The following is a 57,073-nucleotide window of genomic DNA, read 5'->3' as shown; positions in this document are numbered from 1 at the left end:
CGCCCCCCGCATGTCGGCGATGTCGTACTGGCAATCGGCAACCCCTACAATCTGGGGCAGACCGTCACACAAGGTATTCTCAGTGCCACCGGACGAGTGGGGCTCAGTTCCTCTGGCCGGCAGAATTTTCTACAGACCGACGCCTCCATCAACCGCGGCAACTCCGGCGGTGCTCTGGTCAATTCGTTGGGGGAGTTGGTCGGCATCAACACGCTGTCTTTCGATAAAAGCAACGATGGCGGCACACCAGAAGGCATCGGTTTTGCCATCCCTGTCGCTTTAGCCAGCAAAATCATGAATAAACTGATCCGGGATGGGCGCGTCATTCGCGGATACATCGGTATCAGCGGTGCGCAGAGGGAGCGATTGGGTAATCAGGTTTCTGGTCTTGATCGACTGCAAGGCATTATCGTCAACAAGGTGGAAACCGGAGGGCCGGCAGCAAAAGCAGGGATCAAGGAAGGCGATCTACTGATGGAGGTTAACCAGAAACCCGCCAGATCCGTGATTGAAACCATGGATCAGGTTGCGGAAATCCGCCCAGGCTCAGTCATTCCGGTGGTGGTATACCGGGACAACAAGGAAATCACGCTGGACGTCACGATTCAGGAATTTCCGACCAACGAATAGCGGCTGTGATTACCCACGGCTGTGCGAGAAAACGCCGCCCCCTCATCAGGCCAGGCCGGGAGCACTCGTCGCCCGGCCTGTCACATCATCAGCCGTTTTCTTTGACGCGCTCAATCTTCGCGCCGAGAGCACTCAACTTGTCTTCAATACGGTCATAACCGCGATCGATATGGTAGATACGATCAACCAGCGTGACGCCGTCGGCAATACAACCAGCCAGAACCAGACTGGCGGACGCCCGCAGATCGGTTGCCATCACTTGGGCGCCAGACAGATGCTCAACACCATGGCAAATCACAGTATTACTTTCGATCTCCGCTTGCGCGCCCATACGAATCAGTTCCGGAATATGCATGAAACGGTTTTCGAAGATGGTTTCAGTGATCACTCCGGTGCCTTCGGCCACCAGATTCAGCAAACTGAACTGCGCCTGCATGTCAGTCGGGAATCCTGGATGCGGAGCCGTGCGCACATTCACGGCTTTAGGACGCTGACCATGCATATCCAGACTGATCCAATCTTCACCGACATCAATATCAGCGCCTGCTTCCCGCAGTTTCGCGAGCACAGCGTCCAGCGTCTCGGGACGAGTATTGCGACAGACCACTTTCCCGCCGGAAACCGCCGCCGCCACCAGGAAGGTGCCGGTTTCAATACGATCCGGCAGCACGCGGTATACCCCGCCACCCAATCGCTCTACCCCGTCGATCACAATTTTATCGCTGCCGGCGCCACTGATTTTCGCGCCCAACGTATTTAGGAAATTCGCCGTATCCACGATTTCCGGCTCGCGTGCGGCATTTTCAATAATCGTCCTGCCGACCGCCAACACTGCAGCGCTCATGATGGTCACTGTCGCACCTACACTGACCTTATCCATAACGATGTGCGCACCTTTAAGACGGCCATCCACGGTCGCCTTCACATACCCTTCTTCCAGCGTGATCTGCGCGCCCAGCTGTTCCAGACCGTTGATATGTAAATCAACCGGTCTGGCACCAATCGCACATCCGCCCGGCAGAGAAACCTGTCCCTGACCGAAACGCGCTACCAACGGCCCCAACGCCCAAATCGAAGCACGCATCGTTTTGACCAGTTCATAAGGCGCACAGAAAATATTCACCGCACTCGCGTCGACATGCACCGAGCCGTTACGCTCAACATGTGCGCCCAGCTGGCTTAACAGTTTCATCGTAGTATCGATGTCGCGCAGTTTCGGGACATTCTGGATTTCTACCGGCTCTTCAGCCAGTAAAGCAGCAAACAGGATAGGCAGGGCGGCGTTTTTAGCGCCGGAAATAGTAACTTCACCGGTGAGCCGAGTTGGCCCCTGCACACGAAATTTATCCATAGTGACGATTTCTCAATATTCAGACTTAATAGCGCGACATACCGCGCCGACTCAAAAACCGTTCAGTTTACGATCGCGCTGCCACTCTTCCGGGGTATAAGCTTTGATCGACAATGCGTGAATGCGGTTATCCGCGATATATTCCATCAGCGGCCCATAAACCGCCTGTTGCTGCTTAACACGGCTCATTTCTTTGAAGACATCACCCACAACAATTACCTGAAAATGGCTGCCGTCGCCGGAAACGTGCACTTCATCCAGCGCCAATGCCTGCATCAGCACATCTTTAATTTCGTTATTTTCCATCGCTCTCGATTCTACGTCAGGGGAGATGATAAACAGGGTGGTATCTTAGATGAATCCGCCACCATCTTAAACAAAAGAAATCCCCCTTCGTACAGGGACGAAAAAGGGGACGATGAGATAGCCGTAGCGTCGCTCATCCAGCCTGGCGGATGGGGATGATTTCGCTCAAGTTATAAAGTTGGATAAGGGTACTGAGTCGATCGCTGGCTCCGGTAATGTTCAATTCCTTCTCCTGCTGCTGCTGTTGATGATGAAAATGCAGCAGCAATGCCAACCCTGAAGAATCAACCCGACGCAACCGGCTGAGATCCAGTTCACCCACACCGTTTAACAACGCCTCCCGCTGTTGCCACAAAGGTAACAGCGTATCGCGATCAAGGTCTCCTTCCAGCTGGAGGACGCCATTTTCCCGTTTCCAGGTCAGCGAGTTAGCCATTTCGTTTCTGTTCCAACGAAATCGGCTGACGGGCGCTAACCAACAGTTGTCGGGTCAATCCATCAACGCCGTTCTGGCGCAATATGGAAGCCCACTCATTCTGTTTGGTGGTAATCATGCTCACGCCTTCGGCAATCATGTCATATGCCTGCCAATAGCCGGTCTTACTGTTTTTACGCCACTGAAAATCCAGACGAATAGGCGGGCGTCCACCATTATCGATAATAGTGACGCGAATGGACACGATATCCGAATTACCCAGCGGTTGTTCCGGGGCAACCTCGTAAGTCTGCCCGTGATACGACGCCAGCGCCTGACCATAAGCCTGTTCCAGATAGGCTTCGAAGGCGGTGAAATAGGCATCGCGCTGCTCCGGCGTCGCATTCTTATAATATTGGCCGAGTACCAAAGCGCCGGCATACTTGATCTGCACATAAGGCAGAAGTTCTTCTTTGACAATACTACGTAGACGATTAGGCTCCTGCCGAATCTGAGGCTGCTCATTTTTCAGGCGATCAAAGGTTTTTTGCGCCGCTTCCTTCATCAGGCTGTACGGATTAGTCTGATCCGCTGCGTTAACAAAAGGCGCAACTACCAACAACGCCGCCATCAATAAACGTCTAAACATTCTGTATCCTCTCAAGGGTGTTGAGTAACAGGTTGGTTGCCTGCGTCAGATTTCGCATCATTGCCCGGCTTTACCGATGGCTCTGCGCTGTTCTGAGCGGCATTCTCATTACTGTTACCCCCGCTCTTATATAGGAATTGGCCGATAAGGTCTTCCAGAACCATGGCCGATTTCGTGTCCTGAATGGTACCGCCGTCTTTAAAGATCGACGTTCCCATATCCGCATCCTCAAAACCGATGTTCAAGGCCAGATACTGCTCTCCCAACAACCCGGACGTGCGAATCGCCAGGGAACTGGTATCCGGAATGTGGTCATATTGCCGATCGATATCCAACGCCACGCGCGGCAGATAAGTTTTACTGTCCAAGCCGATCTCCGCCACTCGGCCAATGACCACGCCGCCGATTTTCACCGGCGAGCGTATTTTCAGGCCGCCGATGTTATCGAAAGTCGCATACAAACGGTATGTCTGCTGATTTCCCAGTGATTTCAGATCCGCCACTTTCAGCGCCAGAAAGAGAATGGCAGCCAGCGCAATCAGCATAAAGGCGCCAACCCAAATTTCATGTTTCTTTGTTTGCATCGACTCATTTCCCAAACATCAGTGCCGTCAGCACAAAATCCAATCCCAGTACCGCCAGTGAAGAATGCACCACGGTACGAGTCGTCGCACGACTGATGCCTTCTGACGTCGGGATGGCGTCATAACCATTGAACAGAGCGATCCAGGTAACGGTTATCGCGAAAAACAGGCTCTTTAGCACACAGTTCATTACATCGTGCCGCCACTCCACAGCCCCTTGCATCGCCGACCAGAAAAACCCACTGTCGATACCTTTCCAATCTACGCCGACCAGCGCGCCGCCCCAGATACCGACCGCAACGAAAATGAGAGTCAGCAAAGGCATACTAATAAAGCCGGCCCAGAAGCGGGGAGCCACTACGCGACGAAGCGGATCCACCGCCATCATCTCCATACTGGAAAGCTGCTCGGTGGCCTTCATCAGGCCGATTTCCGCAGTCAGAGCGGAACCGGCGCGACCAGCAAACAACAACGCCGTCACAACTGGCCCCAGTTCGCGCAATAACGACAGCGCCACCATCATGCCCAAACTGGCCTCTGCGCTGTAAGTCGTCAGCACGATATAGCCCTGCAACCCCAGCACCATACCGATAAAACAGCCGGAAACGATAATAATCAGCAGCGACTGCACGCCGACGCTATAAAGTTGCCGCGCCAGCAACGGCCACTGTTTAGCTGGCTCCGGCTTGCCGACTAGCGCATTAAACAACATCAGCCCGGCCCGGCCAAAAGAGGCGCAGGTGCTGATGCCGGAGCGTCCCAACGACGCCAATGCCTGCAATAGCATGACCAGTTAACTCCCCGTACCCAAAAGTCCGCTCAGATAATCACCCGCCGGATGCCGGAACGGCACCGGACCATCCGCCGTCCCATCCAGAAACTGACGCACACGCGGATCATCATTTTGCTGCAATTCCTGCGGCGATCCTTCCGCCACTACGCGCTGCCCGGCGATGATATAGGCATAATCCGCGATGCTCAGCACTTCCGGCACATCATGAGACACCACAATGCAAGTAACGCCCAATGCATGATTCAGTTCGTCGATCAGCTTTACCAGCACCCCCATCGTAATGGGATCTTGGCCGACAAAGGGTTCGTCGAACATGATGAGTTGAGGATCCAGCGCTATCGCTCGCGCCAACGCGGCACGGCGGGCCATCCCGCCCGACAGCTCCGCAGGCATCAGTTGCGCTGCGCCACGCAACCCAACCGCCTCTAGCTTCATCATCACCGTACTGCGCAGCAATACGTCCGGCAATTGGGTATGTTCGCGCAACGGCCAGGCGACATTGTCAAAAACATTGAGATCGGTAAATAGCGCGCCCGACTGGAACAGCATGCTCATCTTTTTGCGGGCGGCGTACAGTCCAGAACGGGAAAGCGCTGGAATATTTTCTCCGTCGAACCAGATTTCTCCGCTATCCGGTTGCAGTTGCCCGCCAATCAGCCGCAACAGCGTGGTCTTGCCTATTCCCGACGGCCCCATGATCGCGGTGATTTTACGCTTGGGTACATTCAACGATATATCGCTGAATATCGGCCGCTCGCCGCGCCGAAAATTGAGCCCGCGAATCTCAACCAGATTTTCATGGTTCATGGTTTATTTCCTTACCGGCTGCGCCTGGCAACCGTCATTTCTTGTCTATTCTCGGCATGTTGCCTACATAACTGCGTTGATTCCGGTATATCGGGCGTCATCACTGTTACAGAATCAGACCATTTGGTTGTAGCCAAAGTTGCCATTGGTTTTACTTTTTCGCCCTGCGCAGTCAGAATTAGCGCTAGCGAGGAAAAACGGCTTTTTTGTTTATTATTCGTCCAGAAATACTGGTTTGTTCGCCAATAAGCCGGTGATTATACCTGAATAAAGGACGCTGCATGCTTTTTGCGACAGTACTATTGGTTGTTGGTTTGATTCTGCTGGTTTATGGTGCCGATCGGGTTGTCTATGGCGCCGCCGTTCTGGCCCGCTCTTTCGGCATCCCGCCCATGATTATCGGTATGACTATCGTTGGAATGGGAACGTCCTTGCCCGAACTGATGGTTTCCGTCACCGCCGCGCTTAATAATCAAATCGATATGGCTGTCGGCAATGTTCTGGGCTCCAATATCACCAATATTCTGTTAATTCTTGGCAGCGCCGCGCTGATACGCCCGCTGACATTCCAATCCGCCCTGCTGCGGCGTGAACTCCCCCCAATGCTTTTTGTCACCGCCTTGTGCGGATGGTTGCTGCATGACGGTTTTCTGAGCCGCACGGACGGCATCATCCTGCTATTCGCCGCCGGAGGCTGCATCCTGCTAATGCTGAACATGGCCTCCCGCGCGGCGAGACAGGGCGAGGACAGCCTGACTCGGGAGCAGATGGCGGAACTGCCGCAGGACAACAATTATACGGTTGCGCTGCTGTGGCTGATTCTCGGGCTGATCATCATGCCGATGTCCGCCCGAATCGTGATCGATAACGCTACTGTCATCGCCAATTACTTTAATATCAGTGAACTTACTATCGGTCTGACCGTATTGGCGGTCGGCACCAGCCTGCCGGAACTGGCCACTGCGATTGTCGGCACATTGAAAAAGGAAGACGATATCGCATTGGGCAATCTGATCGGTTCCAATATATTCAATATCGTCATCGTGCTGGGCGTCCCGGCACTGCTCTCGCCTGGCGCACTGAACCCGCTCGCTTTTCAGCGCGATTACTGGGTCATGCTCGGCGTCAGTGCGCTCCTAACGGCACTCTGTCTCCGCCAGAAACGGTGCATCGGTCAAGGCGCAGGCACATTGTTAGTGTGTGCATTCATTGCGTACCTTTCGGTGCTGTTCTTGTTTCCATAGCCAGAACACCGGCAATGCAGGATATTTTTGATGTCACATTTCAAGTTACAACCCGGCTTTGATTTCCAGACGGCAGGCCGTCAGGTTCTGTCCATCGAGCGCGATAGTCTGGCGCAGCTGGATCAGTATATCGACGGTAACTTCGCCTTGGCCTGCGAAAAAATGTTCCACTGTCGCGGCAAGGTTGTGGTCATGGGGATGGGCAAATCAGGCCATATCGGCTGCAAAATGGCGGCGACGTTCGCCAGTACCGGTACTCCATCGTTTTTCGTCCACCCAGGGGAAGCCAGCCACGGCGATCTGGGCATGATTGCCGCACAGGACGTCGTCATCGCCATATCCAACTCGGGTGAATCACATGAGATTCTGGCGCTGATCCCTGTACTTAAACGTCTTCAGGTTTGTCTGATCTCCATGACCGGCAACCCAGACAGCACGATGGCGAAAACTGCGGATATCCACCTTTGCGTTCACGTCGCTCAGGAAGCCTGCCCATTGGGGCTGGCGCCGACATCCAGCACCACCGCCGCGCTGGTAATGGGCGATGCGTTGGCGGTAGCGCTATTGCAGGCACGCGGCTTTACCGCCGAAGATTTCGCATTATCCCATCCCGGCGGCGCGCTTGGCCGCAAATTGCTGTTGCGGGTGGAAGACATCATGCACTCCGGCGAAGAAATGCCGTGCGTGGACAGCAATGCTTCCCTGCGCGACGCACTGTTGGAAATCACGCGCAAAAATCTGGGCATGACGGCGATTTGCAACGCAGACCGGAAAATCGAAGGGATTTTTACCGACGGCGACCTGCGCCGGGTATTCGATATGAACATCAATCTGAACAACGCCCGCATCACCGACGTGATGACCCGCGGCGGTATCCGGGTGACGCCGCATACACTGGCGGTCGATGCGCTGAATCTGATGCAGTCCCGCCATATTACCTCGTTGATGGTGGCGGACGACGATCGTCTGCTTGGCATCATCCATATGCATGATATGTTGCGCGCTGGCGTGGTGTGACTCCCCAGACCTTTACGACTTGAGCCAAGGAATGAGTGAATGAGTGAAATTCGGCCGCAAACCGACACCTGCTACGGCCCCGTGGAGACGCAGGTCATGAACCGCGCGCGCGATGTACGTCTGCTGATTTGCGATGTAGATGGCGTACTGTCCGATGGACTTATCTACATGGGTAATCAGGGCGAAGAACTGAAGGCGTTCAATGTCCGCGACGGCTATGGCATCCGTTGCCTGCTAACTTCGGGTATCGACGTCGCGATTATTACCGGCCGTTCGTCGCAATTGCTGATCGATCGCTGCCAAACGCTGGGTATCACCCATCTTTATCAAGGACAATCCGATAAGCTTTTGGCCTTCCGCGAACTGTTGGATAAACTGTCGCTCCAAGCCAGCCAGGTCGCCTATATCGGCGATGACCTGATCGACTGGCCGGTCATGGCCGAAGTGGGTCTAAGCGTAGCGGTTGCCGACGCTCACCCGCTGTTGCAGCCACGGGCTGATTATGTCACGCGCATCGCCGGTGGCCGCGGCGCGGTAAGAGAAATTTGCGACCTTATCCTACAGGCGCAGGATAAGCTTGATTTCGCCAAAGGGCTGTCGATATGAGTAATGCAAAACGCTGGCTGACGCTGTTGCTGGCATTGATCGCACTGGTGCTGATCGGGTTAAATCTGACCGACAGACAGGCCAACACCGGCCCGGCGGAGGTACCCAGCACTGACCCGGCTTATACCATGCAGAAAAACATTACCGTGGTATATGACCCAACCGGAAAACTGAGCTACAAGCTGGTGGCGGAGAGTGCGGAACATTACAACGCCGATCAAAGCAGCCGCTTTACCTTGCCGGTGGCGACCATGTTCAACGAACTCGGGGTGGCGACCTGGTCGGTGCGTTCAGATCGCGCCACGCTGACAAAAGACCGGATGCTCTATCTTTACGGTCATGTGGAGGTCAACAGCCTCACCACTGATTCACAATTGGAACGTATCAAGACAGACAACGCCCAGGTCAACCTGATCACACAGGATGTCTCGTCGGATGATGAAGTCACCCTGTATGGCACTAACTTTACCTCTAACGGGCTGAAAATGCGTGGTAATCTGCGCAGCAAAACCGCTGAATTGATCGACAAGGTAAAATCTTATTATGAAATCCAACCTAAACAATAATGTGTTGCACAGCATCCTGATCGCCAGCGCCCTGTTCGCCGTCAGCCTTCCGGCATTGGCGCTGACCGGCGATACCGATCAGCCCATCCATATCGATTCCGATCAGCAGGCGCTGGATATGCAAGGCAATGTGGTCACATTCACCGGCAAGGTGATCGTGACTCAGGGCTCCATCAAGGTTCAGGCCGACAAAGTTGTCGTTACGCGCCCAAACGGCCAACAAGGCCATGAAACTATTGAAGGTTACGGCAACCCGGCGACCTTTTATCAGATGCAGGACAACGGTAAACCGGTAAAAGGACATGCGCAGAAAATGCGCTATGAACTGGACAAGCAGCTCGTCATTCTTACCGGCAACGCTTATCTGGAACAGCTTGACAGTAATGTCAAAGGCGATCGCATTACCTACCTGGTTCAACAACAACAGATGGAAGCCTTCAGCGACAAGGGTAAACGAGTAACTACCGTTCTGGTGCCGTCGCAATTGCAGGACAAGGGTACCCAGGCCAATCCGAATGGCGTCAAGCCTGCCGCAAGTCAGAGCAAAACCGGCGCCAGTCAGACCAAACCCGCCAAACAACAGTGAGTGACGCAAGTAACCCATGGCAACATTAATTGCAGAAAATCTGGCCAAAGCGTACAAGGGCCGCAAAGTGGTGGAAAACGTCAGCCTGAATGTGAATTCGGGCGAAATCGTCGGACTGCTGGGCCCTAACGGCGCGGGCAAAACCACTACGTTTTACATGGTCGTGGGGATCGTGCCGCGTGACGAAGGCCGCATCGTCATCGATGATGAAGACATCAGTCTGCTGCCGCTGCATGACCGCGCCCGCCGCGGCATCGGCTATCTGCCGCAGGAAGCGTCGATTTTTCGGCGATTAAGCGTCTACGACAACCTGATGGCCGTTCTGCAAATCCGCAAGGATCTGACCCGGGAGCAACAGCAGGATCGCGCCAACGAGCTTATGGACGAGTTTCATATTACTCACCTGCGCGATAATCTGGGACAATCGCTGTCCGGCGGTGAACGGCGCCGAGTAGAAATCGCCCGAGCACTGGCGGCTAACCCGAAATTCATTTTGCTGGACGAACCCTTTGCCGGCGTAGATCCCATTTCGGTCATCGACATCAAAAAAATCATCGAGCATCTGCGCGACAGTGGGCTAGGCGTGCTGATTACCGACCATAATGTTCGCGAGACGCTGGATGTCTGCGAACGTGCCTATATCGTCAGCCAGGGCCAGCTTATTGCCCATGGCTCACCAATAGATATACTGGCGAATGAACAAGTGAAACGGGTCTATCTGGGTGAAGGCTTCCGACTCTGATAAAACATTGTTTTTATTTATAATTAATAAAGGAAGTTAGCGCGAGTTATGAAGCAAGGTTTGCAACTCAGGCTTAGCCAGCAACTGGCTATGACACCGCAATTACAGCAGGCGATCCGCCTACTGCAATTGTCCACACTTGAACTCCAGCAGGAAATCCAACAGGCGCTGGAAAGCAACCCATTGCTGGAACAGGCTGACAACCATGAAGAAGTAGAAACACAGGAAAGTAGCGACCACGAAACGCTGGATACCCGCGAAGCGCTGGAGCAGAAGGAAATGCCGGACGAGCTGCCGCTCGACGCCGCCTGGGATGAAATCTATACCGCAGGCACACCGTCCGGCACCAGTACCGATTATCGCGATGAAGAGCTGCCGGTCTATCAGGGCGAAACCACTCAGACGCTGCAGGATTATCTGATGTGGCAGGTGGAACTGACGCCGTTTTCCGATACCGATGCCGCCATTGCCACCTCAATCGTCGATGCAGTCGACAATACCGGCTATCTGACGGTTTCGCTGGAGGATATCCGCGACAGCATCGGCGACGACAGCCTTACGCTGGAAGAGGTGGAGGCCGTACTGAAACGAGTGCAGCGCTTCGATCCCGTCGGCGTCGGCGCTCGCGACCTGCGCGAATGCCTGCTGGTACAGTTATCCCAGTTTGATGAAAAAACCACGCCGCGGCTGGCCGAAGCCAGAATGATCGTCAGCGAATATCTGGATCTGCTGGCCAACCACGATTTCCGTATGCTGATCCGTTCCAGTCGAATGAAGGAAGAAACGCTGAAAGAAGCGTTGGCGCTGATCCAATCGCTCGACCCGCGCCCCGGCCAGTCCATCAATACCGGCGAATCGGAATACGTGATCCCGGATGTCCTGGTTCGCAAGATCCAGGGTCATTGGGCGGTAGAGCTAAATACCGACAGCGTGCCCAGACTACAGATCAACCAGCAATACGCCGCGCTCGGCAACAGCGCCCGTAACGACAGTGACGGTCAGTTCATCCGCAGCCATTTGCAGGAAGCCCGCTGGCTGATCAAAAGCCTGGAAAGCCGCAACGACACGTTGCTGAAAGTCACCCGCTGCATCGTAGAACAGCAGCAGGCGTTCTTTGAACATGGCGAGGAATTCATGAAACCCATGGTACTGGCGGATATCGCTCAGGCCGTGGATATGCACGAGTCCACCATCTCCCGCGTGACAACCCAGAAATTTCTACATAGTCCGCGGGGCATCTTCGAATTGAAGTATTTTTTCTCCAGCCACGTCAACACCGACAATGGCGGCGAAGCGTCATCCACCGCCATCCGTGCACTGGTCAAAAAACTGATTGCAGCGGAAAACCCTGCAAAACCTCTGAGCGACAGCAAGCTGACCACCCTACTCTCCGAACAGGGCATTATCGTGGCGCGGCGCACTGTAGCAAAATATCGCGAGTCTTTATCCATCCCGCCGTCGAATCAACGTAAACAGCTGGTTTGACCCATACTGAGAAGGAAGACGATATGCAGCTGAACATTACCGGACACCATGTCGAAATTACTGACTCCATGCGCGAGTTCGTCACGTCGAAATTCGCCAAACTTGAGCAATACTTTGATCGAATTAATCAGGTGTATGTGGTGTTGAAAGTGGAGAAAATCCAGCATATTGCCGATGCCACCATCCATGTGAACGGCGGCGAGCTGCATGCCACCTCAGAAGCGGAGGATATGTATGCCTCCATCGATCTGTTGATCGATAAGCTGGCAAGGCAGTTGAACAAGCATAAGGATAAACTGAAACAACACTGATTCTGCCACCTTAAGGCGTAGGGACGGCCGGGCCTGCCGCACGGCGGGCCGATAACCGGAGGCAAAAGTGTCATTAAGTGAAAGCAATATGAACAACGAGCCCGTTATTCAACTCAGCGCCGTACTCCGCAAAGAGTGTACCCGTAGCGCCGTTCACTGCCAGAGCAAAAAGCGCGCCCTGGAAATCATCAGTGAACTGGCTGCCAGGCAGCTCAATCTGCCGCCGCAAATGATCTTTGAATCCATCCTGACGCGGGAACGCATGGGCAGTACCGGTATTGGTAACGGTATCGCCATTCCACATGGAAAACTGGAAGATGAAAACACACTTGGGGCAGTAGGCGTCTTCATTCAGCTGGAACACCCAGTGGCGTTTGACGCCATCGACAATCAGCCCGTCGATCTGCTTTTTGCCTTGCTGGTTCCGGCTGAACAATGTAAAACCCATTTACATACCTTGTCCCTCGTTGCCAAGCGGCTGGCGGACAAATCTGTATGCCGTCGGCTACGCGCTGCGCAGAACGATGATGAGCTGTACCAAATCATGACCGACCAGGATCTCGCCGATCACGTCTAATGTGCTCGGATCCGGATAGAAATTATCACGGACGTCCCCGCTGGACTTGGAGGACGTTCGCTCGGAACCGGCGGAGCCGGATAACAAATACGTGTGCTAACTGTGGCAGTGGACATTCACCATCCCGCTGCCAAGGGGGAGTCGTCAGATGGTGCTGATGATTGTCAGTGGTCGTTCAGGCTCGGGGAAATCCGTGGCTCTGCGTGCGCTGGAAGACATGGGATTCTACTGTGTGGACAACTTGCCGGTGGTGCTGCTGCCGGAGCTGGCGTGTACGCTGGCGGAGCGCAACATTTCCGCAGCGGTCAGTATTGATGTCCGCAATATGCCAGAAACGCCAGAAGTTCTGGAACAGGCGCTGACCAGATTGCCCCAGAGCTTTTCCCCGCAGTTGTTGTTCCTCGACGCCGATCGCAACACATTAATCCGCCGTTACAGCGACACGCGCCGGCTCCACCCTCTTTCCAGCAAAAACCTGTCGCTGGAAAGCGCCATTGATGAAGAAAATGATCTGTTGGAACCGCTGCGTTCACGCGCCGATCTGATTATCGACACCTCGGAAATGTCAGTGCATGAGCTGGCGGAAATGTTACGGACGCGGCTGCTGGGCAAGCGCGAACGTGAACTGACCATGGTGTTCGAGTCCTTTGGCTACAAGCACGGCATTCCCATTGATGCGGACTATGTATTTGACGTGCGCTTCCTGCCCAACCCGCATTGGGATCCTAAACTGCGCCCCATGACTGGGCTGGACAAACCGGTCGCTGCATTTCTGGATCGCCACACTGAAGTGCATAACTTCATCTATCAAACCCGCAGTTATCTCGAACTCTGGCTGCCGATGCTGGAAACCAATAACCGCAGCTATCTCACGGTGGCAATTGGTTGTACCGGCGGCAAACACCGTTCCGTCTACATTGCCGAACAATTGGCGGATTATTTCCGCTCCCGCGGCAAGAATGTGCAATCCCGCCATCGCACGCTGGAAAAACGCAAATCATGACCGTCAGGCAAACCGTTGAAGTCAAAAACCGCCTAGGCATGCACGCCAGGCCTGCCATGAAACTGTTCGAACTGGTGCAAAGTTTTGATGCCGAAGTGCTGTTGCGTAACGAAAGCGGTACCGAAGCCGAGGCCAGCAGCGTCATCGCCATGTTAATGCTGGACTCCGCTAAAGGGCGTTACATTGAAGTGGAAGCCACCGGCCCAGACGAAGAACAAGCATTAGCGGCCGTCATTCAGCTGTTTGAGGCAGGGTTTGACGAAGATTAAGCTACCGTCACCCGAGATGAATAGCTGTTGTGGCTATTCGTGATCGAGATCTCTTCCTTTTTCTGCGACCAGCACCTAGCATCCGCTCATCACTATTTTTTACATCCCCCCGCCATTCGTTGCGGGGGGATTGCTATTTGTCACAAACCGCTGGAGATAAACATGGATAAACCACACCTGACGATTAACGAGCTGGATGCCGAGCGCCTGGATGCGTTGCTGGAACAATCCGCTTTTGCCGGTACCGACGTTGCGCAGGCACTGAATGCGGAGCTGGATCGGGCGCACATCGTCACACCGGTTGAAATACCGCCCGATGTGGTCACCATGAACAGCCGGGTACGATTCCGGGATTTGTTGACGTGTGAAGAACACATCCGCACGCTGGTTTACCCGGCAACACTGAAGGATAGCAGCGAACAAATTTCCGTGATGGCGCCGTTGGGAGCCGCCTTGTTGGGGATGCACGTCGGCAAGACCATCAACTGGCCTTTGCCGAACGGTGAAGAAACCCGGATTGAGGTCATGGAACTGCTGTACCAGCCGGAAGCGGCGGGTGAGTACCACCGCTGATAACAGCAACAAGCGCTAAACGACTGCCCTGAATATTCGGGCAGTCAATGTTGGTAAAAATGCCCTTAGACCCCGGCAATCTTCATCGATGGCAACAATACCGATCCACACTGAATATTACTGCGCGTCTCGATGTCATCGCCGATAGTCGCGATATTACGCAGCATATCCTTGAGATTGCCGGCAATCGTGATCTCACTAACCGGATACTGGATTTCACCGTTTTCCACCCAAAACCCCGCCGCACCGCGCGAATAATCGCCAGTCACCATGCTGACGCCCTGCCCCATCAGTCCAGTCACCAGCAATCCAGTGCCCATCTCTTTCAACATGCCGTCGACATTCAGCCCGCGCCCGGCAATCCGCCAGTTGTGAATACCGCCCGCGTGACCGGTGCTCTTCATACCCAACTTCCGCCCTGCATAGCTGGTCAACAACCAGGTCTGCAATACGCCGTCCCGCACGATATCGCGCGTCTCGGTACGTACCCCTTCGCTGTCAAACGGCGTGGAGGCCAGCCCTTTGCGCAAATGCGGCAGTTCCTGAATCGTCAACCATTCCGGCAGAATCTGCTGTCCCAGGCTATCCAGCAGAAAGGTGGATTTGCGGTATACGCTGCTGCCGCTGATGGCGCCGACCAGATGGCCAAACAATCCGGTCGCCACTTCAGCGGCAAACATAACCGGCGCTTCCATCGTCGCCAGCTTGCGCGGTGCCAGACGAGCCAGCGTGCGGCGCGCGCACTCTTCACCCACCCACTCCGGCGATTCGAGATCGCCGATCGCTCGGCCAATCGTATAGGCGTAATCGCGCTCCATATCGCCATCCTGCTCCGCAATCACGCTGGCGGACATGGAATGACGGCTGGAACAATAGCTTTGCAGCATGCCATGGCTGTTGCCGAACACCTGGATGCCATAATGGCTGTTGAAACTACCGCCTTCGGTATTGGTGATGCGTTTATCCGCCTTCAACGCCGCTTGCTCGGCCCGGGCTGCCAGTTCAATGCCTCTGTCAGCGTCCAGCTCCGCCGGGTGGAACAGATCCAAATCCGGCGCGTCAAAAGCCAGCAATTCTTTATCCGCCGGGCCGGCAAACGGATCTTCCGAGGTATAACGGGCGATATCCAACGCCGCCTGCACGGTACGCGCGATAGCGTCCGGGCTGATATCGGTGGAAGACGCGCTACCTTTACGCTGCTGATAGTAAACGGTAATGCCCAGCGCACCGTCACTGTTGAATTCGACGTTTTCAACTTCCCCATAGCGGGAACTGACGCTGATGCCTGTTGTTCTCGTCACAGCGACTTCCGCCGCGTCGGAACCGGCGCTGGCCAGCTCCAGCGCCTGAGCCACCGCCTGCTCCAGCGCTTTGCGCTGTTCTGCAACCTGAGTGATTATTGTCATCGACTTTCCATCATGAGTAAGAAAACATTCAGATAACACAGGGTGGACGAACGCCTGCTACGTGCGATTCGTCATCCTACCGCCGCCTGAAAAGAGGTAGCATAATGACCTTGAGTCTAACAGGATCCGCAGACAATTTCGCAGAAAGCCCATAACCTGATAGGATCAGCCTCTTTTTTACGACGGGTATCCTGCCCGTCGCGCAACAGGCCGTCACGAGCGGCATTAAAACGCGCTCCCGGCGTTTTTTACGGAGTCACGCATGAACAAACATCCCGAAGACTGGCAGGACGAGATTCCGGACAGCGGCCAGAAAGATGAAGACGAAGAAATTATCTGGGTCAGCAAAAGCGAGATTAAACGCGATGCAGAAGCCCTGAAAGCGCTCGGTGCCGAGCTAGTCGAGTTGGGCAAGAACGCGCTGGAGCGCATTCCGCTGGATGAAGACCTGCGAGCCGCTATTGAGCTGGCGCAACGAATCAAGAAAGAAGGCCGCCGCCGCCAGCTACAACTGATTGGAAAGATGCTGCGTGCCCGCGATCCGGAGCCGATTCAGACCGCGCTGGATAAACTGCGCAACCGTCACAATCAGCAAGTCTCGCTGTTCCACAAGCTGGAGCAAATGCGCGATCGGCTGCTGGAACAAGGAGATGACGCCATCCCGGACGTACTGGCGCTTTATCCGCAAGCGGATCGCCAACAGCTACGTTCGCTGGTGCGTAATGCGCAAAAAGAGCAAGCGGCCAACAAACCGCCCAAATCGGCCCGGCAGATTTTTCAATACCTGCGCGAACTGGCGGAAACGGAAGAATAAAAAAACCGGCGCGACCTGTGCCGCAAGACGTATGAACGTCGCCGCATGACAGGAATGTTGGCCGCATTGAAGAGTGCGGCCAACGTTCATTTGGTGGACGCCACCAATGCCGAGCCGGCGAAGATAAACAGCGTGCCGGTCGCACGGTTGAACAGACGTAAACGCCGCGGGCTGGCGAATAGACTGGAAATGCGTTTGCCCATGCAGGCATAGGTGAACATCGTACTCACATCAATGACCACCCAGGTTACAGCCAGAATGGCAAACTGTATGGCCTGCGGCGCGCCGGTCTCAATAAAGTTAGGAAACAGCGCGGCGAAAAACAGAATATCCTTGGGATTGCTGATCCCAACCATAAAACCACGGCGATACAGCATCCCAAGCCTTGGCGCCTCGTCCATCGTCTCGACGGACGACACCGGCGTTTCTGCCGGGGAACGCCAGGCGGCAATCCCCAACCAGACCAGGTAAGCAGCACCCACCACTTTCAACACCAGAAATGCCGTCGCCGATGCGGCAAGGATCGCGCCGAGCCCCAGCGCAGAGGCACTCATCAGGATCAACGACGCGCTGGCGCCGCCTAACACGGTAGCCAATGCGCGACGGCGGCCATAGCGTAAACCGTGCGTCATACTCAGCAGGGCAGAAGGCCCCGGTACGGCAATCAGCGCCGCGATCACCCCGATGTAAACCAACCAAAGATGCAAAGTCATTATGGTGTATTCCGTTGATATCAATCTGTCATACAACAGGTTAAGGTGAATGCCTTCGTTATATAAAAAAAGAAATAACCACCTCTTCCAAGGAGCGATTATCGCATGACAACGCTATTTATGTACTATCTTGGCGGCGGCGCCAAAGGTGCCAACATTGAACTGCACGATGTCCAGTTCGTTGCCGCAGAAACGCCGGAAGAAGGGTTCCCCGCGCTAAAAGCCGGCTGGTTCGGCGACAAGAATCAGATCCATGTCGACAGCTATACCCCGATAAACTGGGCCGATGGCTACGATATCACGCTCAGCCGCCAACCGTTTCACGGCCGGGAGAAATTGTGGTTCGTCAACGTAGGCGGCTACCTGCCGGAAAACCCGGCGGAGATTCATCAGTTCGGGCTGTTTGTCGCCGAAAATGCCGACGAAGCCAAACAGCGCGCCAAAGCGATACTTTTGCCGCGGATGTTCAAATAGCACAAGGACAATCTGCATGATGTAGATGACTGTCTGCCACTCACGCTGCTGGAGCGCTGGCATCTCCACCTGACGCCGAATCCGATGGGAAAGCCTGAAGCCCCACTGTGGCAGGGCTACCATCCGCTGTAAACGCCGCTAATCGCACAGTGCATGCTGGTGGCGCCGCAACAGCGCCGTCAGCCGGGCAACGGCGGCGACGATATCGTCCGCCACCTGATGTTCCCCCAGGTGTTGGCGGTACTCTTCCATTTGCGTCAGCAACTGCGAAAAATAACGGCTGCGCTGCGTATCCCCGGAGGCTCCCGCGACCCGCGCCGCCGTGGCGCGCATCTGGCGATGGCATTCCGCCAGCGTGTCGCTAAGCGGAATATCAAGCTGACGCAAACGTTGGTGCACAATAATCAGCGACAGTGCCAACCGATACTTCGCCATGTCCCCCGGAAACAGATTGATCAACAAAAACAGATGCTGATAAAGCGCGGGCAGATGGTTTTCCCTGCGCCGCGCCGGACGAGTCGACAACCCGTCGATGGCGCCGTGTACTAACCGGTTGAGCAGCGTGCGGCCGGTACGAGTACGGCTGTTGTCCCGTATCAACATAATTACCGCCAGCGCCAGCACGCAGCCGATAATCTGCCCGATGGCGTTATCCAGAAATTGCGACAGATTAAACGTCATTGGGTTATCCAGTACCAAAATATTGATGGTGCTCGCCAGTGCGCCCAGCGACCCTAACCGTCGCTTCTGGATTTCGATACCGATGACGAACGTCATTACGCCGATACTGAGCCCCAGCAACAACAGGCTTTGCTGAGTGGCGGGCAACACCAGCATGAACATCGCCGCCCCCAGCGGTAACGCTATCAGCGTACCGATCAAGAAATCCTTGGCGGCCATCAGCGGATTGGGTAAACGCATCACCAGTGCGGTCACTACGCCCAACATCACCATACACACGCTGCCGGATGTCCAGCCGGTCAGCAGCCAAAACAGGCAGCCGACGGCGGTAGCCACGCCGGTACGCAGGCCATTGATCAACGCATGATGAGTTTCCGCCGAGCTGGCCCGCACCGGCGTTTCCGCTTCCAGTATCTCGGTTTCCCGCTGGCTAATGCGCGCATTGGTTCTGATGCCGGCTGCCAACAGCTGATAGCGGGAAGACGCCGCCAGCCAACCCACCAGCGGCGCAGGCAAGCGACTGCTATGGCTGGCCGCCAGATGGCGCAACTGTCGCAATTGACGACGCAGATCCCCCGGCGTCGTCACCGGTTGTTCCAGTAGCATCAGCAGACCGCCCTTAACTGCACAGTCGCCATCCCGTCGCATCAACCCGATTTCACCCGCCAAGGTCATCATCATCCAGGACTGGCTGAGCAGGGTCTTCATTCGCCGCCAGGCCGGCTGCCAGTGCGACGACTCCATCAGCAGAATATTGCGCATGCCGCCGATGGCCTGAGTTTTCCGCAACAGCCCATGCCAGCAGCTATCGACATCATCTGTGGCCGCACGGCCCACAGAGCGTTGCAGTAGTTGGTACTGCCCCAACAGCAGATCGTCGATGGCGCGATCGACATCCTGTTTAACCGAACGGGGAGAGAACACCAAATCCGCCAGAATAACGCAGACGATCCCCAGAATAATCTCGCTGCAACGCTCAATAGCGAATTGCGGAATTGCACGCGGCGAACTTTGACTGGTGACGATGATGATCAGCGCGGTATACCCCGCCAGTGCAAACACATACGAGTTTTCTGTTTTCACCAGCGACGAGATCCACACGCACACCCCGGCCCACAGGCAACACAGCATCAGCATGACCACTGGCGCCCGCACCGTCGTCATGATGATCACTAACGCGCCAAAACAACCGATAAAGGTGCCGAGAATACGTAGTAGGCCGCGATGGCGGATTGCGCCGGAAAACGGATCGCCCCCTGCGACGAATGCAGGCCCGGCGGCCACGATAGCGGCAGTCAGCGCCGCCCAGCGCGGCGTTTCCATTTCAAACCAGAACCCCAGCACCAACGACAGCACCACGGCCAGACTCAGCTTGCAGGCAAAACGCAGCCGGGGGAAAACGGAACTGTTCATCGTACCGCTCCGGTTAACCGAACTCGCGCAGCCGATGCAGCAGTTGCAGCAATGGCGACGCCGATTGTGCCTCTGGCGTCTGCTCGCCAGTCACCAGAACGGTGGCGGTGGTTCCCGCCGGATAACGATCACCCCACTGCTGCGCCAGACGGATTTTTACCGGTACTCGCTGCGCCAGACGCACCCATTCCAGACTGGCATCGACCGTCGCCAGCCCTTTGCTGCCCACTGTGCTGCTGCTATTGGCGATCCCAGCGGAAATGCTGTCCACCGTACCGCGGAGAATCTGGTTGCTGCCGAGTGGCGTAATCTCCACCTGGCTGCCGGGCCGGATCCCGGCCAGTTTGGTCTCTTCCATATAAGCCAGCAGGTAGAAGGAATCCTTTTTCACCAGCGCCACTGCTGTCGTACCACGGGTGATGAATTCGCCGGAGTGCACATTCAGGTTAGTAATCCAACCATCCGCCGGCGCTCGCACCACGGTGCGTTCCAAATCCAGTTTAGCCAGCGCCAGTTGTGCCTGGGCTTTGGCCAACTGGTGTTGGGTGGTTTGCAGCGCATTACCGGATTGTTCGATCTCTTCGCGCGACATCACTTGTACACCCAACTGCAAACGCCGGGTCGATTCGCGTTTTTTCTCTTCCGCCAGCGCCTGATAGTAGGAGACATCCGCCTGCGCCTCTTCCAGCGCCTGCTGGTAGCGCGGTTGATCGACGACAAACAGCACGTCGCCCTGTTTCACCGGTTGGTTATCCTGCACCCGCACCGACGTCAACAACCCGCTGACGTCCGGCGCAATCGCCACCACGTCGGCGGTAAATTTAGCGTCACGAGTCCAAGGGGATTCGGTATAGAACGACCAGACTTTGACCAACGCTACAGCGGCTGCCGCCACCACAATGAGCGTCATCGCAACACGGCTCAGTTTTTTTGTGATGATGTTTAAAACAGAGGCTCTCATGACACTTACACTCCCAGGTGAAACAGCAAGTAAAACAGGCAACAGAACAGCGAGGTATTGAACAGAGCCGGGTGCCAAACCCATTCGTAGATACCGGAGGAATGCAGCAGGCGAATACAGATGAAGAACAGCGTCAGCGACACCAGCAGCACAAAAAAGATCGGCGGGAATGACAGGCCGAACAGCACCATAACCGGGAGTGAATGCATCCTCTTTTTCCTTACCTGACCAGCTATCTGTTCAGCAGCAGCGTGAATCAGCGCGTGGATAACACCACGCCGCCGATCGCGCGCCGCCAGGGGACAAAGGCAGAACATCGCCGCCATCGGTATGGCTACCGACAGAGGGAGGACACATCAAGCTGACAAATCATGCAGACTGAGCGGGAACAACGTTCAGTACCCATTCTGTGTGATGCGCGTCTTGACTGAACAATAGCGATTGCAGGCGTTGATTTAATGGTTGAGAAGCGCGATGTTAAATCAGCGTTTTTTAGTCTAAAAATACAATAACAACGGGGAAGTTCGGCTGTAATAGCGCCCCCCCCCCCGGTTAAAGCGTCTATATTATGGTGCTTTATTATGACGTTATCTACGCACTGTGATCTAAATCACTTTTAAGCCAGAGTTAATAATGGAACGACTGAAGAGCATGTCCGTGTTCGCCAACGTGGTGGAGTTCGGAACGTTTACCGCCACAGCGCGACAACTGGGAATGAGTGTTTCCGCCGTCAGCCAGACCATTACCCGACTGGAAGACGAGCTGCAGGTAAAACTGCTCAACCGCAGCACACGTAGCATCGGTTTGACCGAGGCGGGGAAGATTTATTACTACGGCTGCCGTCGCATGCTGCACGAAGCCAACGAAGTCCATGAGCAGCTATACGCTTTCAACAATACGCTGATCGGTACACTGCGCATCGGCAGTTCCTCCACCATGGCGCAAAACGTCCTTTCCGTCATGACCACCGATCTCCTCAGACAATATCCCGGGCTCTCGGTCAATCTGGTGTGTGGTATCCCGGCACCTGATCTGATCGCCGATGGGCTGGACATTGTCATCCGGGTCGGCGCGCTACAGGATTCCAGCCTGTTTTCCACCCGGCTAGGTTCCATGCCGATGGTGGTATGCGCCACTAAACGTTATCTCGCCGTGCACGGCACGCCGGAAAAACCGTCCGAGATGGGAAACCTGTCCTGGCTGGAATACAGCGTGCGCCCAGATAGCGAATTCGAACTGATCGCACCGGAAGGTATCACCACCCGGATAACGCCGCAGGGACGTTTCGTCACCAATGATCCGCAAACCCTGATCCGCTGGCTGCAAGGCGGGGCGGGGATCGCGTATGTCCCGCTGATGTGGGTGCTGGAAGATATCCGACGCGGCGACATGGAAATCCTGTTTCCCCGTTATCATTCCGATCCTCGCCCGGTATACGCGCTCTACACCCGCCGGGACAATCTGCCGCTGAAAGTGCAAATCTGCATCGACTACCTGACCGAATATTTCCGCAAGGTGGCGCTGATTTACCAGGGCTATCGGCAGGACGCTGCGCCAGATGACACACCGCAGACATAAAACAGGCCGCATCCGCGGCCTGAACAGAACAAATCACCGAATCACTCAGGCGGTGCCGCCGACCGTCAGACTGTCCAGCTTCAGCGTTGGCTGGCCCACGCCGACCGGCACGCTCTGACCTTCCTTGCCGCACACGCCCACGCCTTTGTCGAGCGCCAGATCATTGCCGACCATGGAAATCTGCTGCATGGCTTCAATGCCAGAGCCGATCAACGTCGCCCCTTTGACCGGCGTCGTGACCCGGCCGTTTTCAATCAGATAGGCTTCTGAAGTAGAAAAGACGAACTTGCCGGAGGTAATATCCACCTGACCGCCGCCGAAGTTCGGCGCATACAGCCCGGATTCCACGCTGGCGATAATCTCTTCCGGCGTCGATTTACCCGCCAGCATATAAGTGTTGGTCATCCGCGGCATCGGCAAATGGGCGTAAGACTCGCGTCGGCCGTTACCGGTCGGCGCCACGCCCATCAGCCGGGCGTTCAACTTATCCTGCATATACCCTTTAAGAATGCCGTTTTCGATCAGCACGTTGTACTGCCCAGGGACGCCTTCGTCATCCATCGCCAGGGAACCGCGCCGATCCGCCAGCGTGCCGTCATCCACCACGGTGCACAGTTCGGAAGCGACCTGTTGGCCGAGCTGACCGCTGAACACCGACGTGCCGCGACGGTTGAAATCGCCCTCCAGACCATGCCCCACCGCTTCATGCAACAGCACACCGGGCCAGCCGGCGCCCAAAACCACCGGCATAGTGCCCGCCGGCGCGGCGACGGCAGAGAGATTGACCAGCGCCATACGCACCGCTTCTTTGGCCCAGGCATCCGCCCGCGCTTCCCCTTCCGACAACTGCCAGAAAAAGTCGTAACCGGTGCGAGCGCCGCCGCCACTGGAGCCGCGTTCGCGACGGCCATCCTGTTCCACCAACACGCTGACCGACAACCGCACCAGCGGGCGAACATCCGCCGCCAGCGTACCGTCGGTGGCGGCCACCAGCACCAGTTCATACACGCCGGTCAGGCTGGCAGTCACTTCCTGCACCCGAGCATCCGCAGCACGCGCAGTCGCATCCACCCGTTGCAACAACGCGATCTTATCTTCGCGCGTCAGGCTATCCAACGGATTGAGTGCCGGATACAGGCCGCGATGGGCAACTTCCCCCAAGGTTTTGATTCGTCCTTCACCCTGCTCGCGTACAATGCTGCGCGCCGCCAGGGCGCTCTGCCGCAATGCCTCGAGCGAGATTTGATCCGCATACGCAAACCCGGTTTTCTCACCACTGACGGCACGGATCCCCACCCCCTGATCGATATGCCAGGAACCGTCCTTGATGATGCGATCTTCCAGCACCCACGACTCGTGGTAGCTCGACTGGAAGTAGAGATCGGCGTAATCGATACGGCGTTCGCTTAAGGTTTCAAGGATGGCCTGGAGATCCTGATGGCCCAGCTTATTTGATGTAAGTAATTGCTTACTGACAAACGTCAGACTCATAGCTCGCCACTCTTCTTGTCACTGTGATCGGATAACGGGCGGCGCGATTATTTCGCAGCTTCCGCGCTCTTCGCTTTCTGCGCTTCCCGCACCACTTCCTGAATTTTGGGTTGATCCACACTACCGGAAATCTGGTAGCGGATCAGGGAAATTTTGTTCCATAACGGAGCCAACACCTTGCTGGCGGCAAACACAGCAGCACCCACCACTGGATTCACCACAAACGCCGTCGCCACACCGACCGTCGCAGAAATTTCCGGTGCCACCACCGCGTCCATGGTGATCTGACGTTTCACCAGATCGATGTCTCCTTTCATGGCGATATCCGCCTCAAGGCCGTCCACCAACAGGTTGTCGGTATGTAGTATGCCGTCTTTGATCCAGGCGGTACTGCGAACAGAATCAAAATAGAACCCTTTGCCAAACGTATCGCTGAAATCGAACTGCATCTTACGCAGCAGCGCATCGAAACTGATCAGCCGCAACAATTGCCCCGCTTGTCCGGCGCCGACGTTGACGATTTCACCCTTGCCGATATCGGTTTTCAGAATACCGCTCAGGCTGGGAATATCCGGCGCCCAGGGAGAACCGTGCCAGTACAGATCATAATCGATGGTAAAGGCGCCGGCCCGCAGCGGGCTGCCCACGCCCAGCCATTCGGAATTCTTCGTCAGGCTATCGCCGGACAACCGCCCCTTGAGTGCGGTTCGGGTACCCTCGCCATTCTCCTGCCAACTGCCTTCCAGCGTCAGTTTCGCTTTGCCGCTGTCCACCTCACCGCCACTTAGCAACAGCCGGTTTTTCTCCGGCAGCAGGCTTCCTTTCACTTTCCCGACATTCAGCCCCATCACCCAACACTCCGCACAGCTGAACCGCAGCGCAGGCAGGTCTTCAAAACGAATGCTGGGATCGTTCAGCGGCGATTTCTTCTCAGCCAATGCGGCCGGGTTGGTGGCATCATCGCCCTGCCATTGCGGATTGTAGTACAGGTAACGCAGGTCGCTGCGCCATTCGCCGCTGGATGGAATAAACAACCGGCCGTCAAGTTCGCGGCCGACCACCGAAATGTCGTTGCCGTTATCCTGGGCCCGGCTGGTAAGCACCACGTCATGCCACTGCTGCCCCAGCACTTTTAGCTGCGATGAGCTCAACGTCACGCGATCCGGCAGTCGGAAATGGCTGGAAGCCACCTGCGGCGCCAGCGTGCTGCGCATACCCGGCAATAAAGCCAGCCAACGTTCGCCGTCCAGTGCGGGCAACGTCAATGTCAGCGATGAATCATCCGGCAACGACGGTGTTTTGCCCCCCTGCTGCCAGGCGGCCCGCTCCAGCGTGACGGTGTTGTCCCGCAACAACCAACGGCTGTTGAAACGCTGGTGCTTACCCAATGATCCCGACAACTCAAAGCCGCGCACATCGCCTTTGGCGTTGGCCTGCAATGTCATGGCCTCACCCTCGGCCTTGTTCAACGGAGAAGGTAAGCGACTGCTCACTTCCTTCAAATCAACCTGCATGCCGACGTCGTAACTGGCGATGCCGCGATAAGGCAGCGTTACCTGAACCGCACTCTGCCAGCCGGCATTCCCCTTCAGCGCCGTCGCAACCGGGCTCGGTAATCCCGGTAGTTGCGAAGGCTGCCAACTTCCCAACAGGCCGACATTCACCAGAAACGCTTTTTCCTGTTCCTGGGTAGAAAACGTGAACGTTAAGGGTTGCTCCAGCCAACGCGCCTTCAGCGTTTGACTGACCAAATTGCCGTTATCGTAATGAAACTGCCCCGCTACTGATTGCAACAGGACATCCAACGGTTTGATATACAGACTGTTATTGCTCAAAACAACATTACCGCCGGCACGTACCCGACCACCGTTCAACGGAATATCCAGATGCAGATCGCCAAGCACCTCGCCGCCGATTTGCACCTGCGACAGCGCGTTGCCCAATGAGCCCTTCAGCGGCGTATGAACAAAGTAATCGCTCACTTCTTTACCATCACCGCGTAGCTGGCCATCAATCACCAGCTTCTCTTTGCTGTAATCGGCAATCACGGCGTTGATATCGCGCCCTTCCACATTGCCCAGCCCGATGCTGGGCGCCTGCATCCACAGGCCGTTATTCATGAAATTCAGGTTAATATTCAGCGGGTTCAGCGCAGGCCAGCCGGGCTCGAATTCAAAGTTGGCCCGTTCCAGCGGCACCCATACCTGAAATTGCCCTTCCTGATATTCGAACGGGAAATCATGCGGATTACCGGCAAAAATCAGCGTCGCATTATCGACATAGCCGGATTTCAGCGCCGTAGAGAGGTAGTCCACCAACGCTTTGCCCATGAACGGTTCCGGGTAATAACGCCAGGCATCGGCGGCGTCTTGCAGGCGAATCCCCGCCAGAATATCCAGCCGAGGCTCGCCCTGCGCAGGCTGGTGGTAATGGAAATCGCCGTTGACCCACAAGGAACGCGCCTGCACATCCAGCCCATTCGCCCACAGATCCCAGCCCTGTTCGTTCACGCGCCAGTTCAGCATGCCCCCCGCCTGACGGATCTCCAACGGCGCCCGGAACATTCCCTGATACGGCAAGGTACTCTGGCGTAAATCGACGGCAATCTGCCCACGCGCCATACTGCCGCTGGCAGAACCGGAAACGTGTTCGCCGCCGGGCAGCAACTGCCAGTTATTCCAGCCCGCGTCCCGCCAATTGACCAGAAAACGAGTCTGCATCATGCGCTGCAATGGAATATCCAACGCCAGCGCGGTGATACGCCCGCGAGGCTGCAACGCATCCCAGCGCGCCTTCAGCGCCGGCGTAGTGGTCGCCAGCAGCGGCAGCAACGGCGATACCCGCTCCAGATCCAGCTGACTGCCGCGAATACGCAGTTCAGGTTCGCGATCCGGCCCCAACAATTGGGTATCCGCCGGCAGCCACAGGGCGGCGAGCTTGCCCACTGGCCAGCGGGCGCCGTCCGTCGCCATATTCAACGCGGGGATATCCAGCATCCAGCCATTCTGATAACGGCTGGCATGCACCGTCATGCGGTTGATATCCAGACGATGCGGCGTCGCGCCATCCCGCCAACTGGCGCTGCCTTCCTGTAACAGCAGATCGCCGCCATGAATATCCCCTTCCCGCACGTTCAACCAGGCCGCCAGGCTGAAATCGGCGCTTTCCAGGCCGGTGTTATTGCGCACCCAACGGCTGAGCCAGGGTTTCATGTCGATTTTATCGGCCTGAAGATACACCGTGCCGTTGTTCAGCCAGCCCTGTTCATCGCGCAGATCCATACGCACCTGCACCACGCCGTGCTGGCCATTGAAACTCGACAGGCTGATTTGTCCTTCAGCGCGATGGCGGTTTTTGCCATTTAACCAGGTGAGTTGGGGAATGCTGAGCACGGCGCGGTTTCCCGCCGGCGTCTGGAACGTGACCTGGCTATCACGCAGGTCAAAATGGTCAAACTGGCGCAGAAAAAGATCGCCCATACGGTCGGGCTGCCATGTACGACCGCTCTGCCGCTGTAGATCCAACGGCGTGTTAAGATCAAACTGCAGGCGATAAAAGGTGAGATCACGGAATTTCCACTGCGCATGCAGTAGCGATTGCCAGACATCCAACGCCAGCGAGATGCGCTCGGAGCGCCAGTCCGCATCCGGATGATGGATACGCAGATTCTCGATTTCCAGCGTCGGACCGAAGGTTTCCCAACTGCCGCTGAGCCGATCCAGCTCCACCGACAAACCTGTAGCGGACTGCACCCATGCCACCACTTGCGGCCGGAAATAATCCAGCGTTGGCAGCGCCATTCTCAGGCCGCTCACTACCAGAGCGACCAGCACAATCAGAATGGCACCCGCGGCGGCTAATATTCCGGGCAGTCGCCTCACGCCTGTCTCCTTCTTGCTCGCCGCTGGCGACGAGCGAAATCTTATCGGGAGCGCCAACCCGCCGGCCCTGAACGTAGACTCCGGCGGCAGCGCATTACATCATGACGACGTCAAATTGTTCCTGACTGTACAGGGGTTCGATTTGCACCTTGACCTGTTTGCCCACAAAGATTTCCACTTCCGCCAGCGCATGGGATTCTTCGCTTTTCAGCGCATCCCCCACCAGCGGCGAGGCATAGACCAGGAAGCGATCGGAGTCGTAAGCATGGTGAACACGTACAATTTCACGCATGATTTCATAGCAGACGGTTTCCACGGTTTTGACCGACCCGCGGCCGTGACAGGTGGGACATTCGCTACACAACACATGTTCTATGCTCTCACGTGTGCGCTTGCGCGTCATCTCCACTAATCCGAGTTGAGAGAAACCGCTGATACCGGTTTTTACCCGATCTTTACTCAACGCCTGTTCCAGAGAATGCAGCACGCGGCGACGATGATCATCATTATTCATATCGATGAAGTCGATGATGATGATCCCTCCCAGATTACGCAGCCGCAATTGACGCGCAATCGCCTGAGTTGCTTCGATGTTGGTATTGAAAATGGTTTCATCGAGGTTGCGATGACCGACAAACGCACCGGTATTGATATCGATGGTGGTCATAGCCTCCGTCTGATCGATAATCAGATAACCGCCGGACTTCAATTCCACTTTGCGATCCAGCGCACGCTGGATTTCATTCTCGACGTCATACAGATCGAAAATGGGCTGCTTGCCGCTGTAGTGCTCCAATTTTTCAGTCATCTCGGGAATATATTCCGACGTGAATTCCAGCAGGGATTCATACGTCAGCCGAGAGTCCACGCGAATGCGATCCAGAAATGCGCCGGCGAAATCGCGCAGTATGCGCTGCGCCAGCGCCAGTTCGCCATACAGTTTGCAGCGAGTCTGATTACGCTTCTTGCGCTCCATCACTTTCGACCACAAACGTTTAAGGAACGCAGCATCCTGTGACAGTTCCTCCTCGCCGATCCCTTCGGCGGCGGTACGAATAATAAAACCGCCCTGCTCGTCACAATAATCCGCGACCGTCGCTTTCAACCGCTCGCGTTCGGCTTCGCTTTCAATTCGCTGGGAAACGCCAACATGGGATGCGCCCGGCATGAACACCAGGTAACGCGACGGCAGCGTGATGTCGGTGGTCAGGCGCGCGCCCTTGGTGCCAAGCGGATCCTTGACCACCTGCACCATCAAATCCTGCCCTTGACGCACCAGTTCCGCGATATCGCGCACATGGAAGTTCTTCTGTTCATCACCCGCCACGCATTCGGTATGCGGCATGATGTCGGAAGCATGAAGAAAGGCGGCCTTATCCAGACCGATATCGACAAATGCAGCCTGCATGCCCGGCAAAACCCGGCTAACCCGCCCTTTGTAGATATTGCCGACGATCCCGCGTTTGGCTTCGCGCTCAATATGAATTTCCTGCAGAATGCCGCCGTCAATATAGGCTACGCGCGTCTCTGAAGGAGTAATGTTTACCAACAACTCAGCGGTCATGGATTCCTCGTGATTTACGCCGTGCAGAAAAACTGTTGAATAGCTCAAGCGTTTCCACCAGTGGTAACCCTACCACCGCATGGTAACTCCCGTTAATCGTTTTAACGAACGTACCGCCTTTCCCCTGAATGCCGTAAGCACCCGCCTTATCCATCGGCTCGCCGCCGGCGATATAGCGGTCAATTTCTTCATCCGACAGCCTGCGGAACTGTACTTCCGTCACGACACGTTCACACCGGATATCCTGGCGATCCGCCAGCGCTACCGCCGTCATCACCTGATGGCAACGCCCCGATAGCGCACGCAACATCCGGGCGGCATGCGCCGCATCCTTCGGTTTTTCCAGCACTTGCCCATCCAGCACCACAATGGTGTCTGACCCCAGCACCGGCAAGTCATCAGGCACAGCGGCAACGCCAGCCCGCGCCTTGTCTTGCGCCAGACGGGTGACATATGCCTCCGGCGTTTCCTGACGCTGGCGCTCTTCTGCCACATCGATCCCCACCACCGCGAAAGGAATATCCAGCAGCGCCAGCAATTCACGGCGGCGGGGAGAGGCGGAAGCCAGGTAAAGTGCGGTCATGAATGCTCCTTATTGCACCGCGAACTGGCGACGAATTTTGCGCATCAGCAGGAAAATCCATGGCCAGAGCACGCCGTCGACCACACTATTCCAGAAAATTTCCGGTCGTAATGAGACATTGCTCACCAGGAATTCGGCCCAGAACACCAGCAAATCAAGAATTAGCGACAGCGCCATCACGATCAGCGCCTGTTGCCAGAGCGCCATATTGCGGAACATCTGAAATTTGAACGCCACTAAATAAGCAATGATGCTCAACCCCAGCGCACGCACGCCAAGCGTCGACCCCAGAATCAGATCATTGATGATCCCCAAGACAAACCCGGTGCCGACATTGACCCGGTGCGGCAGCGCCATCACCCAATAAATCAGGATTAATGTCAGCCAGGACGGGCGATAGTGGTAGATTTCGTCCGGCCACGGCATGACCTGTAACACCATCGCCACCAGAAAGGACAACCAGATGATCCCGTGGCCGTGCCGACGATAACTGTTCATCGGTTGCCCCCCGACGATGAGCCGCCCGGGCTTGCCGCCGATGGCTGACGTCTTTCAGACGGCGTATTTTGTATCGGCGAGGTTCTCCCCGATGCGTTCTGTGCGGGCGTTCCCGGCGCCGTTGCGGCACGAGCGGATGACTCCTGGGCCGGCGCATTCTGAGACGATGTCGTCGGATTCTGCGATGAACGGCTACGTCGCTCCTGAACGGCTGGCACACTCCTGGCCGGCGGCGCGGGCGGCCCGACAAAATCCGGCGCCTGAGCCGGCGTTCCCGACGACGGCGCCGGCGGCCCCATATCAGGCGAAGGCAGCACATGCGGCATCATCTGCATCAGGCGTTCGTTCGCCACCTTGTGTACATCGTCCGTCGGCAGCGCCACGCGGGAATTTTTGTCCACGCCCCACATCAGCAATAAATAACGCAAGCGCTGCAGTTCCGCCGTCGGACGCGCGCGAATCACCGTATAGGCGCGCTGGGTATCCACTTTGACGGACGATACGACCGCCACCGGATACCCTTCAGGAAAACGGCCTCCCAGACCGGAAGTCACCAGGACGTCGCCGACGCGGATGTCCGTATTGTTCGGCAAATGCTCCAGTTGCAGGTCTTCGGTACAACCGTTACCGGCGGCGATCACACGAATATCGTTGCGTAATACCTGAATAGGCAAAGCATGGGACGCATCGCAAATCAGCAACACCCGGCTGGTGAACTGCCCCACAGCGATAACCTGCCCTACCACGCCTTTATCGCTGATGACCGGTTGCCCTTCATACACTCCCTCGGATGCGCCCTTATCGATCACCACCTGATCGCTATAGGGATCGGTGCCGGACGATAACACCTGCGTTACCATCTTTTGCTCTTCCTGCCGCAGCGGCGATCCCAGCAATTCTCTTAAACGCACGTTTTCCTGACGAAATTGCCCAAGCAACTGTAGATCGCTGTTTTTCAACAGCAACTCCTGCCGCAAAGCAGCGTTTTCACGTACCAATTGTTCGCGGGAAGTCAACGTGGCGGACACATTGTCCAGTATCTGACGTGGGCCGTTAGCCAGAAAATAGAACGGACTGACGGCCGTATCCATGTAGGTTCTGATTTTGACAAACGTACCGAGCCGACTGTCAGCAAAGATCATGACAATTGCGATAATGACAGTGAAAAAAAGGCGCAGTTGCAGGGAGGGGCCCCGGCTAAAAATCGGCTTCATAAAATTGCGTATTCCTCGACAATAACAAAAAGGGGGCTACCACGCGGGATGAATACAGAACGCTTCATCCATACGGTTCCCCCTTCTTTATTTTGGCTGGATTATTCTTCGCTGAATAAATCGCCGCCATGCATGTCGATCATTTCCAACGCTTTACCGCCGCCGCGAGCCACACAGGTCAACGGATCATCGGCCACAACCACCGGAATACCGGTTTCTTCCATCAGCAGACGATCGAGGTTACGCAGCAACGCACCACCGCCGGTCAGCACCATGCCACGCTCGGAAATATCGGAAGCCAGTTCCGGCGGGCACTGTTCCAATGCCACCATCACCGCGCTGACGATGCCGGTCAACGGCTCCTGCAACGCTTCCAGAATTTCGTTGGAGTTGAGCGTGAAGCCACGGGGAACCCCTTCGGCCAGGTTGCGACCACGAACTTCCAGCTCGCGCACTTCATCGCCCGGATAAGCGGAACCGATTTCATGCTTGATACGTTCTGCGGTAGCTTCGCCGATCAGCGAACCATAGTTACGACGAACATAGTTGATAATCGCTTCGTCGAAACGGTCGCCGCCGATACGCACAGAGGAAGAATAGACCACCCCATTCAACGAGATGACCGCCACTTCCGTCGTACCGCCGCCGATATCGACCACCATAGAACCCGTCGCTTCAGAGACCGGCAAGCCTGCACCGATTGCCGCCGCCATAGGTTCTTCGATCAGAAACACTTCGCGAGCGCCAGCGCCCTGCGCGGATTCACGGATAGCGCGGCGTTCAACCTGGGTCGCACCGACCGGCACGCACACCAGCACGCGCGGGCTGGGCCGCATAAAGCTGTTGCTGTGAACCTGCTTAATGAAGTGTTGCAGCATCTTCTCGGTAACGAAAAAGTCGGCGATAACGCCGTCTTTCATGGGGCGGATAGCGGCGATATTGCCCGGAGTACGGCCCAACATCTGTTTGGCTTCGTGACCGACCGCCGCCACACTTTTCGGGGAACCGGCACGATCTTGGCGAATCGCCACCACGGAAGGCTCATTCAGTACGATGCCTTGTCCTTTTACATAAATCAGGGTATTGGCTGTACCCAGGTCGATGGACAAGTCATTGGAAAACATGCCACGAAATTTCTTAAACATAACTAAAGGATAATCCTGCAAGCTGGGGGCGAAAATGAAATCCGCTTACTTTACCAACCACACGCAGCAGCGACAAGGCGAGATCAGAACCTGCTACGGTGAGAATAAATGATGTTTGCACAACGGCTTTCGATGGCAAAATGCCGGAAGTCAGGCATCTTCTCCGGCGACAAGGTACATGAAGGCCGGACGCATCGAAACATCGAACTAACCACAGACATAAAATCTAACATTTTCGTGAACGGCGGCCGACAACACGGAACATTCTGCGGTCCACGGCGGCGATATTCTACGCTAGTTTGATCGGATTTTTATATTAAACGCACATTCTCGATGAATATTTTTTCAGCGTGTCGCCCACCGGTTCGGAAGCGGCGAACCGATCGCCCTGCCCGCCGAGTACGCCTTTATCCAGCAGTGTATGCCACTCTTCCCGGGTTCTGACTCCGGTAGCGAATACTTGCGCTTTCGTACCCTTGCATGCTTCAACCAAGCTGGAGATAAATAGCTGGTTTTCCAGGCGTTTATCCAGACTACGCACCAACCCGGGATGCAGTTTGATAACATCCACCTGCAACGATTTGATATATGTAGTGCTGACCAGCGTCAGCCCGGCTTGCGTCACCGCCAGCCGACACCCCATCCCAGTGATCATCCGGATAATCGGCCGCAACCGGCTGATGTACTGACAGACATCCGCCTCAGCCAACTCAAACAACAGCCGTTCGCGCTGCTTTTTCGGGCACTGTAGCAGTGTGTTGCGCAACCAGCGCAGGAAAGAGCGCTGTAAGAGGGAATCGACTGTAATCGAGAACGCCAGCACCGTCTGCGGCCAGATTCCGGTTAGGGCGATGGCGCGGTTAATCAATTGCCGATCATAGCTGGTCGTCAGGCCCAGTTGACGCACCAGCGGCATATACTCCGCCTCCAGCAGTTCCTGGGAGCCATCAAAAATACGGCTGAACAATTCACGGTGATGCACGTCGCCGTTGCGGGTAATCGCCGGTTTCTGATACAGACGAGGCCCGCCGCGTGATAACGTGTGCTCCAGCAACGTGCGCCACTTGACGCTGCCGCGGCCCTTTTCCGGCACCTGGCGGTCGTAGACGCACCAGCCATTGCCGCCCTGCAACACCGCATTGCGAGTCGCATCCTCTACACAGTCCATCACCTGCTCGGTGGTTTGCCCGCTGCGATAGGCGCAGATACCGATGTGTACGATATCTTCGCGGTCGATAATCGGCGTAAAAGGCAGGATATCGATGGCCTTGACCAGTTGACTGGCAATATTGTCGGCCTCTTTGAGCGTCCGATGCGGCAGCAACACGGTAAAATCGCTGTGGTAATAACGGGCCAACAAGGCCGACGGGTAACGTAGAACAAAGGTCGACAGCAGATTGATCAACGTATTGCGGTATTCGTCGATCACGCCGCCATAGCCATGCATTTCCTGCAATGTGTCGAAATCGGGCAGACGGATCATCATCACTACGCCATGGGTGCCCACATCTTCCGCGTCTTCCAGTTGGGTGGCGAGTTGGTTTTCGAAAAACAGCCGGTTGTTAAGCCCGGTTTCTGCATCCTGCGCCGCAAAGGCACGGATCAATGTATCCACCCGGCTGCGCTCCTCCCGCGCTTCAACCAGATCCGACAGCAGTTGATCCAGAGCGCTGCTGGCACTGGCTGGCCATTCGTGCACGGAACCGTGCATGACGTTTTCGCGCTCGCCATACAAAATGCGCTTCGACCGGGCTTCCAGCTGTTCCTGGCCGGCGGTTTGTCGCCGCACCCAACGTACGGCATGAAACACCAGCAACGACATCACCAGAATCACCAAGAGAACCGACAGCGCGGATTTCAGATAACGCGGTGAGCCAAACAAGGGGTCGGCATAAGTGACTTGAATCTGCAGGTCGGTGTGATGCATCAAAGGTAATGTGGCGTGACGGTAAACCAACGCATGGGCGCTATCGCCGTTTTGTACATCCGGCAGGCGCAACAGATAGATACTTTCGTTTTCATCACGCATATCCAGCTCAATAATGCCTGCAGCCTTCATCACCGCAGGCAGCCAGAACTGTATCGCGCCAGGAGGCTGTACCAACAACGCCTGATCAATACTGGCGGCGACGCCTTTTAACTGGTTATCCATGCGCTGCTGGCTGTAGCTGACAAAACTGAAAATACCGCTGACCAACATCAGCGTAATGGCTAATGCCGTCAGTAATGTCATCAACATGGAAATCCTGGCAGTAAACCCCATCCCTGCGTCCCAACCCCAATTCTGCGTATGGCAAATACAATATTGCTCGATGCGTTGTCTGTTCTTTGCGATTTATCAGTTCGCATACTACCTGTTACAAATATAGTCCCTAAATGATTTCCCTCTATTTTTAACCCTCGAAAGGAGGATGTTTATGCGGGCGCTGGTTCTTGAACAACAGCAGGATGTCACAACAGCAGCGGTGAACGATATCACTGTCGAACAGTTGCCAGCCGGAAATGTGACCGTCAACGTGGCATGGTCCGGTATCAACTACAAAGATGCGCTGGCGATTACCGGTACAGGCAAGATTGTGCGCCAGTTTCCCATGGTGCCGGGTATCGACTTCGCTGGAACCGTCGCCAGCAGTGACAGCAGCGACTTCCAGCAAGGCCAACACGTTATTCTTACCGGCTGGGGCGTGGGCGAAAATCACTGGGGGGGATTGGCCGAACAGGCGCGAGTCAGTAGTGATTGGCTGGTTTCTCTGCCGTCGGGGCTGAGCGCCCGTCAGGCGATGATCGTCGGAACCGCAGGGTTTACGGCGATGCTGTGCGTCATGGCACTGGAAGAGGGCGGAATCAAACCCGAAGACGGCGACATACTGGTTACTGGCGCCAGCGGCGGCGTAGGCAGCACCGCTGTCGCTTTGCTGCACGCATTGGGCTACCGGGTGGTTGCCGTCAGCGGACGCGCGGACAACACCGACTACCTACGCAACCTTGGCGCCAGCGACGTGCTGGACAGACAGGCCTTCAGCCAGAACGCGCGACCGCTGGAAAAGCAGCGGTGGGCTGGGGCGATTGATACCGTCGGCAATCAGGTGCTGGCCACGCTGCTCGCGCAGATGAACTACGGATCTACCGTCGCGGCGTGTGGACTGGCCGGCGGCGTGGCGCTGCCCACCACCGTCATGCCGTTCATTCTGCGCAATGTCCGTTTGCAGGGCGTCGATTCCGTTATGACGCCGCGGGATCGTCGCCAGCTGGCATGGCAACGCCTAGCGCAACTGCTGCCAGCTTCATTTTATGAACAAGTCGCGCAGGAAATCGGGTTGGAACAGGTTCCCGCCGCCGCGGCCGCATTACTGGAAAATCGCGTAACCGGCCGCACACTGGTGCGCATCTCCGGCTAATTCGCCACTCTTCGTCAGGGACAGCACACCGGCTGTCCTTGTTAACACTTGGTAAAAAAAGAACGTTTCCTCACCCTCTGCTTTCATCGCATACTGATTAACCAGTGTCCGCTGCCGTCGGATGACGCCAGCAAGTTCAAAACCGCTCATCACTGAAAATCCCCGTAGCCTTCCATCCATAACCAGGCGGGAATTCAACATGAACAAACATCGCAATCCGACTGAAGCCGACATCACGCCAGAGTCCCTGTTTCATCAACGTCGACGGATCCTGCAAGCATTGGGCATTACCGCAGCAACACTCAGCCTGCCGGTCGCCGCCAGAGCCGACCTGCTCTCCTGGTTCAAGGGCGCGGCGCCTACAGCACCGGGAAAGCCACTCTCGTTTTCACAGCCCACAATGTGGCATCCGAATCTTCCGTTAACGCCAGAAGATAAGGTGACGGGGTACAACAATTTTTATGAATTCGGTCTCGATAAGGCCGACCCGGCCGCCAACGCGGGCGGGCTGAAAACCGAAGGCTGGAAAATCCAGATCGACGGCGAAGTGGCGAAACCCATTACACTGGATATCGACGATATTCGCCGACGCTTCCCGCTGGAGGAACGGATTTACCGTTTTCGCTGCGTCGAAGCCTGGTCGATGGTCATTCCCTGGGTCGGGTTTCCGCTGGCGCAATTAATTAAACAAGTCGAACCAACCAGCAATGCCCGCTACGTCGCCTTCCAGACCCTGCTCGATCCCGCACAAATGCCGGGGCAGAAAGACCGATTTATCGGCGGTGGCCTCGATTACCCCTACGTCGAAGGGTTGCGTATGGATGAAGCCTTGCATCCACTAACGCTGCTGGCCGTCGGGGTCTACGGCAAAACGCTGCCGCCGCAAAACGGCGCGCCGATCCGGCTGGTTACACCGTGGAAATATGGCTTTAAAAACATCAAATCTATCGTTCATATCCGCTTAACCCGCGAACAACCACCGTCAACCTGGAATCTCGCCGCCCCCAACGAATACGGTTTTTACGCCAACGTGAACCCAAACGTCGATCACCCCCGCTGGTCACAGGCCAGCGAGCGCTTTATCGGATCAGGTGGATTATTGAACGTTCAGCGCCAACCTACATTACTGTTCAACGGCTACGCCGATCAGGTGGCATCGCTCTATAACGGTATGGATTTGCGGGAAAATTTCTGAATGCGTTTGAACAACCGACATATCGTTATCCTGAAGGGACTGTTGCACCTGGCGGCGCTGTTGCCGCTGGTGTGGCTGTTCATCGCCGTCAATCAAGGAGCGTTCAGCGCCGATCCGGCAAAAGACATACAGCATTTTACCGGCAGAATGGCGCTGAAGTTGCTGCTGGCCACGCTACTTGTCACTCCGCTGGCACGCTACGGCAAACAGCCGCTGTTGATTCGCTGCCGGCGTCTGCTCGGTCTCTGGTGTTTTACCTGGGCCTGTCTGCATCTGCTCAGCTATGCGCTGCTGGAACTGGGGGTTGATCACCTCCATCTGCTGGGAAAAGAGATTGTTTCGCGGCCATATCTAACGCTGGGTATGGCAAGTTGGTTGATCTTGCTGGCTCTTACGCTGACATCAACGCAGTCATCACAACGACGGTTGGGTTCAGGCTGGCAAAAACTGCACAATCTGATTTATCTGGTCGCGATCCTCGCACCGATTCACTATCTTTGGTCGGTAAAATCGCTATCACCGTTACCGATTCTGTATGCATTGTCCGCCGCCGTATTGCTGGCTTTTCGTTACAAAAAGCTGCTGCGATGGCGAAAATAGGTGACATTTTCCCCAATCATCGAGCCTGTCTACTCGGCGCCGCGTAAATTTTTGTCAGCAACAGGTCTGATAACTCCGCAGATAAGACCAGTATTTAGCTGCCAATTGCTACGATATAGCTATAATGCCCAAGCATACTTGTCCAAAACCGGCAAATTGCCTCGCCAAAGGGTGACAAACGATTAGCTTCGCGTTATGTTGTGCGCCACCAGGCTAATCGCGGGAGATAGCAGCACAATGGCAGATAAGTTTCACATTTTGCTTCTGAATGGTCCGAACCTGAATCTGCTGGGTACCCGCGAACCTGACAAGTATGGAAAGACGATGTTAGCGGAGATCGTTAGCCAGTTGGAAAAGGATGCCCTGGCGATGAACGTGCAGTTATCTCATCTGCAATCCAATGCAGAACATGAGCTAATTGGCCGCATCCATCAGGCCCAAGGGAATACGGATTTCATTCTGATCAATCCGGCAGCCTTTACCCACACCAGTGTGGCGCTGCGGGATGCATTACTGGCTGTTGCCATCCCGTTTATCGAAATCCATCTGAGCAACGTGCACGCACGTGAACCTTTCCGGCAGCACTCCTACCTGTCAGACATCGCGACAGGCGTGATCTGCGGCCTAGGGTCAGAGGGTTATTACTATGGTTTACAGGCTGCGGTAAAACGCTTGTCTACATCCAATTAACAAGAGTACGGAACCACATTCATGGATATTCGTAAAATCAAGAAACTGATCGAACTGGTTGAAGAATCCGGCATTGCCGAACTGGAGATTTCTGAAGGCGAAGAGTCCGTGCGCATCAGCCGCGCACCGGCCGTCAGCAGCTATCCGATCATGCAACAGGCTTACGCGCCGATGCCGCAGGTTGCCGCGCCGGCCGCACCGGTTGCCGCCGCACCGGCAGCCGAATCCGCAGCGCCAGCCGCCATTAGCGGCCACGTGGTACGTTCTCCGATGGTAGGGACGTTCTATCGCACGCCGAGCCCCGATGCCAAAGCCTTCGTTGAAGTCGGCCAGCAGGTCAAAGTGGGCGACACCCTGTGCATCGTCGAAGCGATGAAAATGATGAACCAGATCGAAGCGGACAAAGCTGGCGTGGTGAAAGCCATTCTGGTCGAAAGCGGCCAGCCGGTTGAATTTGACGAGCCGTTGGTTGTCATCGAATAACGAGGCTTACCATGCTAGATAAAATTGTCATCGCCAACCGTGGCGAGATTGCGCTACGCATTTTGCGTGCCTGCAAAGAGTTGGGCATCAAAACCGTCGCCGTGCACTCCACTGCGGATCGCGATCTGAAACATGTTCTTCTGGCGGATGAGACCGTGTGTATCGGCCCGGCGCCGTCCACCAAAAGTTATCTGAATATCCCGGCGATCATTTCCGCCGCGGAAATCACCGGCGCGGTGGCGATCCACCCCGGCTACGGCTTCTTGTCCGAAAACGCGGACTTCGCCGAGCAGGTCGAGCAGTCCGGTTTTATTTTCATCGGGCCGCGCGCCGACACTATTCGCCTGATGGGTGACAAGGTCTCCGCCATCAGCGCCATGAAAAAGGCCGGCGTTCCCTGTGTTCCCGGTTCCGATGGCCCGCTGGGCGATGATATGGACAAAAACCGTTCCATCGCCAAACGCATCGGCTATCCGGTCATCATCAAGGCTTCCGGCGGTGGCGGCGGCCGCGGTATGCGCGTCGTGCGTCACGATAAGGATCTGGAACAGTCCATCGCCATGACCCGTGCCGAGGCCAAAGCAGCGTTCAACAACGACATGGTCTACATGGAGAAATACCTGGAAAATCCGCGTCATGTGGAAATTCAGGTACTGGCGGACGGCCAAGGCAGCGCCATCTATCTGGCCGAGCGTGATTGTTCCATGCAGCGTCGTCACCAGAAAGTGGTCGAAGAAGCGCCAGCGCCGGGCATCACGCCGGAACTGCGCCGCTATATCGGCGAGCGTTGCGCCAAAGCTTGTGTAGATATCAGCTATCGCGGTGCGGGTACCTTCGAGTTTCTGTTTGAAAACGGCGAGTTCTACTTCATCGAAATGAACACCCGTATTCAGGTAGAACACCCGGTGACTGAAATGATTACCGGCGTCGACCTGATCAAAGAGCAGCTGCGCATTGCTGCCGGTCAACCACTGTCCATCAAACAGGAAGAAGTGGTGATCCGCGGCCATGCAGTGGAATGCCGTATCAACGCTGAAGATCCGAACACCTTCCTGCCGAGTCCGGGTAAAATTACCCGTTTTCATGCACCGGGCGGATTTGGCGTGCGTTGGGAATCACATATTTACGCCGGCTACACCGTGCCGCCGCACTACGATTCCATGATCGGCAAACTGATTTGTTTCGGTGAAAATCGCGACGTAGCCCTGGCTCGCATGCGCAACGCATTGGCGGAGCTGATTATCGACGGCATCAAAACCAACGTCGAACTACAGATCAAGATCATGAACGATGAAAACTTCCAGCATGGTGGTACTAACATCCACTATCTGGAGAAAAAACTCGGTCTACAGTGATCTCTCTCCAACAAGGGCCGGCCAATACCGGCCCTTGCTATTTTTAGCTAGGCAATTCGTTCACATGCCGTAAAATCCCCCGTCTTATAACAACCGACTTTTTCATGTCTGCTGGCTTTGGAATACATCATGGATAAACGCTTTCTTCAGGCGCACCGTGAAGCATGCTGGGCGATGGGGCTGACTCTCGCCTATCTGGCGGCCTGGATCATCATGGCCTATCTGCCCGACAACCACCCCGGCCCAACCGGATTACCGCACTGGTTCGAACTGGCCTGCCTGTGGCTACCGCTGTCATTTATCGGCCTGTGTTGGGTGATGGTGCGCTGTATCTTCCGCGACATCAGCTTGGAGGATCACGATGCAAACTGATGTCATTTTGCCGCTTATTGCGTACCTGATACTGGTATTTGGGCTATCGATATACGCCTGGCGTCGCCGCCAGCAAGGCAACTTCCTGACGGAATATTTCCTCGGCAACCGTTCGATGGGCGGCTTCGTGCTGGCCATGACGCTGATCGGCACTTACGTCAGCGCCAGTTCTTTCATCGGCGGGCCCGGCGCGGCCTATAAATACGGCCTGGGATGGGTGCTGCTGGCAATGATCCAGGTTCCCACCATGCTGCTGTCCTTAGGCATTCTGGGCAAAAAATTCGCCATTCTGGCGCGACGTTATAACGCTATCACGCTGAACGATATGCTGTACGCCCGTTATGGCAGCAGGTTGCTGGTCTGGTTCGCCAGCCTGAGCCTGCTGGTGGCGTTCATCGGCGCTATGGCGGTGCAATTCATCGGCGGCGCCCGTCTGTTGGAAACCGTCGCTCATGTGCCCTATAACGTCGGTTTACTGATTTTCGGCGTCACCATCGCGCTTTACACTGCATTCGGCGGTTTCCGGGCCAGCGTGCTGAACGATGCGCTACAAGGCATCGTGATGCTGATTGGCACGTTGCTGCTGCTGGTCGGCGTTATTCACGCCGCCGGCGGACTGCCCGAGGCGGTGAACAAGCTGGCGCAGATCAATCCCGAGCTGGTCGATCCGCACGGCAGCAACCAGACACTGTCCATGCCGTTCATGGCGTCGTTCTGGGTGCTGGTGTGCTTCGGGGTTATCGGCCTGCCGAATACTGCGGTGCGTTGCATTTCCTATCGCGACAGCAAAGCGCTGCACCGCGGCATCATGATCGGTACCATTGTCATCAGCGCGCTGATGCTGGGCATGCATCTCTCCGGCGCGCTGGGGCGGGCCATTCTGCCCAATCTGACGATCCCGGATCAGGTGTTGCCGGAACTGATGATGACGGTACTGCCGCCGCTGGCTGCCGGGGTCTTCCTCGCTGCACCTACCGCCGCCATCATGTCGAATATCAACGCGCACCTGCTCCAGGCTTCAGCAACCATCGTGAAAGACCTTTATCTGAGCGTCTATCCCCAGAAAGTGCACAATGAACGCTATATCCGCCACCTCTCCAGCCTCACCACCCTGCTGCTGGGATTGCTGGTGCTGCTGGCGTCATGGCGTCCGCCCGAAATGATCATCTGGCTCAACCTGCTGGCCTTCGGTGGCCTGGAAGCCGTTTTCCTGTGGCCGTTGGTGCTGGGGCTTTATTGGGAACGCGCCAACGCCGTCGGCGCGCTGAGCGCCATGATCGGCGGCGCCGGCAGCTATACGCTGCTGATCAGCGTCAAGCTGCCATTGGCCGGTTTTCATCCTATCGTCCCATCGCTGGCCATCAGCCTGGCGGCATTTCTGGTGGGCAACCCTTTCGGTCATCGCGTCGTCGACGCGGCGACCTCTTCAACATCACATTAAAATCGAGGCTGCTATGCCGTGGATTCAACTGAAAATCAACACATCCGGAACGCACGCAGAGCAACTGGGCGATGCGTTGTCTGACAGCGGCGCCGTGTCCGTCACCTTTCAGGACACACACGACACGCCCGTTTTTGAGCCGCTGCCGGGCGAGACACGCCTGTGGGGCGATACCGACGTTATCGGCCTGTACGACGCCGCAACCGATATGGCCGACGTGGTAGCCGAACTGGAGCAGCATCCACTGCTGGGCGCAGGTTTTCATCATAAAATCGAGCAGTTGGAAGACAAGGACTGGGAACGGGAATGGATGGACAACTTCCACCCGATGCAATTCGGCAAACGGTTATGGATTTGCCCGAGCTGGCGTGAAATACCTGACCCGAACGCCGTCAACGTCATGCTTGATCCTGGGTTGGCGTTCGGCACCGGTACACACCCCACCACATCACTGTGCCTGCAATGGCTGGACGGGCTTGATCTGGCGGGCAAAACCGTCATCGACTTCGGCTGCGGCTCCGGCATCCTCGCGATTGCTGCGCTGAAACTCGGCGCCGCGCGCGCTATCGGTATCGATATCGATCCGCAAGCCATTCAGGCCAGCCGCGACAATGCGCAACGTAACGGCGTTTCAGAACGCCTGGCGCTGTATCTGCCCAAAGACCAGCCCGCCGATCTCAGCGCCGATGTCGTGGTTGCCAATATTCTGGCCGGCCCGTTGCGCGAACTGGCGCCGCTGATCAGCGCATTGCCGAAAACGGGCGGCCATCTGGGGTTGTCCGGCGTTTTGGCGTCACAGGCAGAAAGCGTGGCCGAGGCATACGCCGACAAATTTCAGATCGATCCGGTGGCGGAAAAAGAAGAGTGGTGCCGCATCACCGGCATGCGTAGACCCGTATAGCCGACGGCCTGAGCGGGATAGGACGCCCGTTCAGGCTCGTCATGCCGTGGTTTTATCGCACAACGAATGAGCAACAACCACGAATTCCGACGGATATTCCATTTGCTACGGTTGTTTAACGATTAAGCGGTAAAAAACTAACGATATGTAAATTAAGGAAAAATAAAATCCCCCGATCCGCAACACAGCATTTCATTGATCTGTTCGGCGCAATTGCTCAAAGTTTGGCCTTTCCTATCGCGTGAAAAATGCGTAATATACGCGCCCTTGCAGGCACAGTATGGTCATTCTTTGTCTATGCGCATCGGACAATTTCAGCTTCCCAATCGTTTAATCGCCGCCCCGATGGCCGGTGTCAGCGATCGCCCTTTCAGGGTGCTTTGCCTCACGATGGGTGCTGGGATGGCGGTATCCGAAATGCTCTCTTCCAATCCGGAAGTCTGGCGTTCGGATAAGTCGCGTCTGCGTATGGTGCACAGTGATGAACCCGGTATCCGGGCCGTACAGATCGCCGGCGGCGATCCGGCGGAGATGGCGGCGGCAGCCAGTATCAATATGGATAATGGCGCGCAGATTATCGACATCAACATGGGATGCCCGGCCAAAAAGGTAAACCGCAAGATGGCAGGCTCCGCCCTGCTGCAGTATCCGGATCTGGTGAAACAGATCCTGACAGCGGTAGTGAAATCGGTCTCCGTACCGGTGACGCTGAAAATCCGAACCGGTTGGGCGCCAGAACACCGTAACTGTGTAGAAATTGCCAGATTGGCTGAAGACTGTGGCATTCAGGCCCTCACCATTCACGGCCGCACCCGTGCGTGCCTGTTCAATGGTGAAGCGGAATACGACAGCATTCGGACAGTTAAGCAGGCCGTTTCCATTCCGATTATCGCGAATGGCGACATTACTGACCCGCACAAAGCCAGAGCGGTTCTTGATTACACCGGGGCTGATGCCCTGATGATAGGACGAGCCGCTCAGGGAAGACCCTGGATCTTTCGGGAAATCCAGCATTATCTGGACACAGGGGAGTTGCTTCCACCACTGCCGCTGGCAGAGGTCAAGCGCTTGTTGATCGGGCACATACGGGAATTGCATGACTTTTATGGTCCAGGCAAGGGATTCCGTATCGCACGTAAGCACGTGTCCTGGTATCTCCAGGCCCACGCCCCGAACGACCAGTTTAGGCGCACATTCAACGCCATTGAGGATGCCAGCGAGCAGCTGGAGGCGTTGGAGGCATATTTTGAAAATCTTGCGTAAACAGAAAAAGAGCTGACTGAACTATGTTCGAACAACGCGTGAATTCTGACGTACTGACCGTTTCCACTGTAAACTCTCAGGCTCAGGTAACCCAAAAACCCCTGCGCGACTCGGTTAAACAAGCACTGAAGAACTATTTCGCTCAACTGAATGGTCAGGACGTGAACGACCTCTATGAGCTGGTACTGGCTGAGGTTGAACAACCCCTGTTGGACATGGTGATGCAGTACACCCGCGGTAATCAGACCCGCGCAGCCCTGATGATGGGCATCAACCGCGGTACCCTGCGTAAGAAACTGAAAAAATACGGCATGAACTGATTCTGATCGGTTAATGCACGGAAGAAAGGCGCTTTGTCCTTAACGGAAAGCGCCTTTTTTATCACCTTCCCGCCAGGCGACAAGGATGCTGTGGTAAAACACATCCAGCGTATTTTATCGCCGACAGCGCATATCCCCTTTTCACCCGCACGACTCAGCATGTACGACACCGATATCATCCAACGCCAATATCGCTAGCGACCAATCAGCTATCAGCCAGTAATGAATACAGCTGACGTATTGAAAATACGGACAAAACACCTTTCATCGTCAAACCTGAATCGCCTGGCTCTTTCGAGTTTCCAATTAATGGAAAAAGGCTCCAAATAATATGTTATGGCACGCCTATTGCGTGTCATAACCTGGCTCATTCATTATGTTGGACAGATGATGGCAAACCTCCCTGCATCACCGCTGATGCCTGACGTCATCGCGGCTCATCACTAAAAGTGATGTTTGATATCAGGTCATCGGGAGACACCATCATTCGCAAATTAAAAGAAATATCACTAAGTCGATATCCAGACTCTTAAAAACGTGATAATTCCATACGCCTACAACGTACCGCACGACGGAAAATCTGATGTTAATCGTTTCGTGGGACACACTGATGATTGCCATATCTTGGTTAGTGGCGTTTATCGCCTCTTTTGTCGCACTGGATATGGCTGGCAAGGTTGCCTATTGCGAAAAACGTGTTGCCTTGTTCTGGCTGACGGCTGGTGGTACCGCCATGGGCATGGGTATCTGGGCGATGCATTTTATCGGCATGTTGGCCATGCACATACCGATAACGGTGAGCCATAACCTCAACCTCACCGCGGTGTCCTTACTGGTCGCCATATTTTCCTCTCTGGTTTCACTGCATCTCGCGGCTTCAGCCCCCCAACTCACGCGCGCCAGACTGGTGCTTGCCGCGCAGATCTTCGGCGGCGGCGTAGTCTGCATGCATTACACCGGCGTGGCGGCGATGGCGGTTGCCGACGGTATACACTGGAACGGTTGGTGGGTAGCGGTATCCATACTGGTAGCCTTTGTCGCTTCCGGCGTAGCGATGTGGCTGGCATTTTCTCTGCGTCTACGGCAACGGTTATTTGCCCGCCTTGCCGCAGCGCTGGTGATAGGCGCTGCGATTGCCGCCATACAGTATATCGGCATGGCCGCCGTCGGCCTCTCGCCGCTGGCGCACTATCACGGAGACAGCGTCAATCAACGCGACCTTTCCGTCTGGGTATCGGCAATATCATTATTGATCCTCGGCGCCATGCTGATGATTTCTATGCTTGACGCGCAATTGCGGGCATCCCGTTTAACCGACAGCCTGAGGCAGGCCAATGACCAGTTGGCACGGCTCGCCATGCACGATGCGCTGACCGGGTTGCCCAACCGCATGCAATTGGAAAGGGAACTGGAATCCTGCCTTCATCACGCCCGCCAACACCAGCAAACCTTTGCGTTGATGTATATGGATCTCGACGGTTTCAAAATCGTCAATGATGCCTGGGGGCACTACCTCGGCGATCAGTTACTGGCTGGCGTGACGACGCGCCTGCGCGAATATCTGGGGCCTGGCATGACCCTGGCACGGATGGGTGGGGACGAATTCGTGCTGCTGATGCGAGACTGCGGCGAAGAGCAGGCTGCGGCGCTGGCCGACAAACTGGTACAGGCGATTGAGCAGCCATTTCACCAGTCGGGCTATACGCTACGGGTCACGCTCAGCGTCGGCATCAGTCTGTTTCCGCGAGACGGTGCAACATCCCATGACCTCAGGCTCAACGCCGACACCGCGATGTACAACATCAAACAGACCGGGCGCAACGGCTGGATATTCTACAGCCCATCATTCAGCCACCATGGCAACCACCAGCCGGAGCTGTTGCAAGAGTTGCCAAAAGCGTTGGCGCTCAACCAATTCCGTTTATGGTATCAGCCCAAATATCGGCCGCCGAATGGCCCCATCCACGGTTTTGAAGCACTGATTCGCTGGCAGCATCCGCAAAAGGGCCTGTTACTGCCCGATAAGTTTCTGCCTATGGCGGAAAAAACCGGTCTGATTATTGCCATCGGCGAATGGGTCATCAACGAGGCCTGTCGACAATTGCAGGTCTGGCACCAGCAAGGGCAGGATCACTGGACCGTAGCCATTAACATTTCTCCCGTCCAATTTGACCAGCATAATCTGGTCAGTGTGATTTCCGACGCACTGGTGAAATACCAGATTCCGCCGTACATGCTGACGCTGGAAATCACCGAAAGCGTCGCCATGCGCAATCTGGAAAAAAGCCTGAATATCCTCCACGAGCTGGATCGATTGGGGGTCAAAGTCTCGATCGATGACTTTGGCACCGGTTACTCCAATCTGCTTTCCCTGCGCCGGCTACCGGCCAGAGAGTTGAAGATCGACAGGACGTTCGTTAAGGACTTACTGCTCCATAATAAAAACGCCGTGGTAGTCACCACTATCATCGAGATGGCCCGCTCCATGAACCTGGAAGTGGTTGCGGAAGGTGTGGAAACACCGGAGCAACAGGAATTGCTCACCCGCCTTGGCTGCTATTCCTTGCAGGGATTCCTGCTCGCGCCACCGATGCCGCCAGACCATATCAACGAACAACTGGCGCTCCCTCGCTAACGGCTTACCCCTTGTCAGCCGCAGGCCGGATTCGAATTGTACCAATCATACAGTCTCCTAAGAGCGGCCATCAGGCTGCTTTTTTTTGTTCAATCTCCCGGAGACCAAGCCGTATTCGTCGTCAGATCGCAGTTCGGCAAACACGCATTGAACCGCTTGCCTGACGGCGACGACCGCCGGATCGCGCAATGCGTCGAGCCGCCACCCCAGTTCAACAGCGTAACCAGGCAAAACCAGCGGACAAGGCAGCACGCGCAGATCGGCGATTGCCGCAATCGCGTAGGCGGCATGGGCCGGCAGCGTCACCAGCGATTCTGAGCCCTTAAGCAGATAAGGAACGGCTGCAAAATGGGTAGTGGATACTTCAATCCGACGCTGCAACCCGAGTGCCGCCAACGCTTCATCCACAATGCCGATAAATCCGCCCGATGAAACCAAAATATGCCGACGACGGATGTACTCTTCCAGCGTCAGTGCATCCGGCGCATCAGGCCGGTTGTCCAGCAGGCAGGCATAGCTCCCGCCGCCCAGCACTTGCCGGCCCAGAATACTTGACGAAAATCCCTCCGTGGAAATAGCCAGATCCACCGCTCGCTCCATCAGCATATCCGCAGCGACTCGGCTGTGGGTCTGCCGGAAGATCAGCCGAATGCCGGGATATTCCGCAGCGACCTGATTGGTCAGCGTCCTGGCCAGCGCAATCTCATAATCGTCGGACCATCCCATCGTCACCGTGCGCCCCTGAAATTCATCCCCTACCGAATTCGCCATCGACAAGCTCTGGCGACATTTGTTGAGCGCATCGCTGATGATGGGGTGGAGTTCATCAGCGCGCCGCGTCGGACGTAACCCCCGCCCTGTACGCTCAAACAGACGATCACCGTAGATATTTCTCATACGCCCCAGCGCAGCGCTGATCGCCGACTGCGTGACGCCCAGCCGTAATGCCGCACGACCGGCGCCGCCCTCTTCATACAAGGCTTCAAATACCTTGAAGAGGTTCAGATCCATCGTCTCGATATTAATTTTATTCATTTCATCTATATGGCATAGCGCATTGATTGATAACGGTTGAGGCAGGTATACCGTTCATCATCGCCTACATCAACAGGAAAACATGTATGTCCCTAACGACCGTCGCCGCACTGCAACTGGGTTCATCGCCCGAAGGAAAAGAGGCCACGCTCGCTGGCATTTTGGCCTACGAAAACGAAATCATCGCCAGCGGCGCCCGGCTGGTGGTTATGCCGGAAGCGGTATTAGGCGGCTACCCCAAAGGGGAAACTTTCGGTACGCAATTAGGCTACCGCTTACCGGAAGGTCGGGAAGCTTTTGCCCGCTATTTCGCCAACGCCATTGTTGTTCCCGGCCAGGAAACCGAAGCACTGGCGGGGTTGTCGCAACGAACCAATGCCAGCCTGGTGGTCGGCGTGATCGAGCAAGACGGCAGCACGTTGTATTGCAGCGCACTGTTTTTCGATCCCCAACAGGGGTTGGTCGCCAAGCACCGTAAACTGATGCCGACTGGCACTGAACGGCTCATCTGGGGACAAGGAGACGGCTCGACCCTACCGGCGGTGGAAACGGCCGCCGGTCGCATCGGCTGCGCCATTTGCTGGGAAAACCACATGCCGCTGCTGCGTACCGCGATGTACGCCAAAAATATCGACATCTGGTGCGCCCCCACCGTGGACGAACGCGATATCTGGCAAGCATCCATGCGGCATATCGCCCATGAAGGGCGCTGTTTTGTTATCAGCGCCTGTCAGGTGCAGCCGTCGCCTGCATCCCTGGGGATCAGTATTCCCGGGTGGGAGCCGAACCGGCCGTTAATTCAGGGCGGCAGCGTGATTATCGGGCCGTTGGGCGATGTGCTGGCAGGGCCGTTGCGTGGACAAGAAGGCTTACTGACCGCGCAGGTGGATACGGAAGAACTGGTACGGGCACGTTACGACTTCGACGTGGTCGGCCACTATTCCCGTCCCGACGTATTTTCCCTCGGTGTGGATGAACGCCCGAAAAAAACCGTCAATTTTCTCTAAGACGCTTTGCCGCTCACGAGGGCGCTATCCGACATCCCAGCCGCAAAAATCGATTGGCTGGGCGGGAAAACGCCAAGGAAGGCTTCTGCCGATGATTTCTCCTGCCTACAGACGTCGACCTTAAACATCCTACTGACCGGCATTGCGCCGCAATTCGTCGGCAGATTATGAGTTATCAGACTATAAGAAGTCACACTTATCTTTTTTGGTTATAAAAAATAACATTTCTTCATCACGCCACTACCATTTAGTCCGTGCATCTCACTATATGCCGCGACATAATCCGTGACGTCATTTACTGATAGGAATCCGTTATGAAAAAAGTAAATTCCGCCTTGCTCTCTGTTGCATTATTGACCACAGCATTCGCCAGCCATGCACAGGATGATCTCAGTGCCATCAAAGCAGCAGGCGTCATCAAATTCGGTACGGAAGGAACCTATGCGCCCTATACCTATCACGACCAGTCCGGCAAACTGGTTGGCTTCGATGTGGACATCGGCCGCGCCGTGGCTGAAAAGCTTGGCGTAAAAGCAGAATTTGTTGAAGGACGTTGGGATGGCTTGATTGCCGGTGTGGATGCAAAACGCTACGACGCAGTGATCAATCAGGTCGGCGTCACCAAGGAACGTCAGGCAAAATTCGACTTCTCCAAACCCTATATCGACGCTCGCTCCGTACTGATCGTTCGCGGCGATAACACTACCATCAAGAATTTTGACGAACTGAAAGGCCGTAAGTCAGCTCAGAGCCTGACCAGTAACTACTCCAAGCTGGCCACCAGCTATGGCGCCAATATCGTGCCCACCGATGGTTTCAACCAGTCGCTGGAGCTCGTGCTTAGCGGCCGCGCCGACGCCACGCTGAACGACAACCTGTCTTTCCTCGATTTCAAGAAACACAAGCCTGACGCCAACGTGAAAGTGGTCGCAACGGCGGAAAGCGGCGATCCCTCAGCGATTCTGGTGCGGAAAAACCAGCCTCAGCTGGTTGAAGCACTGAATAGTGCACTGGATCAGATCAAAGCCGACGGCACCTACAAAACGATTTCTGTGCGATACTTTGGGCAAGACGTTTCCCAATAATCTGCATTGATATCGGAGTTATTCCAGATGCCATCATGGCTGCAACTCATGGCAGACTCCTTTTGGAGTCTGCTGTCCGCCGGAATTCAATTTACGGTTCCCCTCGCAATCCTCTCTTTCATTCTTGGTCTGGCAGTCGGCGTCATCGTTGCGTTGCTGCGCCTGTATGGCCCGAAACCCTTAAAATGGTTCTGCGATTTTTACGTGTGGGTGATCCGCGGCACGCCGCTGCTCGTCCAGCTGTTTCTGATTTTTTACGGTTTGCCCAACGCAGGGATTACGTTGGATGCCTTTCCGGCAGCACTGATTGGGTTCACCCTCAATGTCGGCGCCTATACTTCGGAAATTGTTCGCGGCGCTATCTTGTCAGTACCCAAAGGGCAGTGGAACGCAGCGTATTCGCTGGGCATGAACGGCGCACAGGCGATTCGCTGGGTGATCGTGCCACAGTCGGTTTTCGTTTCCCTGCCGCCGCTCTCCAATACCTTTATCTCGCTGATCAAAGACACATCACTGGCGGCGGTCATTACCGTGCCCGAAATGTTTCTGGCGGCGCAGCGCATTGTCTCCGTCACCTATGAGCCGCTGATTCTCTATGTTGAAGCGGCCCTGATTTACCTGTTGTTCAGTACGTTTCTCGGCAAGATTCAGGTGCGGCTGGAAAAATATTACCAGCGGCACACCGTGCATTGATGCCACGGGCAAAAGACGGATTGGCGGTGCCCCGTCACCCTGCGTGGCGCCGCCTAATTATTCGCGTCTCCATATCTCGACATTATTTCCGGTTTGCCGTAGCCTCTGTTTTTACCAGCCGGAGAATGCCATGAAACAAAATGCCAGAATCGTGCTGATAGGTGACTACAATCCCGCCGTCATCGCCCATCAGGCCATTCCCCCCGCCATAACCCTGGCAGCTCGCCACCTCGGAATATCCACGGAATCTCAATGGATACACAGCGAACAGTTATCGCCCCGTCAGCTTGCTGAGGCTGATGCCGTATGGTGCGTACCCGCCAGTCCTTACAGTAATGACGAAAACATCCTGCAAGCCATCCGCTATGCCCGCGAATCCGGCACGCCGTTTCTCGGCACCTGCGGCGGTTGCCAATATGCCTTGCTGGAATATGCCCGCCATGTGTTGCAATGGCAGGACGCCAGCAATGCGGAAGTCACCCAGCAAGGGCGTTGCGTCATTGCACCATTACAATGCGAGATGGTGGAAAAGCAAGGCGATATCCATTTAGCGCCAGACAGCCATGTCGCCCGTGCATACAGCACACTGGATATTACCGAAGGCTATCGCTGCCGATACGGCATCAATGAGGATTTTCGCCGCGATTTTACCGCGGCGACCGTCAAAGTGACCGGCACCGACGACAACGGAGATATCCGAGCGATCGAGCTTGCAGACCATCCATTTTTTGTCGGCACGCTATTCCAACCTGAGCGCACTGCACTAAAAGAGATAGCGCCGCCACTGGTTATCGCTCTGTTGCGGGCCGCCGCCCAACGCTAGAAACGTTTCACCCGACACGGATTGCACCATGTCAGCGCAATTTTGCGCTACGGTATCCACCTTGGTGCAATCCATGCCTTTTATTTATCCCCTCATACCACCTGTTTATTACTCATCTCCTACTGATGCATTTTGATTTTCAGCCTGCCGGGCACCAATTACCAACCTGGCATTATTTTTGCTTTATAAAAATACGGCTCGATGTCGACGGAGCACAGAGCCGACAGACAGGAAAGGCGCACGTAACGGGCGCCAAAACACAACAGCATAACTATTAATTAGGCACACGATGATGATGAAAAAAGTGATTATGTCTACGCTGGTTGCCGGCGCCTCACTGTTCGCCCTTGCCAACCAAGCTCATGCTGGCGCAACTCTGGATGCCATTCAGAAGAAAGGATTTGTACAGTGCGGTATCAGTGATGGGCTTCCCGGTTTCTCGTATGCTGACGCCAATGGCAAATACACGGGTATTGACGTTGACGTCTGCCGTGGCGTAGCAGCAGCCGTATTCGGCGACGCCAACAAGGTGAAATACACCCCACTGACGGCAAAAGAGCGTTTTACCGCCCTGCAGTCTGGCGAAGTTGACATACTTTCCCGCAATACCACTTGGACATCCTCACGCGACGGCGGCATGGGCCTGCTGTTTACCGGCGTAACTTACTATGACGGTATCGGTTTCCTGACCCACAACAAAGCGGGCTTGAAAAGCGCTAAAGAGCTGGACGGCGCAACCGTTTGTATCCAGGCCGGTACCGATACCGAGCTGAACGTAGCGGACTACTTCAAAACCAACAACATGAAGTACACCCCGGTCACTTTTGATCGTTCCGACGAAAGCGCCAAGGCGCTGGATTCTGGTCGCTGCGATACGCTGGCTTCCGACCAATCCCAGCTGTACGCGCTGCGCATTAAACTGGGCAAACCGACCGAGTTCGTCGTTCTGCCTGAAGTTATCTCCAAAGAGCCGCTGGGCCCGGTTGTCCGCCGCGGCGACGAAGACTGGTTTGCCATCGTCCGCTGGACGCTGTTCGCCATGCTGAACGCCGAAGAAATGGGCATTACGTCCAAAAACGTCGACACGCTGGCGGCCAAACCGACTACCCCGGATATGGCGCACTTGTTGGGTAAAGAAGGCAACTTCGGCAAAGACCTTAAACTGCCGAACGATTGGGCCTACAAAATCGTCAAACAAGTCGGTAACTATGGCGAAGTGTTTGAACGCAACGTTGGTCAGGGCAGTGAGCTGAAAATCAAGCGCGGTCTGAACGAACTGTGGAACAAGGGCGGCATCCAGTACGCTCCTGCCGTTCGCTAATCCATCCTCCGCACAATTCGGGCACGTTCTGCGTAATCAGGCGTGCCCTTGCTTTACCGTTACAGAGGCTCCAACATGCTTCAACGCCCAACCGTGAAAAGTGATCTTTCACTGACTAATCCAGCGGTGCGCGCCTGGTTGTATCAAATCATTCTTGTCATCGCCGTATTGGCCTTCGCCGGTTATCTGGTAAGCAATACGGTGACGAACCTTGCACAGCGCGGCATTACGTCAGGTTTCGCCTTTCTCAACAACAGCGCCGGCTTCGGCATTATCCAGCACCTGATTGATTACCAGCAGGGGGATACCTACGCGCGCGTGTTCGTTGTCGGGTTACTCAATACGTTGCTGGTTTCAGCTATTTGTATCGTCTGCGCTTCTTTGTTGGGATTCGTCGTCGGGCTTGCGCGTCTGTCGGATAACTGGCTGTTGCGTAAACTCTCCACGTTCTATATCGAAACTTTCCGAAATATTCCGCCGCTGCTGCAGATTTTCTTCTGGTATTTTGCCGTACTGCGCAACCTACCGGGGCCACGTCAGGCAGTAAATGCACTGGACATGTTCTTTCTGAGCAACCGCGGTTTGTACATCCCGTCGGCGGAATTGGGAAGCGGCGCGCTTTCCGCTGTGCTGTCACTGGTCGCGACGCTAGTGGTTGCCATACTGATTTCCCGCCGCAGTCAACGTTATCAGGCGCTGACAGGTCAGCAGCGCAAAACCTGGCCGATACCGCTGACGATGCTAATTGTATTAATGGGGTTATCCCATCTGGTGTTCGGCCCTGCGTTGCACTGGGATGTGCCGGAATTGAAAGGCTTCAACTTCCGCGGCGGCATGGTGCTGATTCCCGAGCTGGCGGCGCTGGCGCTGGCATTATCGATCTATACGTCATCGTTTATCGCAGAAATCATCCGTTCAGGGATCCAATCCGTTTCGCATGGCCAGCATGAAGCGGCGCTGTCGCTGGGGCTGCCCAAGTCAGTGACGCTGAAAAAGGTCATTCTGCCGCAGGCGCTGCGCGTCATTATTCCGCCATTAACCAGCCAATATCTGAACATTGTAAAGAACTCATCGCTGGCAGCAGCTATCGGTTATCCAGACATGGTGTCGCTGTTTGCCGGGACAGTGCTTAACCAGACCGGTCAGGCGATTGAAACTATCGCCATCACCATGTCGGTATACCTGATCATCAGCCTGTTGATTTCATTGGTGATGAACGTCTACAACCGGAAGATCGCGTTAATCGAGCGCTAAAGGGACAGGGTTATCATGACTACACGTACTACATCCAACCCGACGCCCGTCAACAGCGCTATTGCCTGGGCGCGGCGTAATCTGTTCTCCAGCGTGACCAACAGCATACTGACGCTGGTCTGTTTGTGGCTGTTGTGGGAGCTGATCCCCCCCTTGCTTAACTGGGCGATTTTCAAGGCCAGTTGGATCGGCAATTCACGCGGAGACTGTACGCCAGATGGCGCCTGCTGGGTCTTCATTCATGCCCGATTCAGCCAATTTATGTATGGGTTGTATCCGCGGGAAGAAATTTGGCGTATCAACTTTGCACTGGTACTGGCGTTAATCAGCATCTTACCGATGTTTTGGCGAGTGTTACCTCACCGCGGCCGCTATATCGCCGTCTGGTGCGTGGTTTATCCATTGCTGGCCTGGTGGTTGCTATTCGGCGGATTCGGCGGACTTCCTCGTGTGGAAACACGCCAGTGGGGCGGGTTGACGCTGACGATTATCATCGCCGCTATTGGTATCGCGGGTGCGTTGCCGCTAGGCATATTGCTGGCGTTAGGGCGCCGCTCCAACATGCCGATCTTGCGGTCGTTGTGCGTTATTTTCATCGAGTTCTGGCGCGGCGTACCCCTGATCACCGTGTTATTCATGTCATCCGTAATGCTGCCGCTGTTTCTGACGGAAGGCACCAACATCGATAAATTACTGCGTGCGTTAGTCGGGGTTATCCTCTTTCAGTCGGCTTATGTCGCCGAAGTGGTGCGTGGCGGTTTGCAGGCATTGCCAAAAGGGCAATATGAAGCAGCCCAAGCGTTGGCACTGGGTTACTGGCGCATGCAGGGTCTGGTTATCCTGCCTCAAGCACTGAAGTTGGTGATACCCGGTCTGGTCAATACCATTATTGCGCTGTTCAAGGACACCAGTCTGGTGATCATCATTGGGCTTTTTGATCTGTTCAGCAGCATCCAGCAGGCAACCGTTGACCCAACATGGTTAGGGATGTCAACGGAAGGCTATGTCTTCGCCGCCATTCTGTACTGGATTTTCTGCTTCAGCATGTCCCGCTACAGCCAGCATTTAGAAAAACGTTTTGATACCGGACACAAGTCCCATTGAGGTTATCCATGAACCAGGACACGTTAACATCATCTACCGACCACATGATTTCGCTGGAAAATGTGAACAAGTGGTACGGACAATTCCATGTACTGAAAGATATCAATCTGCAAGTAAAACAAGGTGAACGTATTGTACTGTGCGGACCATCAGGTTCCGGTAAATCAACGACTATCCGCTGCATCAATCATCTTGAAGAACATCAGCAAGGCCGTATCGTTGTCGATGGTATTGAGCTGAATCACGACAGCCGTAATATCGAAAAAATTCGGACGGAAGTCGGCATGGTATTCCAGCATTTCAATCTGTTTCCGCACTTAACTGTTCTGCAAAACTGTACGCTGGCGCCGAGTTGGGTTCGCCGTATGCCGAAAAAAGAGGCGGAAGAACTGGCGATGCATTATCTGGAGCGCGTCCGTATCGCCGCCCACGCTCATAAATACCCAGGGCAACTTTCCGGCGGTCAACAGCAGCGTGTGGCTATCGCTCGCTCTCTGTGTATGAAGCCCAAAATCATGCTGTTCGATGAACCAACTTCCGCACTTGACCCCGAAATGGTCAAAGAGGTTCTGGATACCATGCTCGGGTTGGCAGAAGACGGTATGACGATGCTATGCGTGACTCATGAAATGGGCTTCGCCCGTACCGTAGCCAACAGGGTGATTTTTATGGATCAGGGCGAAATCGTTGAGCAAGCGCCACCGGATATCTTCTTTACCAGCCCGCGATCGGAGCGTACTCAAACATTTTTGGCGCAAATTTTGCACTAATAATCGACTAGGCTCTTTCCAACCCGTGGGGAAGAGTTCTAATACTAAGAAAAAGCCCGCTCTCAATGAACGGGCTTCCTTTTTTACAGCAGCACATTATGTCAGCTACGCTGGCGTAATTCCGTCAACGGCACTCCGCCAATCCCCCAGTTATCTGTATCCACTTCATTGATTACCGCAGGCTGCTGCGGGAGGTTCGTGAGCCACAACGGCATACCCTGCGCCGCCTGATGATGGATGAGTTTGCCCTGTTTAAGGGGCATCGTTACGCCACGGTCGTGGCAGATGCCGATACACAGCAGGTGCTGTGGGTGGGCGAAGGTCGTAGCAGAGCCGCCTTACGTCCCTTCTTCACCTGGCTGGGGCCAGAGGGATGCGCCAGTATCGAATCCGTTGTC

The 57,073-nt window shown here is 55.4% G+C and carries 58 protein-coding genes and 2 pseudogenes (1 of these 60 cut by a window edge); 38 read left to right on the top strand and 22 right to left on the bottom strand.

Translation table 11 applies throughout. From position 1 onward, the window contains the following. On the top strand, positions 1–630 hold the 3' portion of the coding sequence (gene degS / locus HEP82_RS12265) for an outer membrane-stress sensor serine endopeptidase DegS (RefSeq protein ID WP_192458345.1). The gene continues 435 nt to the left of window position 1, outside the view; the window shows 630 of its 1,065 coding nt (coding positions 436–1,065); its start codon lies beyond the left edge, outside the window; the stop codon is at positions 628–630. Between the two features lie 88 nt (positions 631–718). Here the strand turns inward: degS and murA are convergent, their stop codons facing one another. From murA to mlaF, 7 genes are all read right to left on the bottom strand, one after another. Then, positions 719–1,981, bottom strand: coding sequence for a UDP-N-acetylglucosamine 1-carboxyvinyltransferase (murA, locus tag HEP82_RS12260; protein ID WP_192458344.1), 1,263 nt, complete (start codon positions 1,979–1,981; stop codon positions 719–721). Between the two features lie 51 nt (positions 1,982–2,032). Next, the gene (gene ibaG / locus HEP82_RS12255; RefSeq protein WP_192458343.1) at positions 2,033–2,287 is read right to left on the bottom strand and encodes a BolA family iron metabolism protein IbaG; all 255 of its coding nucleotides are present in this window, start codon (positions 2,285–2,287) and stop codon (positions 2,033–2,035) included. Between the two features lie 133 nt (positions 2,288–2,420). Further along, positions 2,421–2,723 (bottom strand): lipid asymmetry maintenance protein MlaB, encoded by a 303-nt coding sequence (gene mlaB, locus HEP82_RS12250; RefSeq protein ID WP_015855300.1) that lies wholly within the window; start codon positions 2,721–2,723, stop codon positions 2,421–2,423. Beyond that, a complete protein-coding gene (mlaC, locus tag HEP82_RS12245) occupies positions 2,716–3,351 on the bottom strand; it encodes a phospholipid-binding protein MlaC (protein ID WP_192458342.1) in 636 nt (211 codons plus the stop codon). The genes mlaB and mlaC overlap by 8 nt, the downstream gene beginning before the upstream one ends. Before the next feature lie 11 nt (positions 3,352–3,362). Continuing rightward, the gene (gene mlaD / locus HEP82_RS12240; RefSeq protein ID WP_192458341.1) at positions 3,363–3,935 is read right to left on the bottom strand and encodes an outer membrane lipid asymmetry maintenance protein MlaD; all 573 of its coding nucleotides are present in this window, start codon (positions 3,933–3,935) and stop codon (positions 3,363–3,365) included. A gap of 4 nt (positions 3,936–3,939) precedes the next feature. Continuing rightward, positions 3,940–4,722, bottom strand: a complete 783-nt coding sequence (gene mlaE, locus HEP82_RS12235; protein WP_192458340.1) for a lipid asymmetry maintenance ABC transporter permease subunit MlaE — start codon at positions 4,720–4,722, stop codon at positions 3,940–3,942. 6 nt (positions 4,723–4,728) lie between these two features. After that, positions 4,729–5,535 (bottom strand): phospholipid ABC transporter ATP-binding protein MlaF, encoded by an 807-nt coding sequence (gene mlaF / locus HEP82_RS12230; RefSeq protein ID WP_015855304.1) that lies wholly within the window; start codon positions 5,533–5,535, stop codon positions 4,729–4,731. 281 nt (positions 5,536–5,816) lie between these two features. Here mlaF and HEP82_RS12225 point away from each other — a divergent pair, with 281 nt between their 5' ends. From HEP82_RS12225 to rnk, 12 genes are all read left to right on the top strand, one after another. After that, on the top strand, positions 5,817–6,779 hold the full coding sequence (locus tag HEP82_RS12225; RefSeq protein ID WP_192458339.1) for a calcium/sodium antiporter: 963 nt from the start codon (positions 5,817–5,819) through the stop codon (positions 6,777–6,779). 30 nt (positions 6,780–6,809) lie between these two features. Further along, on the top strand, positions 6,810–7,796 hold the full coding sequence (kdsD, locus tag HEP82_RS12220; protein ID WP_192458338.1) for an arabinose-5-phosphate isomerase KdsD: 987 nt from the start codon (positions 6,810–6,812) through the stop codon (positions 7,794–7,796). Between the two features lie 39 nt (positions 7,797–7,835). Beyond that, positions 7,836–8,402, top strand: a complete 567-nt coding sequence (kdsC, locus tag HEP82_RS12215) for a 3-deoxy-manno-octulosonate-8-phosphatase KdsC (protein WP_192458337.1) — start codon at positions 7,836–7,838, stop codon at positions 8,400–8,402. Then, entirely contained in the window at positions 8,399–8,968 is a 570-nt protein-coding gene (gene lptC / locus HEP82_RS12210) for an LPS export ABC transporter periplasmic protein LptC (protein WP_192458336.1), read from the top strand. Before kdsC ends, lptC begins: the two co-directional genes overlap by 4 nt. Beyond that, positions 8,946–9,554, top strand: coding sequence for a lipopolysaccharide ABC transporter substrate-binding protein LptA (lptA, locus tag HEP82_RS12205; RefSeq protein WP_192458335.1), 609 nt, complete (start codon positions 8,946–8,948; stop codon positions 9,552–9,554). Before lptC ends, lptA begins: the two co-directional genes overlap by 23 nt. Positions 9,555–9,570: 16 nt before the next feature. Next, on the top strand, positions 9,571–10,296 hold the full coding sequence (gene lptB, locus HEP82_RS12200; RefSeq protein WP_015855310.1) for an LPS export ABC transporter ATP-binding protein: 726 nt from the start codon (positions 9,571–9,573) through the stop codon (positions 10,294–10,296). 48 nt (positions 10,297–10,344) lie between these two features. Next, positions 10,345–11,781, top strand: coding sequence for an RNA polymerase factor sigma-54 (rpoN, locus tag HEP82_RS12195; protein WP_192458334.1), 1,437 nt, complete (start codon positions 10,345–10,347; stop codon positions 11,779–11,781). Positions 11,782–11,804: 23 nt separating this feature from the next. Further along, positions 11,805–12,092 carry a ribosome hibernation promoting factor gene (hpf, locus tag HEP82_RS12190; protein ID WP_015855312.1) on the top strand — a complete coding sequence of 96 codons (288 nt, stop codon included), beginning with the start codon at positions 11,805–11,807 and terminating at the stop codon, positions 12,090–12,092. An 88-nt stretch (positions 12,093–12,180) separates the two neighbouring features. Continuing rightward, complete coding sequence (gene ptsN, locus HEP82_RS12185; RefSeq protein ID WP_192458333.1) at positions 12,181–12,669, top strand: PTS IIA-like nitrogen regulatory protein PtsN; 489 nt, start codon at positions 12,181–12,183, stop codon at positions 12,667–12,669. Between the two features lie 148 nt (positions 12,670–12,817). Then, complete coding sequence (rapZ, locus tag HEP82_RS12180; RefSeq protein WP_015855314.1) at positions 12,818–13,672, top strand: RNase adapter RapZ; 855 nt, start codon at positions 12,818–12,820, stop codon at positions 13,670–13,672. After that, positions 13,669–13,941 carry a PTS phosphocarrier protein NPr gene (npr, locus tag HEP82_RS12175; RefSeq protein WP_192458332.1) on the top strand — a complete coding sequence of 91 codons (273 nt, stop codon included), beginning with the start codon at positions 13,669–13,671 and terminating at the stop codon, positions 13,939–13,941. Before rapZ ends, npr begins: the two co-directional genes overlap by 4 nt. 162 nt (positions 13,942–14,103) lie before the next feature. Further along, positions 14,104–14,514 carry a nucleoside diphosphate kinase regulator gene (gene rnk, locus HEP82_RS12170; protein ID WP_192458331.1) on the top strand — a complete coding sequence of 137 codons (411 nt, stop codon included), beginning with the start codon at positions 14,104–14,106 and terminating at the stop codon, positions 14,512–14,514. A 65-nt stretch (positions 14,515–14,579) separates the two neighbouring features. Here the strand turns inward: rnk and pmbA are convergent, their stop codons facing one another. Continuing rightward, positions 14,580–15,920: a metalloprotease PmbA gene (gene pmbA / locus HEP82_RS12165; RefSeq protein WP_192458330.1), complete on the bottom strand. Its 1,341-nt coding sequence runs from the start codon at positions 15,918–15,920 to the stop codon at positions 14,580–14,582. A 262-nt stretch (positions 15,921–16,182) separates the two neighbouring features. Between pmbA and yjgA the strand changes: the two genes are divergently transcribed. Beyond that, positions 16,183–16,734, top strand: coding sequence for a ribosome biogenesis factor YjgA (yjgA, locus tag HEP82_RS12160; RefSeq protein WP_192458329.1), 552 nt, complete (start codon positions 16,183–16,185; stop codon positions 16,732–16,734). A gap of 86 nt (positions 16,735–16,820) precedes the next feature. On the opposite strand, the gene HEP82_RS12155 is transcribed toward yjgA, so the two are convergent. Beyond that, on the bottom strand, positions 16,821–17,447 hold the full coding sequence (locus HEP82_RS12155; RefSeq protein ID WP_192458328.1) for a LysE family translocator: 627 nt from the start codon (positions 17,445–17,447) through the stop codon (positions 16,821–16,823). 105 nt (positions 17,448–17,552) lie between these two features. Between HEP82_RS12155 and HEP82_RS12150 the strand changes: the two are divergent. After that, a pseudogene (locus HEP82_RS12150) lies at positions 17,553–18,053 on the top strand (DUF1543 domain-containing protein). A gap of 6 nt (positions 18,054–18,059) precedes the next feature. Here the strand turns inward: HEP82_RS12150 and aaeB are convergent. From aaeB to aaeX, 3 genes are read right to left on the bottom strand one after another with little or no spacing between them, the layout of a single operon-like run. Continuing rightward, a complete protein-coding gene (gene aaeB, locus HEP82_RS12145; RefSeq protein ID WP_192458327.1) occupies positions 18,060–20,015 on the bottom strand; it encodes a p-hydroxybenzoic acid efflux pump subunit AaeB in 1,956 nt (651 codons plus the stop codon). Positions 20,016–20,028: 13 nt separating this feature from the next. Next, positions 20,029–20,976, bottom strand: a complete 948-nt coding sequence (gene aaeA, locus HEP82_RS12140; RefSeq protein ID WP_192458326.1) for a p-hydroxybenzoic acid efflux pump subunit AaeA — start codon at positions 20,974–20,976, stop codon at positions 20,029–20,031. Between the two features lie 5 nt (positions 20,977–20,981). Then, on the bottom strand, positions 20,982–21,185 hold the full coding sequence (gene aaeX / locus HEP82_RS12135; protein WP_015855323.1) for a p-hydroxybenzoic acid efflux pump operon protein AaeX: 204 nt from the start codon (positions 21,183–21,185) through the stop codon (positions 20,982–20,984). On the opposite strand from aaeX, the gene HEP82_RS12130 reads away from it, so the two are divergent. Together HEP82_RS12130 and aaeR are read left to right on the top strand one after the other, a co-directional pair. Then, complete coding sequence (locus HEP82_RS12130; protein ID WP_192458325.1) at positions 21,180–21,341, top strand: hypothetical protein; 162 nt, start codon at positions 21,180–21,182, stop codon at positions 21,339–21,341. The two genes, aaeX and HEP82_RS12130, sit on opposite strands and share 6 nt — an antisense overlap. Before the next feature lie 268 nt (positions 21,342–21,609). Further along, positions 21,610–22,554 carry an HTH-type transcriptional activator AaeR gene (aaeR, locus tag HEP82_RS12125; RefSeq protein WP_192458324.1) on the top strand — a complete coding sequence of 315 codons (945 nt, stop codon included), beginning with the start codon at positions 21,610–21,612 and terminating at the stop codon, positions 22,552–22,554. A gap of 45 nt (positions 22,555–22,599) precedes the next feature. Here aaeR and tldD read toward each other — a convergent pair whose 3' ends face one another. The 8 genes from tldD to csrD form a co-directional block, all read right to left on the bottom strand. Next, entirely contained in the window at positions 22,600–24,045 is a 1,446-nt protein-coding gene (gene tldD / locus HEP82_RS12120; protein ID WP_192458323.1) for a metalloprotease TldD, read from the bottom strand. Positions 24,046–24,092: 47 nt separating this feature from the next. After that, positions 24,093–27,926, bottom strand: coding sequence for an AsmA2 domain-containing protein YhdP (yhdP, locus tag HEP82_RS12115; RefSeq protein ID WP_192458322.1), 3,834 nt, complete (start codon positions 27,924–27,926; stop codon positions 24,093–24,095). A gap of 94 nt (positions 27,927–28,020) precedes the next feature. Then, a complete protein-coding gene (gene rng, locus HEP82_RS12110; protein ID WP_192458321.1) occupies positions 28,021–29,490 on the bottom strand; it encodes a ribonuclease G in 1,470 nt (489 codons plus the stop codon). Further along, a complete protein-coding gene (locus HEP82_RS12105; RefSeq protein ID WP_192458320.1) occupies positions 29,480–30,073 on the bottom strand; it encodes a Maf family protein in 594 nt (197 codons plus the stop codon). The genes rng and HEP82_RS12105 overlap by 11 nt, the downstream gene beginning before the upstream one ends. A 9-nt stretch (positions 30,074–30,082) precedes the next feature. Beyond that, a complete protein-coding gene (mreD, locus tag HEP82_RS12100) occupies positions 30,083–30,571 on the bottom strand; it encodes a rod shape-determining protein MreD (protein ID WP_192458319.1) in 489 nt (162 codons plus the stop codon). Next, positions 30,568–31,785, bottom strand: coding sequence for a rod shape-determining protein MreC (gene mreC / locus HEP82_RS12095; RefSeq protein ID WP_192458318.1), 1,218 nt, complete (start codon positions 31,783–31,785; stop codon positions 30,568–30,570). The genes mreD and mreC overlap by 4 nt, the downstream gene beginning before the upstream one ends. 101 nt (positions 31,786–31,886) lie before the next feature. Continuing rightward, positions 31,887–32,930, bottom strand: coding sequence for a rod shape-determining protein MreB (mreB, locus tag HEP82_RS12090; protein ID WP_015855331.1), 1,044 nt, complete (start codon positions 32,928–32,930; stop codon positions 31,887–31,889). A gap of 316 nt (positions 32,931–33,246) precedes the next feature. Next, positions 33,247–35,193 carry an RNase E specificity factor CsrD gene (csrD, locus tag HEP82_RS12085; protein ID WP_192458317.1) on the bottom strand — a complete coding sequence of 649 codons (1,947 nt, stop codon included), beginning with the start codon at positions 35,191–35,193 and terminating at the stop codon, positions 33,247–33,249. A 154-nt stretch (positions 35,194–35,347) separates the two neighbouring features. Here csrD and acuI point away from each other — a divergent pair, with 154 nt between their 5' ends. From acuI to HEP82_RS12025, 12 genes are all read left to right on the top strand, one after another. Continuing rightward, positions 35,348–36,328 carry an acrylyl-CoA reductase (NADPH) gene (gene acuI, locus HEP82_RS12080; RefSeq protein ID WP_192458316.1) on the top strand — a complete coding sequence of 327 codons (981 nt, stop codon included), beginning with the start codon at positions 35,348–35,350 and terminating at the stop codon, positions 36,326–36,328. 199 nt (positions 36,329–36,527) lie between these two features. Next, positions 36,528–37,523, top strand: a complete 996-nt coding sequence (gene msrP / locus HEP82_RS12075; RefSeq protein ID WP_192458315.1) for a protein-methionine-sulfoxide reductase catalytic subunit MsrP — start codon at positions 36,528–36,530, stop codon at positions 37,521–37,523. Continuing rightward, positions 37,524–38,123: a protein-methionine-sulfoxide reductase heme-binding subunit MsrQ gene (gene msrQ, locus HEP82_RS12070; RefSeq protein WP_192458314.1), complete on the top strand. Its 600-nt coding sequence runs from the start codon at positions 37,524–37,526 to the stop codon at positions 38,121–38,123. A gap of 237 nt (positions 38,124–38,360) precedes the next feature. Further along, positions 38,361–38,813 carry a type II 3-dehydroquinate dehydratase gene (gene aroQ, locus HEP82_RS12065; protein WP_192458313.1) on the top strand — a complete coding sequence of 151 codons (453 nt, stop codon included), beginning with the start codon at positions 38,361–38,363 and terminating at the stop codon, positions 38,811–38,813. A gap of 21 nt (positions 38,814–38,834) precedes the next feature. Further along, positions 38,835–39,296 (top strand): acetyl-CoA carboxylase biotin carboxyl carrier protein, encoded by a 462-nt coding sequence (gene accB, locus HEP82_RS12060; RefSeq protein WP_192458312.1) that lies wholly within the window; start codon positions 38,835–38,837, stop codon positions 39,294–39,296. Between the two features lie 11 nt (positions 39,297–39,307). Continuing rightward, entirely contained in the window at positions 39,308–40,651 is a 1,344-nt protein-coding gene (accC, locus tag HEP82_RS12055) for an acetyl-CoA carboxylase biotin carboxylase subunit (RefSeq protein WP_192458311.1), read from the top strand. A gap of 129 nt (positions 40,652–40,780) precedes the next feature. Further along, positions 40,781–41,023 (top strand): YhdT family protein, encoded by a 243-nt coding sequence (locus HEP82_RS12050; protein WP_192458310.1) that lies wholly within the window; start codon positions 40,781–40,783, stop codon positions 41,021–41,023. Next, the gene (gene panF, locus HEP82_RS12045) at positions 41,013–42,464 is read left to right on the top strand and encodes a sodium/pantothenate symporter (protein ID WP_192458309.1); all 1,452 of its coding nucleotides are present in this window, start codon (positions 41,013–41,015) and stop codon (positions 42,462–42,464) included. The genes HEP82_RS12050 and panF overlap by 11 nt, the downstream gene beginning before the upstream one ends. Before the next feature lie 13 nt (positions 42,465–42,477). Then, the gene (gene prmA, locus HEP82_RS12040) at positions 42,478–43,365 is read left to right on the top strand and encodes a 50S ribosomal protein L11 methyltransferase (protein ID WP_192458308.1); all 888 of its coding nucleotides are present in this window, start codon (positions 42,478–42,480) and stop codon (positions 43,363–43,365) included. Between the two features lie 297 nt (positions 43,366–43,662). Continuing rightward, complete coding sequence (dusB, locus tag HEP82_RS12035; protein WP_192458407.1) at positions 43,663–44,628, top strand: tRNA dihydrouridine synthase DusB; 966 nt, start codon at positions 43,663–43,665, stop codon at positions 44,626–44,628. Between the two features lie 23 nt (positions 44,629–44,651). Continuing rightward, positions 44,652–44,948 (top strand): DNA-binding transcriptional regulator Fis, encoded by a 297-nt coding sequence (gene fis / locus HEP82_RS12030; RefSeq protein WP_012883002.1) that lies wholly within the window; start codon positions 44,652–44,654, stop codon positions 44,946–44,948. Positions 44,949–45,531: 583 nt separating this feature from the next. Continuing rightward, complete coding sequence (locus tag HEP82_RS12025; RefSeq protein ID WP_192458307.1) at positions 45,532–47,583, top strand: putative bifunctional diguanylate cyclase/phosphodiesterase; 2,052 nt, start codon at positions 45,532–45,534, stop codon at positions 47,581–47,583. A gap of 57 nt (positions 47,584–47,640) precedes the next feature. On the opposite strand, the gene HEP82_RS12020 is transcribed toward HEP82_RS12025, so the two are convergent. Further along, complete coding sequence (locus HEP82_RS12020) at positions 47,641–48,618, bottom strand: LysR family transcriptional regulator (RefSeq protein ID WP_192458306.1); 978 nt, start codon at positions 48,616–48,618, stop codon at positions 47,641–47,643. A gap of 86 nt (positions 48,619–48,704) precedes the next feature. Here HEP82_RS12020 and HEP82_RS12015 point away from each other — a divergent pair, with 86 nt between their 5' ends. The 8 genes from HEP82_RS12015 (at position 48,705) to HEP82_RS11980 (ending at position 56,675) form a co-directional block, all read left to right on the top strand. Beyond that, positions 48,705–49,625, top strand: coding sequence for a carbon-nitrogen hydrolase family protein (locus HEP82_RS12015; RefSeq protein ID WP_192458305.1), 921 nt, complete (start codon positions 48,705–48,707; stop codon positions 49,623–49,625). A 314-nt stretch (positions 49,626–49,939) separates the two neighbouring features. Next, complete coding sequence (locus HEP82_RS12010) at positions 49,940–50,710, top strand: amino acid ABC transporter substrate-binding protein (protein WP_192458304.1); 771 nt, start codon at positions 49,940–49,942, stop codon at positions 50,708–50,710. A gap of 27 nt (positions 50,711–50,737) precedes the next feature. Continuing rightward, positions 50,738–51,403: an amino acid ABC transporter permease gene (locus tag HEP82_RS12005; RefSeq protein ID WP_015855352.1), complete on the top strand. Its 666-nt coding sequence runs from the start codon at positions 50,738–50,740 to the stop codon at positions 51,401–51,403. 130 nt (positions 51,404–51,533) lie between these two features. Then, complete coding sequence (locus HEP82_RS12000; RefSeq protein WP_192458303.1) at positions 51,534–52,226, top strand: CTP synthase C-terminal region-related (seleno)protein; 693 nt, start codon at positions 51,534–51,536, stop codon at positions 52,224–52,226. A 295-nt stretch (positions 52,227–52,521) separates the two neighbouring features. After that, positions 52,522–53,547, top strand: coding sequence for an amino acid ABC transporter substrate-binding protein (locus HEP82_RS11995; protein ID WP_192458406.1), 1,026 nt, complete (start codon positions 52,522–52,524; stop codon positions 53,545–53,547). A 75-nt stretch (positions 53,548–53,622) separates the two neighbouring features. Continuing rightward, entirely contained in the window at positions 53,623–54,801 is a 1,179-nt protein-coding gene (locus tag HEP82_RS11990; protein WP_192458302.1) for an amino acid ABC transporter permease, read from the top strand. 15 nt (positions 54,802–54,816) lie between these two features. Beyond that, positions 54,817–55,905 (top strand): amino acid ABC transporter permease, encoded by a 1,089-nt coding sequence (locus tag HEP82_RS11985; protein ID WP_192458301.1) that lies wholly within the window; start codon positions 54,817–54,819, stop codon positions 55,903–55,905. An 8-nt stretch (positions 55,906–55,913) separates the two neighbouring features. Beyond that, positions 55,914–56,675: an amino acid ABC transporter ATP-binding protein gene (locus HEP82_RS11980; protein ID WP_192458300.1), complete on the top strand. Its 762-nt coding sequence runs from the start codon at positions 55,914–55,916 to the stop codon at positions 56,673–56,675. Between the two features lie 101 nt (positions 56,676–56,776). Here HEP82_RS11980 and HEP82_RS20250 read toward each other — a convergent pair whose 3' ends face one another. Then, positions 56,777–56,890, bottom strand: a complete 114-nt coding sequence (locus HEP82_RS20250) for a tautomerase family protein (protein WP_407938286.1) — start codon at positions 56,888–56,890, stop codon at positions 56,777–56,779. Between HEP82_RS20250 and HEP82_RS11970 the strand changes: the two are divergent. Continuing rightward, positions 56,843–57,073 (top strand): annotated as a pseudogene (locus tag HEP82_RS11970) (transposase); the annotation flags it as partial. The gene HEP82_RS20250 and the pseudogene HEP82_RS11970 overlap by 48 nt on opposite strands.

The organism is Musicola keenii (assembly GCF_014855505.1).
GTDB lineage: Bacteria > Pseudomonadota > Gammaproteobacteria > Enterobacterales > Enterobacteriaceae > Musicola > Musicola paradisiaca.
The sequence above is the reverse complement of the archived record's forward strand: the minus strand, read 5'-3'. Positions and strand labels throughout refer to the sequence as shown.

Bases quoted from the DNA above. Each gene is read 5' to 3' on its own strand.
- lptC (WP_192458336.1), top strand. From the start codon at position 8,399: ATGAGTAATGCAAAACGCTGGCTGACGCTGTTGCTGGCATTGATCGCA.
- msrQ (WP_192458314.1), top strand. From the start codon at position 37,524: ATGCGTTTGAACAACCGACATATCGTTATCCTGAAGGGACTGTTGCAC.
- HEP82_RS11985 (WP_192458301.1), top strand. From the start codon at position 54,817: ATGACTACACGTACTACATCCAACCCGACGCCCGTCAACAGCGCTATT.
- hpf (WP_015855312.1), top strand. From the start codon at position 11,805: ATGCAGCTGAACATTACCGGACACCATGTCGAAATTACTGACTCCATG.
- HEP82_RS12105 (WP_192458320.1), bottom strand. From the start codon at position 30,073: ATGACCGCACTTTACCTGGCTTCCGCCTCTCCCCGCCGCCGTGAATTG.
- mlaB (WP_015855300.1), bottom strand. From the start codon at position 2,723: ATGGCTAACTCGCTGACCTGGAAACGGGAAAATGGCGTCCTCCAGCTG.
- aaeX (WP_015855323.1), bottom strand. From the start codon at position 21,185: ATGCATTCACTCCCGGTTATGGTGCTGTTCGGCCTGTCATTCCCGCCG.
- HEP82_RS12050 (WP_192458310.1), top strand. From the start codon at position 40,781: ATGGATAAACGCTTTCTTCAGGCGCACCGTGAAGCATGCTGGGCGATG.
- rnk (WP_192458331.1), top strand. From the start codon at position 14,104: ATGGATAAACCACACCTGACGATTAACGAGCTGGATGCCGAGCGCCTG.
- kdsC (WP_192458337.1), top strand. From the start codon at position 7,836: ATGAGTGAAATTCGGCCGCAAACCGACACCTGCTACGGCCCCGTGGAG.
- fis (WP_012883002.1), top strand. From the start codon at position 44,652: ATGTTCGAACAACGCGTGAATTCTGACGTACTGACCGTTTCCACTGTA.
- mreD (WP_192458319.1), bottom strand. From the start codon at position 30,571: ATGAACAGTTATCGTCGGCACGGCCACGGGATCATCTGGTTGTCCTTT.
- aroQ (WP_192458313.1), top strand. From the start codon at position 38,361: ATGGCAGATAAGTTTCACATTTTGCTTCTGAATGGTCCGAACCTGAAT.
- HEP82_RS20250 (WP_407938286.1), bottom strand. From the start codon at position 56,890: ATGCCGTTGTGGCTCACGAACCTCCCGCAGCAGCCTGCGGTAATCAAT.
- mlaC (WP_192458342.1), bottom strand. From the start codon at position 3,351: ATGTTTAGACGTTTATTGATGGCGGCGTTGTTGGTAGTTGCGCCTTTT.
- aaeR (WP_192458324.1), top strand. From the start codon at position 21,610: ATGGAACGACTGAAGAGCATGTCCGTGTTCGCCAACGTGGTGGAGTTC.
- HEP82_RS11990 (WP_192458302.1), top strand. From the start codon at position 53,623: ATGCTTCAACGCCCAACCGTGAAAAGTGATCTTTCACTGACTAATCCA.
- aaeB (WP_192458327.1), bottom strand. From the start codon at position 20,015: ATGAACAGTTCCGTTTTCCCCCGGCTGCGTTTTGCCTGCAAGCTGAGT.
- rng (WP_192458321.1), bottom strand. From the start codon at position 29,490: ATGACCGCTGAGTTGTTGGTAAACATTACTCCTTCAGAGACGCGCGTA.
- HEP82_RS11995 (WP_192458406.1), top strand. From the start codon at position 52,522: ATGAAAAAAGTGATTATGTCTACGCTGGTTGCCGGCGCCTCACTGTTC.
- prmA (WP_192458308.1), top strand. From the start codon at position 42,478: ATGCCGTGGATTCAACTGAAAATCAACACATCCGGAACGCACGCAGAG.
- rpoN (WP_192458334.1), top strand. From the start codon at position 10,345: ATGAAGCAAGGTTTGCAACTCAGGCTTAGCCAGCAACTGGCTATGACA.
- aaeA (WP_192458326.1), bottom strand. From the start codon at position 20,976: ATGAGAGCCTCTGTTTTAAACATCATCACAAAAAAACTGAGCCGTGTT.
- panF (WP_192458309.1), top strand. From the start codon at position 41,013: ATGCAAACTGATGTCATTTTGCCGCTTATTGCGTACCTGATACTGGTA.
- msrP (WP_192458315.1), top strand. From the start codon at position 36,528: ATGAACAAACATCGCAATCCGACTGAAGCCGACATCACGCCAGAGTCC.
- HEP82_RS12155 (WP_192458328.1), bottom strand. From the start codon at position 17,447: ATGACTTTGCATCTTTGGTTGGTTTACATCGGGGTGATCGCGGCGCTG.
- tldD (WP_192458323.1), bottom strand. From the start codon at position 24,045: ATGAGTCTGACGTTTGTCAGTAAGCAATTACTTACATCAAATAAGCTG.
- mreB (WP_015855331.1), bottom strand. From the start codon at position 32,930: ATGTTTAAGAAATTTCGTGGCATGTTTTCCAATGACTTGTCCATCGAC.
- pmbA (WP_192458330.1), bottom strand. From the start codon at position 15,920: ATGACAATAATCACTCAGGTTGCAGAACAGCGCAAAGCGCTGGAGCAG.
- accB (WP_192458312.1), top strand. From the start codon at position 38,835: ATGGATATTCGTAAAATCAAGAAACTGATCGAACTGGTTGAAGAATCC.
- mreC (WP_192458318.1), bottom strand. From the start codon at position 31,785: ATGAAGCCGATTTTTAGCCGGGGCCCCTCCCTGCAACTGCGCCTTTTT.
- HEP82_RS12130 (WP_192458325.1), top strand. From the start codon at position 21,180: ATGCATCCTCTTTTTCCTTACCTGACCAGCTATCTGTTCAGCAGCAGC.
- lptB (WP_015855310.1), top strand. From the start codon at position 9,571: ATGGCAACATTAATTGCAGAAAATCTGGCCAAAGCGTACAAGGGCCGC.
- ibaG (WP_192458343.1), bottom strand. From the start codon at position 2,287: ATGGAAAATAACGAAATTAAAGATGTGCTGATGCAGGCATTGGCGCTG.
- lptA (WP_192458335.1), top strand. From the start codon at position 8,946: ATGAAATCCAACCTAAACAATAATGTGTTGCACAGCATCCTGATCGCC.
- HEP82_RS12015 (WP_192458305.1), top strand. From the start codon at position 48,705: ATGTCCCTAACGACCGTCGCCGCACTGCAACTGGGTTCATCGCCCGAA.
- HEP82_RS12000 (WP_192458303.1), top strand. From the start codon at position 51,534: ATGAAACAAAATGCCAGAATCGTGCTGATAGGTGACTACAATCCCGCC.
- csrD (WP_192458317.1), bottom strand. From the start codon at position 35,193: ATGGGGTTTACTGCCAGGATTTCCATGTTGATGACATTACTGACGGCA.
- ptsN (WP_192458333.1), top strand. From the start codon at position 12,181: ATGAACAACGAGCCCGTTATTCAACTCAGCGCCGTACTCCGCAAAGAG.
- npr (WP_192458332.1), top strand. From the start codon at position 13,669: ATGACCGTCAGGCAAACCGTTGAAGTCAAAAACCGCCTAGGCATGCAC.
- mlaF (WP_015855304.1), bottom strand. From the start codon at position 5,535: ATGAACCATGAAAATCTGGTTGAGATTCGCGGGCTCAATTTTCGGCGC.
- mlaD (WP_192458341.1), bottom strand. From the start codon at position 3,935: ATGCAAACAAAGAAACATGAAATTTGGGTTGGCGCCTTTATGCTGATT.
- rapZ (WP_015855314.1), top strand. From the start codon at position 12,818: ATGGTGCTGATGATTGTCAGTGGTCGTTCAGGCTCGGGGAAATCCGTG.
- HEP82_RS11980 (WP_192458300.1), top strand. From the start codon at position 55,914: ATGAACCAGGACACGTTAACATCATCTACCGACCACATGATTTCGCTG.
- HEP82_RS12010 (WP_192458304.1), top strand. From the start codon at position 49,940: ATGAAAAAAGTAAATTCCGCCTTGCTCTCTGTTGCATTATTGACCACA.
- HEP82_RS12005 (WP_015855352.1), top strand. From the start codon at position 50,738: ATGCCATCATGGCTGCAACTCATGGCAGACTCCTTTTGGAGTCTGCTG.
- kdsD (WP_192458338.1), top strand. From the start codon at position 6,810: ATGTCACATTTCAAGTTACAACCCGGCTTTGATTTCCAGACGGCAGGC.
- yjgA (WP_192458329.1), top strand. From the start codon at position 16,183: ATGAACAAACATCCCGAAGACTGGCAGGACGAGATTCCGGACAGCGGC.
- murA (WP_192458344.1), bottom strand. From the start codon at position 1,981: ATGGATAAATTTCGTGTGCAGGGGCCAACTCGGCTCACCGGTGAAGTT.
- HEP82_RS12025 (WP_192458307.1), top strand. From the start codon at position 45,532: ATGTTAATCGTTTCGTGGGACACACTGATGATTGCCATATCTTGGTTA.
- accC (WP_192458311.1), top strand. From the start codon at position 39,308: ATGCTAGATAAAATTGTCATCGCCAACCGTGGCGAGATTGCGCTACGC.
- HEP82_RS12225 (WP_192458339.1), top strand. From the start codon at position 5,817: ATGCTTTTTGCGACAGTACTATTGGTTGTTGGTTTGATTCTGCTGGTT.
- HEP82_RS12020 (WP_192458306.1), bottom strand. From the start codon at position 48,618: ATGAATAAAATTAATATCGAGACGATGGATCTGAACCTCTTCAAGGTA.
- acuI (WP_192458316.1), top strand. From the start codon at position 35,348: ATGCGGGCGCTGGTTCTTGAACAACAGCAGGATGTCACAACAGCAGCG.
- mlaE (WP_192458340.1), bottom strand. From the start codon at position 4,722: ATGCTATTGCAGGCATTGGCGTCGTTGGGACGCTCCGGCATCAGCACC.
- dusB (WP_192458407.1), top strand. From the start codon at position 43,663: ATGCGCATCGGACAATTTCAGCTTCCCAATCGTTTAATCGCCGCCCCG.